This window comes from Aureibaculum luteum, from assembly GCF_003449015.1.
Lineage (GTDB): Bacteria > Bacteroidota > Bacteroidia > Flavobacteriales > Flavobacteriaceae > Aureibaculum > Aureibaculum luteum.
The window spans coordinates 1-57,671 of the sequence record NZ_QRGD01000005.1 but is presented as its reverse complement, the minus strand read 5'-3'; the positions used below and the strand labels follow the sequence as shown (position 1 = coordinate 57,671).

Annotated in this window: 45 protein-coding genes (1 of these 45 running past the window's edge); 20 read left to right on the top strand and 25 right to left on the bottom strand. The window is 31.8% G+C overall.

Annotation, left to right across the window (positions count from 1 at the left end; all coding sequences use genetic code 11):
* On the top strand, nucleotides 1–787 hold the 3' portion of the coding sequence (locus tag D3P13_RS12505) for a cation:proton antiporter domain-containing protein (RefSeq protein WP_117882925.1). Its footprint begins 557 nt before the window's first position; only the last 787 of its 1,344 coding nucleotides appear in the window; its start codon lies off the left edge, out of view; it ends in the stop codon at nucleotides 785–787.
* Here the strand turns inward: D3P13_RS12505 and D3P13_RS12500 are convergent.
* The 8 genes from D3P13_RS12500 to rpmH all read right to left on the bottom strand — a co-directional run bounded on the left by D3P13_RS12500 (nucleotide 784) and on the right by rpmH (nucleotide 12,838).
* Entirely contained in the window at nucleotides 784–1,971 is a 1,188-nt protein-coding gene (locus tag D3P13_RS12500) for an aspartate aminotransferase family protein (RefSeq protein WP_117883438.1), read from the bottom strand. The genes D3P13_RS12505 and D3P13_RS12500 overlap by 4 nt on opposite strands.
* A gap of 7 nt (nucleotides 1,972–1,978) precedes the next feature.
* On the bottom strand, nucleotides 1,979–3,553 hold the full coding sequence (locus D3P13_RS12495; RefSeq protein ID WP_232829183.1) for an OstA-like protein: 1,575 nt from the start codon (nucleotides 3,551–3,553) through the stop codon (nucleotides 1,979–1,981).
* An 84-nt stretch (nucleotides 3,554–3,637) separates the two neighbouring features.
* On the bottom strand, nucleotides 3,638–5,311 hold the full coding sequence (locus tag D3P13_RS12490; protein ID WP_117882923.1) for an AAA family ATPase: 1,674 nt from the start codon (nucleotides 5,309–5,311) through the stop codon (nucleotides 3,638–3,640).
* A gap of 70 nt (nucleotides 5,312–5,381) precedes the next feature.
* Nucleotides 5,382–7,139, bottom strand: a complete 1,758-nt coding sequence (locus tag D3P13_RS12485) for an arylsulfatase (RefSeq protein WP_117882921.1) — start codon at nucleotides 7,137–7,139, stop codon at nucleotides 5,382–5,384.
* Between the two features lie 95 nt (nucleotides 7,140–7,234).
* Nucleotides 7,235–8,749, bottom strand: coding sequence for a right-handed parallel beta-helix repeat-containing protein (locus D3P13_RS12480; RefSeq protein ID WP_117882919.1), 1,515 nt, complete (start codon nucleotides 8,747–8,749; stop codon nucleotides 7,235–7,237).
* Between the two features lie 106 nt (nucleotides 8,750–8,855).
* Complete coding sequence (locus D3P13_RS12475; protein ID WP_117882918.1) at nucleotides 8,856–9,644, bottom strand: DUF695 domain-containing protein; 789 nt, start codon at nucleotides 9,642–9,644, stop codon at nucleotides 8,856–8,858.
* Between the two features lie 36 nt (nucleotides 9,645–9,680).
* Entirely contained in the window at nucleotides 9,681–12,530 is a 2,850-nt protein-coding gene (gene carB, locus D3P13_RS12470) for a carbamoyl-phosphate synthase large subunit (protein ID WP_117882916.1), read from the bottom strand.
* A gap of 146 nt (nucleotides 12,531–12,676) precedes the next feature.
* Entirely contained in the window at nucleotides 12,677–12,838 is a 162-nt protein-coding gene (gene rpmH, locus D3P13_RS12465) for a 50S ribosomal protein L34 (protein WP_117882914.1), read from the bottom strand.
* 182 nt (nucleotides 12,839–13,020) lie between these two features.
* Here rpmH and D3P13_RS12460 point away from each other — a divergent pair, with 182 nt between their 5' ends.
* The 9 genes from D3P13_RS12460 (at nucleotide 13,021) to D3P13_RS12420 (ending at nucleotide 22,612) form a co-directional block, all read left to right on the top strand.
* Nucleotides 13,021–13,908: an SDR family oxidoreductase gene (locus D3P13_RS12460; RefSeq protein WP_117882912.1), complete on the top strand. Its 888-nt coding sequence runs from the start codon at nucleotides 13,021–13,023 to the stop codon at nucleotides 13,906–13,908.
* Between the two features lie 41 nt (nucleotides 13,909–13,949).
* Nucleotides 13,950–16,763: a M16 family metallopeptidase gene (locus D3P13_RS12455; RefSeq protein WP_117882910.1), complete on the top strand. Its 2,814-nt coding sequence runs from the start codon at nucleotides 13,950–13,952 to the stop codon at nucleotides 16,761–16,763.
* 137 nt (nucleotides 16,764–16,900) lie between these two features.
* Nucleotides 16,901–17,671: a ParA family protein gene (locus D3P13_RS12450; RefSeq protein ID WP_117882908.1), complete on the top strand. Its 771-nt coding sequence runs from the start codon at nucleotides 16,901–16,903 to the stop codon at nucleotides 17,669–17,671.
* Nucleotides 17,664–18,563, top strand: a complete 900-nt coding sequence (locus D3P13_RS12445) for a ParB/RepB/Spo0J family partition protein (protein WP_117882906.1) — start codon at nucleotides 17,664–17,666, stop codon at nucleotides 18,561–18,563. The genes D3P13_RS12450 and D3P13_RS12445 overlap by 8 nt, the downstream gene beginning before the upstream one ends.
* The gene (locus tag D3P13_RS12440) at nucleotides 18,564–19,142 is read left to right on the top strand and encodes a DUF5683 domain-containing protein (protein WP_117882904.1); all 579 of its coding nucleotides are present in this window, start codon (nucleotides 18,564–18,566) and stop codon (nucleotides 19,140–19,142) included.
* A gap of 9 nt (nucleotides 19,143–19,151) precedes the next feature.
* Nucleotides 19,152–19,853 (top strand): 4-hydroxy-tetrahydrodipicolinate reductase, encoded by a 702-nt coding sequence (dapB, locus tag D3P13_RS12435; RefSeq protein WP_117882902.1) that lies wholly within the window; start codon nucleotides 19,152–19,154, stop codon nucleotides 19,851–19,853.
* Nucleotides 19,854–19,887: 34 nt separating this feature from the next.
* Entirely contained in the window at nucleotides 19,888–21,456 is a 1,569-nt protein-coding gene (gene lepB / locus D3P13_RS12430; protein WP_117882900.1) for a signal peptidase I, read from the top strand.
* Between the two features lie 230 nt (nucleotides 21,457–21,686).
* On the top strand, nucleotides 21,687–22,301 hold the full coding sequence (locus D3P13_RS12425; RefSeq protein ID WP_232829182.1) for a WbqC family protein: 615 nt from the start codon (nucleotides 21,687–21,689) through the stop codon (nucleotides 22,299–22,301).
* Complete coding sequence (locus tag D3P13_RS12420) at nucleotides 22,292–22,612, top strand: DUF6122 family protein (RefSeq protein ID WP_117882896.1); 321 nt, start codon at nucleotides 22,292–22,294, stop codon at nucleotides 22,610–22,612. The genes D3P13_RS12425 and D3P13_RS12420 overlap by 10 nt, the downstream gene beginning before the upstream one ends.
* On the opposite strand, the gene D3P13_RS21940 is transcribed toward D3P13_RS12420, so the two are convergent.
* The 3 genes from D3P13_RS21940 to D3P13_RS12410 are packed head-to-tail and all read right to left on the bottom strand — an operon-like array spanning nucleotide 22,613 to nucleotide 26,143.
* On the bottom strand, nucleotides 22,613–22,780 hold the full coding sequence (locus D3P13_RS21940; RefSeq protein ID WP_157972911.1) for a hypothetical protein: 168 nt from the start codon (nucleotides 22,778–22,780) through the stop codon (nucleotides 22,613–22,615). It abuts the gene before it with no gap.
* 59 nt (nucleotides 22,781–22,839) lie between these two features.
* A complete protein-coding gene (locus D3P13_RS12415; RefSeq protein ID WP_117882894.1) occupies nucleotides 22,840–25,761 on the bottom strand; it encodes an FAD-binding and (Fe-S)-binding domain-containing protein in 2,922 nt (973 codons plus the stop codon).
* Nucleotides 25,762–25,804: 43 nt separating this feature from the next.
* Nucleotides 25,805–26,143, bottom strand: coding sequence for a tRNA-binding protein (locus D3P13_RS12410; protein ID WP_117882892.1), 339 nt, complete (start codon nucleotides 26,141–26,143; stop codon nucleotides 25,805–25,807).
* Nucleotides 26,144–26,298: 155 nt separating this feature from the next.
* Between D3P13_RS12410 and D3P13_RS12405 the strand changes: the two genes are divergently transcribed.
* On the top strand, nucleotides 26,299–26,862 hold the full coding sequence (locus D3P13_RS12405; RefSeq protein WP_117882890.1) for a thioredoxin family protein: 564 nt from the start codon (nucleotides 26,299–26,301) through the stop codon (nucleotides 26,860–26,862).
* A gap of 208 nt (nucleotides 26,863–27,070) precedes the next feature.
* On the opposite strand, the gene D3P13_RS12400 is transcribed toward D3P13_RS12405, so the two are convergent.
* From D3P13_RS12400 to D3P13_RS12380, 5 genes are all read right to left on the bottom strand, one after another.
* The gene (locus tag D3P13_RS12400) at nucleotides 27,071–28,471 is read right to left on the bottom strand and encodes a PIN-like domain-containing protein (protein ID WP_117882888.1); all 1,401 of its coding nucleotides are present in this window, start codon (nucleotides 28,469–28,471) and stop codon (nucleotides 27,071–27,073) included.
* Between the two features lie 14 nt (nucleotides 28,472–28,485).
* Nucleotides 28,486–29,424: a putative phage abortive infection protein gene (locus tag D3P13_RS12395; protein WP_157972910.1), complete on the bottom strand. Its 939-nt coding sequence runs from the start codon at nucleotides 29,422–29,424 to the stop codon at nucleotides 28,486–28,488.
* A gap of 176 nt (nucleotides 29,425–29,600) precedes the next feature.
* A complete protein-coding gene (locus tag D3P13_RS12390; protein ID WP_117882884.1) occupies nucleotides 29,601–31,994 on the bottom strand; it encodes a COR domain-containing protein in 2,394 nt (797 codons plus the stop codon).
* Between the two features lie 130 nt (nucleotides 31,995–32,124).
* Entirely contained in the window at nucleotides 32,125–34,821 is a 2,697-nt protein-coding gene (locus D3P13_RS12385; protein WP_117882882.1) for a DNA gyrase/topoisomerase IV subunit A, read from the bottom strand.
* The gene (locus tag D3P13_RS12380) at nucleotides 34,821–36,677 is read right to left on the bottom strand and encodes a DNA topoisomerase IV subunit B (RefSeq protein WP_117882880.1); all 1,857 of its coding nucleotides are present in this window, start codon (nucleotides 36,675–36,677) and stop codon (nucleotides 34,821–34,823) included. The genes D3P13_RS12385 and D3P13_RS12380 overlap by 1 nt, the downstream gene beginning before the upstream one ends.
* Nucleotides 36,678–36,810: 133 nt before the next feature.
* Here D3P13_RS12380 and D3P13_RS12375 point away from each other — a divergent pair, with 133 nt between their 5' ends.
* From D3P13_RS12375 to D3P13_RS12360, 4 genes are all read left to right on the top strand, one after another.
* Nucleotides 36,811–37,599 carry a CDP-alcohol phosphatidyltransferase family protein gene (locus tag D3P13_RS12375; RefSeq protein ID WP_232829181.1) on the top strand — a complete coding sequence of 263 codons (789 nt, stop codon included), beginning with the start codon at nucleotides 36,811–36,813 and terminating at the stop codon, nucleotides 37,597–37,599.
* A gap of 238 nt (nucleotides 37,600–37,837) precedes the next feature.
* On the top strand, nucleotides 37,838–41,134 hold the full coding sequence (locus D3P13_RS12370; RefSeq protein WP_198680025.1) for a T9SS type B sorting domain-containing protein: 3,297 nt from the start codon (nucleotides 37,838–37,840) through the stop codon (nucleotides 41,132–41,134).
* Nucleotides 41,135–41,155: 21 nt separating this feature from the next.
* The gene (locus tag D3P13_RS12365; RefSeq protein ID WP_117882876.1) at nucleotides 41,156–42,121 is read left to right on the top strand and encodes a PorP/SprF family type IX secretion system membrane protein; all 966 of its coding nucleotides are present in this window, start codon (nucleotides 41,156–41,158) and stop codon (nucleotides 42,119–42,121) included.
* A 20-nt stretch (nucleotides 42,122–42,141) separates the two neighbouring features.
* Nucleotides 42,142–42,465, top strand: coding sequence for a hypothetical protein (locus D3P13_RS12360; protein WP_157972909.1), 324 nt, complete (start codon nucleotides 42,142–42,144; stop codon nucleotides 42,463–42,465).
* A gap of 65 nt (nucleotides 42,466–42,530) precedes the next feature.
* Here the strand turns inward: D3P13_RS12360 and D3P13_RS12355 are convergent, their stop codons facing one another.
* From D3P13_RS12355 to nusB, 7 genes are all read right to left on the bottom strand, one after another.
* Nucleotides 42,531–43,235: a response regulator transcription factor gene (locus D3P13_RS12355; RefSeq protein ID WP_117882872.1), complete on the bottom strand. Its 705-nt coding sequence runs from the start codon at nucleotides 43,233–43,235 to the stop codon at nucleotides 42,531–42,533.
* A 5-nt stretch (nucleotides 43,236–43,240) separates the two neighbouring features.
* The gene (locus D3P13_RS12350; RefSeq protein ID WP_117882870.1) at nucleotides 43,241–44,812 is read right to left on the bottom strand and encodes a sensor histidine kinase; all 1,572 of its coding nucleotides are present in this window, start codon (nucleotides 44,810–44,812) and stop codon (nucleotides 43,241–43,243) included.
* Between the two features lie 95 nt (nucleotides 44,813–44,907).
* Nucleotides 44,908–45,498 carry a dephospho-CoA kinase gene (gene coaE / locus D3P13_RS12345; protein ID WP_117882868.1) on the bottom strand — a complete coding sequence of 197 codons (591 nt, stop codon included), beginning with the start codon at nucleotides 45,496–45,498 and terminating at the stop codon, nucleotides 44,908–44,910.
* The gene (locus D3P13_RS12340; protein ID WP_117882866.1) at nucleotides 45,491–46,462 is read right to left on the bottom strand and encodes a CdaR family protein; all 972 of its coding nucleotides are present in this window, start codon (nucleotides 46,460–46,462) and stop codon (nucleotides 45,491–45,493) included. Before D3P13_RS12340 ends, coaE begins: the two co-directional genes overlap by 8 nt.
* Nucleotides 46,463–46,536: 74 nt before the next feature.
* The gene (yajC, locus tag D3P13_RS12335; RefSeq protein ID WP_117882864.1) at nucleotides 46,537–46,851 is read right to left on the bottom strand and encodes a preprotein translocase subunit YajC; all 315 of its coding nucleotides are present in this window, start codon (nucleotides 46,849–46,851) and stop codon (nucleotides 46,537–46,539) included.
* 12 nt (nucleotides 46,852–46,863) lie between these two features.
* Nucleotides 46,864–47,325, bottom strand: a complete 462-nt coding sequence (locus D3P13_RS12330) for a DUF1573 domain-containing protein (RefSeq protein WP_117882862.1) — start codon at nucleotides 47,323–47,325, stop codon at nucleotides 46,864–46,866.
* Between the two features lie 84 nt (nucleotides 47,326–47,409).
* Entirely contained in the window at nucleotides 47,410–48,351 is a 942-nt protein-coding gene (gene nusB, locus D3P13_RS12325; protein WP_117882860.1) for a transcription antitermination factor NusB, read from the bottom strand.
* A gap of 147 nt (nucleotides 48,352–48,498) precedes the next feature.
* Between nusB and D3P13_RS12320 the strand changes: the two genes are divergently transcribed.
* The 4 genes from D3P13_RS12320 (at nucleotide 48,499) to D3P13_RS12310 (ending at nucleotide 53,659) form a co-directional block, all read left to right on the top strand.
* Nucleotides 48,499–50,256 (top strand): ABC transporter ATP-binding protein, encoded by a 1,758-nt coding sequence (locus tag D3P13_RS12320; RefSeq protein WP_117882858.1) that lies wholly within the window; start codon nucleotides 48,499–48,501, stop codon nucleotides 50,254–50,256.
* A gap of 109 nt (nucleotides 50,257–50,365) precedes the next feature.
* Complete coding sequence (locus tag D3P13_RS12315; RefSeq protein WP_117882856.1) at nucleotides 50,366–50,743, top strand: PUR family DNA/RNA-binding protein; 378 nt, start codon at nucleotides 50,366–50,368, stop codon at nucleotides 50,741–50,743.
* Nucleotides 50,744–50,945: 202 nt separating this feature from the next.
* Nucleotides 50,946–51,083: a hypothetical protein gene (locus D3P13_RS22095; RefSeq protein ID WP_198680024.1), complete on the top strand. Its 138-nt coding sequence runs from the start codon at nucleotides 50,946–50,948 to the stop codon at nucleotides 51,081–51,083.
* A 56-nt stretch (nucleotides 51,084–51,139) separates the two neighbouring features.
* Complete coding sequence (locus D3P13_RS12310; RefSeq protein ID WP_117882854.1) at nucleotides 51,140–53,659, top strand: M14 family zinc carboxypeptidase; 2,520 nt, start codon at nucleotides 51,140–51,142, stop codon at nucleotides 53,657–53,659.
* 65 nt (nucleotides 53,660–53,724) lie between these two features.
* On the opposite strand, the gene D3P13_RS12305 is transcribed toward D3P13_RS12310, so the two are convergent.
* Nucleotides 53,725–54,315: a hypothetical protein gene (locus D3P13_RS12305; protein WP_117882852.1), complete on the bottom strand. Its 591-nt coding sequence runs from the start codon at nucleotides 54,313–54,315 to the stop codon at nucleotides 53,725–53,727.
* A 161-nt stretch (nucleotides 54,316–54,476) separates the two neighbouring features.
* On the opposite strand from D3P13_RS12305, the gene D3P13_RS12300 reads away from it, so the two are divergent.
* Complete coding sequence (locus D3P13_RS12300; RefSeq protein ID WP_317124795.1) at nucleotides 54,477–56,642, top strand: TonB-dependent receptor; 2,166 nt, start codon at nucleotides 54,477–54,479, stop codon at nucleotides 56,640–56,642.
* A 142-nt stretch (nucleotides 56,643–56,784) separates the two neighbouring features.
* Here the strand turns inward: D3P13_RS12300 and D3P13_RS12295 are convergent, their stop codons facing one another.
* Nucleotides 56,785–57,396, bottom strand: a complete 612-nt coding sequence (locus tag D3P13_RS12295) for a DapH/DapD/GlmU-related protein (RefSeq protein WP_117882850.1) — start codon at nucleotides 57,394–57,396, stop codon at nucleotides 56,785–56,787.
* Nucleotides 57,397–57,671: the final 275 nt, after the last annotated feature.

Below are 57,671 nucleotides of genomic sequence, written 5' to 3'. Positions count from 1 at the left end.
AGGAGAATTTGCATTAACTACAGTATTAACCATTATTATTGCTCTTGTGGCCAGTTATGGTATCATCTTAATTTTTCAAAAAATTAAAAGTCAAGCAAAACTTTTCTTGTTAATAGCGGTATTGCTTTTACTTTATGCTATTGGTAAGAAATTCCATTTGTCTTCATTAATAATTATATTGATTTTTGGATTGGTAATTGCAAACGTGAAATTATTCTTTCCTGGAAAAACAGCAATATTTTTAGAGAAAGATAAAATTGACCAAATATATCATGAATTGCATATTATTACATTAGAAACAGCTTTTGTAATACGTACATTTTTCTTTGTAATTTTTGGGCTTACTATTGTTTTATCTTCTTTAGTTAGTATAAGTGTAGTAGGTATTAGTCTTTTAATTATAGCCTCTATTTATGCAATTCGCTACGTTATTTTAAGAATATTTATAGGTAAAGATATTTTTCCGCAGTTATTTATAGCACCTAGAGGGTTGATAACTATTTTATTGTTTTATAGCATACCCAAAGAAGGTCAGATAGAAAATTTTGAATCGGGTATATTACTATTTGTAATTATTGCAACAAGCTTATTGATGACTTGGGCAATGATAAAAGATAAGAAAAAAATTGGAACTATTTTGGATGATATCGATGATGAAGTACAACAAAGAAATGAAGCGGAAGATGTATTAAACGAACAAGAATCCTTAGAAGAACGTAATGAAGACACTAAGCAAAACGAAGTTTCAGAAGATAAGGAAAACGGATTTCCTTCTACTGAGCATTAGTTTTTCGTAACTTCATTAATTACATTAAGTAAAATTTCACATCCTTTTTCTATTTCATCATTGGTAATATTTAAAGGAGGTGTTATTCTAACAGCACGCCCTTCAAATAGTAGCCAAAAAAGTAATAAACCTTTCTCTAACGATTTTAAGATAATTTGCGAGGCAATTTCCGGGGAGTCAACAATTAAAGCTAATAGTAATCCTTTACCTCTAATTTCATTTACTGCTGTATGTTGTAATCTTTTTCTGAATAACTTTTCCTTTTCTAAGGTCTCGGCCATTAAGTTGGTTGAGCTAATTTCCCTTACTGTCGCCAAGGCTGAAGCTGCTATTACCGGATGCCCTCCAAAAGTAGTAATATGACCTAATTTGGGGTTTTCTTTTAGAATTGACATCATGTTATTAGGAGCAATAAAGGCTCCAATAGGCATGCCGCCACCTAAACCTTTCCCCGTTATAATAATATCTGGAGTGGTGTTGTAATTTTCAAAACCAAAGAATGTACCCGTTCTGCCAATACCTGTTTGTATTTCGTCGAGTATTAACAGTGCACCAACCTCTTCACAACGTTTTTTGACTTTTAATAAATAATCATTTTTTGGAACAATGAAACCAGCCCCACCTTGAATGGTTTCCAAGAGTACGGCTGCTGTTTTTGAAGTGATTTTTTTTAGCTCCTCTTCATTATTAAAAGTGATAAATTTAATGCCAGGAACTAGTGGTCTAAAAGCTCTATTTTGATTCTCATTTCCGCAAACACTCATAGCACCTTGTGTATTACCATGGTAAGCATTTTTGGCGGCTATTATTTCTGTTCTACCCGTAAATTTTTTAGCTAATTTTAATGCTCCTTCTGTTGCCTCAGTTCCTGAATTTGTTAAATATACCGACCATTGTTTTGATTGAGGAAGTAAATTTACTAAATGTTTACAGAGTTCAACTGCTGGTTTTTGAACAAACTCTCCATAAACCATAACATGTGTATAGGCATTAACCTGATCAATTATAGCTTTTTTGACTTTAGGATGGTTGTGCCCTAAACTATTGGCAGAAACACCTGCAATGAAATCGAGATACTCTTTACCCCTTGTATCATAAACAAAAGTTCCTTCGGCATGCGATATTTCTAATGCTAATGGGTGAGGAGAAGTTTGAGCTTGGTATTTTATAAAATCTGATTGCATACGGTAACTATTTTTGTCCACTATCTTTATTGATAAGTTCTAGCGAATTTACAGTACGTTGTTCGTCTTTTTTAACTTTAATTACATCATCATCCTTTATAAAAATATCTTCCATTTTTTTTGGTTTTTCTTTATCACGCCAAACAAAACCACGAAAAATACGATCACTTTTTGGTATTTTAGAGGGTGGATAAATAGTTCCTTCAGGGTTAACGAAATACGTAATGTTTTTGATTTTCTTATCTTTTAATTGAAAATTGATATAGCTACACGTACTTTTATCTATTCCATTAAGATTGTCTTCATCATCTCTAACATAAAATATGCTTTCTGCGTTACCCACAACATTAACATCTTCTAAATCATTGTCAATAAATTTCCCTAATATATTCCTACCTTTTATCTGATTATACCCTGCAGAATCTTTTTGAATCACAAAGGCATTACGTAAGATTTTTAAACTGTCTAATTGCTCTGTTACAGAATTTGAAAGTAAGTGAATAGTGTCTCCAGTAATTTGACTTTCTTGCGACCATAATACAGGATTTCTAAACATTTGGGTGAGTCCCGTTTTTTGATCTGAATGAATTGAATCACACTTACCACTTAAATTACTCTTGAAGAATTTTACGCGATTATAAGCTCTAATTATTCTATTTTCAGGTTTGCCAGTTACCAGCAATGTATCGCCATGTACATACATTGAATCTTTCTCAATTTCTGTTATAGCAACGGCTTTGTTTATCACAAAAGCGGAATCTAATTTTTGGTAAAACTCACCATAATTACCTCGAATTACGGCATTATTTAATGTGTCTAACATCTTTATATTATTGGTGGCTGAGGCAAAGGCTAAATTCCTATCATAATATAAACTATCTGCAGTAATAGACCTGTTTTGGTAGGTGAGCACTGAGTTTTTAGTAAAATGAGAAATATTTTTTTTAGTATCATAAAACCCACTTTCGGTATAAATGTGGTTGTCTTCTCCAGTAATGGTGGAGGGTCCATAAAGAAATGCTTGTCCATTACTTGTATAATAATCTAAATGGTCAGATTCCAACACATAATCAGGGTTGGTGAGAATAACATTAGAAAGTGCCTCAAATTTAGAGGTTTTTAAATAATAATTTCCCTTTTCACTGACCAAAACATTGGCAGTATCTTTAATGGTTGCACCACTTTTATAAAACAATTGCTGCTTTTTTCGGTCAAAGTCTAACGTGTCTGTAATCAAAGTCATTTCCTGATTGTTTAGTACAACCTTACCCCATGATTTTGCTTTTTTTGTCTTACCATTATACTGCACATAATCACTAGTTTGTGTTAGTGTGTCACCTTGATTCAAAACAACATTTCCAAAGGCTCTTATTATATTCTGTAGCTTATAATGTACCGCTGTTTTACTTCTTAAAGTAAAACCTTCATGCTCTATAAATACATCTCCTAATAAAACCGTACCGTTAGGGTATCTTTCATCATCTTCAATAGAAGTGTCAGCATGTAATATTTCAATCCGCTTTTGCTGAGCCTCCAAAGCTAAGGTTGTGATAAATACTATTAAAAATAAGATTTTTTTCAAATTGAATGATTTGCTACAAAACTAAACAAAAAGAGAATAAAAAGGTTTAAAATCTTGTTAAAGGAGGGGCAGCATCATATATGCTTAAAGAAAAGCAATACAGAGTTTAATATCTTGGTAACTTACTTCGCCATTTAAGGCGTCAAAAATTACTTTTGAACTTATTTCATTACCCTTAGATTGAAGTTCATACACCTTCTTTACTTTATTGAAAAGTGCCTTTTTAGGTTTGTAGAAACTTAAATCTTCTTTTGGGTAATCACTACGAAGTCGAATAACATGACCTGAAATCGTACCAGCTGTCATGCCTCTTTCTTCAGCAATTTCTTCAATAGATTTTTTTTGCTGTAAATAAGATAATGTTAAATCATATGTCGATTGCTTTGTTGACTTTTTCTCTTTAATTTTTTTCTTATTCTTATCAATATCCTTAACATTTGTAGTCCCACCACAGCTTCTTATAAAGGCAGGAGCCATTATATTAAGTGCATCAATAGTATATTTTTGATCGACATCATTTGAAAGTTCTTGAAAACGAATATCTGCTTTATGTGCCAGTTGGTCAACCATTAACGCCATTTCATTAAAACCTTTTAATTGAAGGTTTTCTATTCTTTTTAAACGTGATAAAGCCACATAACCTTGTCCGCGTTCAAAGGTTTTGGATAGATCAATTTCAGCTTCATCTAAAGTCATTCCTTGACATTTGTGAACCGTGATTGCCCAAGCTAAACGCAATGGAAATTGACTGAAGCTGGCCAGTACTTTATTATGATCATCCTGAATTGACCAATCTTCTTTCTCAACCGTAATAATTCTTTTATCAGATAGTTTTACTTTTGGATGTCCTTCTGCATTAAATCCTGTTACCTTACCTAAGGTACCATTTACAAATCCTTTTTCAGAGTTGTTTTTTACGAACATCACTTTAGCTCCAATTTTTAATTGTAAATTTTCGCTAGCCAACACTGAATTTTTTAAGGTGTCAATTAATTTTATATTTCCTTTGGCTGTGGCTTTAAAAGTTTTAGTTCTACCTTCTAATTCCACTAAATGTTCCGTGTTTATCTTATCTACATCGGTATTATGTGTAAATAATTTAGTAGGTACTTCTTTCTTTTCTAGCGTGTGCTCGGTAGCCTCTTTTAAAATTTGTAAGTTCTGTTGTGATACATTACCTGTACGAATTTCATTTAAAATATCATTAAGGCTAGAATCACTTTGACGGTATTGTTCCGTTAAATAGCAAACACTAAAATTAGCATTTACCCAAGCCTCAGACATAAAAGAAAATTTATCTCTACTTTTTTCATTGTATTTACCAATAGGAGGGAGTTGAAAAAAGTCACCACTGAGCACCACCTGAATGCCTCCAAATGGGTCTTGATTATCTTTAAAATAACGTAACACTCTATCAACCAAATTCAATTGGTTCTTATGCAACATTGAAATTTCATCAATAATTAGTATTTCGGCTTTCCCTAAATTCTTTTTTAAGTATTTTTTGGCTTTCATACTTGCCAAATTTCCTTGAGTAAGATGTTCTTTAACACCAATGCCTGACCATGAATGAATGGTCATACCATTCATATGTGTAGCAGCAATACCTGTTGACGCCGTTACGGCAACTGGCACTTTTCTGGCTCGTAAATACTTAATGTATTCGTTAAGGACATACGTTTTACCCGTACCTGCAGAACCTGTTAAAAACACGTTTTTACCAGATTTTAAAATCGCTAAGGCTTTTTCTTGTTGCATGCCGCGAAGATAGAAAAAGTCTTTCAACTATGCTGCAATAGTCATTAATTGTTAAGGTAGATATTTGAGGTTAGTTAATTTTTTCAAGCTCTACCCAAAATGGAAGTATTTTTTTTGACCCTATGTTATAAAAAGGTATTAAGTCACAATCCATATCTGAAAAATGAATATTATTCATCTCAATGATATCGGTATTGTCAATTTGATTTACAATTTGGTTTACCATTGTATTCGTTTCCAAATACATTTTTCCATTAGCCTTAACCTTTTTTATAAATTTAAATCGGATATTATAGGTGCCTTCTTTTATACTAACTTTCCACTTACCATAAATTTCTTCTTGATCCCAAATACCACGTTGTCCACTGGCATCATTTCTATTCAAAATAACAGGATTATCATGATCGGTTCCAATTATAATTCTTGGTTGATTAACGAGGTTTTCAGAGTTAATGAGCTCTTTATAAGTATAGTCAAGTTCTTTCTTAAGTTTATTCGCGGTATTTTTATTATTTAAGATAATATTTTTTTGCTCGTAAGGGTCTTCATGAATATTGAATAGTTCGAAGTTTTCAATTTCAGCATTATAATCAGTATGTCCAACAAGTTTGTAATTTCCTTTTTGTATCGCCATATTATTATAAAGTTCAGGGTAACGACGCGACCAATAAAAAAATAAAGGTCTATGGTCCCAGTTAATTGATTCTCCCATAATAACTGGTACTAGACTTTTTCCGTCAATTGATTTTTCTTTGGGTAAGTCAACATTACATATCTGCGAAAGTGTTGGTAAAACATCCATATGGGTTGCTAAGTTGTCAATATCCTTATCTCCTTTAAATGCCATTGGATACTTCAAGTAAAAAGGAACTCTAACACCACCTTTATAAACACTGCCTTTACGTCCACGCATACCGGCCACGTATCTTGTTTGTTGTGGACCATTGTCGGTCATAAAAATAATCAACGTATTGTCAGCAATATTTAAATCATCAAGTTTTTTAAAAAGTTTACCTAAGTTATCATCAATATTTGTAACCATGGCATAAACTTTACGAGCATCTTCCTTATCTTTTTCGTTCATTTCAACAAAAGGCCTGTCATCATTTTCAAAACCTGAAGACGGATCAATATTCGCATATTGTTTATAGTATTCCTCTGGAACTTGTAGCGGGGTGTGAGGTGCGTTAAAGGACAAGTAACAGAAAAAAGGTGTCTCTTTATTTTTTTCGATAAACTCAATGGCATTATCCGTAAAGATATCTGAACAATAACCGTCATAAGCTTCTTTCTTATTATTATGCCAAAGTATAGGGTCAAAATAACTCTTATCACCTTTAAAATAAGTTGTAAAATCACCGACTTGGCCCATTCCTCCTGAAAGATGAATAAGAGATTCATCAAAACCTTGATCGCTTGGTCTGCTTGGGTAATTATCGCCTAAATGCCATTTTCCGAAAATTCCAGTTGTATAATTGGCCTGTTTAAGCATTTCTGCAATGGTTACTTCATTAGAAGCCATTGTTGCACCTCCATTATAAGTATCTCTAACACCTGTGCGTAATGAATACCGTCCAGTCATTAAACTAGCTCGAGTAGGAGCACAAACTGGAGAGACATAAAAATTATTGAACCTTAAACTTTCTTTAGCCAACCCATCTATTACAGGTGTTTTTACGTGTGGGTTTCCTGTACTACCCAAATCCCCATATCCCTGATCATCGGTCATAATTAGGATAACATTAGGATGTTCGGTACTTTGAGCTATACCAAATTGAGTAAATACAAGTAAATAAATTACAGCAATGACTATTTTTTGAATGTTCATTTTTTATGCTTTTAATAGTATGTAACGATATGCAAAGTAAAAACTTTGCCGCGTGGGAGTTCCTACGTATTGGACCTTACGAAGATAGAAAAAGTCTAGTAAATGATTACTTTTTTATTGATAATTTGATTTGTATTCGTTTGTAATTCTAGAAAATACAATCCGGGTGACAAGCCCCTTACATCCATCATTTTGGGCGAATTATAGGATGTTATGCGTTTGCCTACGCCATCGTAAATATTAATATATATAATATCATTTAAGTTATTTCCAAATTTTATCGAAAGATAATCCGAAGTTGGATTTGGGAAGACGATAACCTCACTAAGATTATTTTCATCAATTGAAGCTGTTGCATTAAATTCATAAGCTCCAATATCATAGGTTGAACCTGCTGGTCTGTCGTTTTTATTGATATCGTAAGTAACGATTGAATTCACCAAATTAGTACCATTATCTATGGCTTGTGACCCTGCAGCTAATTGATAATTGTTTGATTCATTAGCGAGAAAAATTGATGATAAATTAGTTGCTATTAATGAATTGGTGTCAAAACCTAAAGCTTGCCACCCGCTCAAACTAATAGATGAACCATCACCATTGTTACTCATTTTATCGTTGAGAATATTAAAATCACTTTTAAATTGTAATGTTGATTCTGTCGCAATACAACCTCTCCATGCATGTTCGTTGATAATAATATTGTTATAAATTTCGGTATTGATATTAGCACCTGCTTGAACTAGAATACCCCATCTACCGTCCGAGGGAACAATTATAGTATTATTATAAATTTTAGCACCATGAGTCACAATAGCACCATCACCTTGAAAAAGTGCAATACCTTGAGCGTTATGATTGTTATAAATGAGGTTATTATATACGATAGGGTTTTCAACACCATCCATATTGATACCAGCAGCTTTATTGTTGTCATGTATAATATTCCCATAAATCTGAGGATCACTTATAATTCCATCACCACCCACTGAAAGATCTCCGTTCATGTGAATTCCAATACTGTTATTGCCAAAACATTCATTATATCTGATAATCGGCCGATCAGAGCTATTGGAAACATATATTCCATGCTCGTCTACCGAATTTGAACAAATATTATTTTCGATAAGTATGTCATCAGTAAACCCAGTAAAAATAGCCCGTTCCGCGTTATTGTCGCAACGATTATTTCGTACAATGCAATGGTCGGAAACTACAACACGGATTCCATTACCATTACCGGTCATATTATTAACTATGAATCCATCGACAATAATGTAATTGCAATTTTCTATGTTAATTCCATCATCTCGTTTTGGACCTTTTTGATTGATAATTACATTATTACCAATGGCTTTGAAAGTAATGTATTGATTAGCATCACCATTTTTTTCTCTTACATCAAAACCTATGTAAGTGCCATTTAAAACATAAACTACATCACCGGCTACTACCAAATCTGCAACGTTTTGTATTGTTAAAAATGCTTGATTTTCCGATAATCCAGTGTTGGAGTTGTTACCTGAGTTTGAGACATAATAGTCGGTGGCCGATATGGTATTTACAAAAATTAAAAAGAAGGAAATTAAAGATAATATTTGTTTTGCCATAGCCTATTGGTTTTTATATTAAAACGCAATCTAATTTTAAAAATTGCGAATAGAAAATACATTAATAGGGTGATAGTCTATACTTTTTGAACTTTCAAAAAAAGATTTATTTTGCAATTGGACAGCCCCAGCCGTCATAAACACCATTGTTTTCTTTGGTCATAGTAATGAGTTCCCAAACATTATCATTTATCGTATTCCAATTAACATTGCTTACTTTAGAAATATTTAATTGAAAGGCATAATTGTCTTTGGTTACTTTTTCTTGAGATAAGGTTTTATACCCTATATTTTCACTAGCCCTTATAAAAGCTGTTCTATCAGCTGCTGTTTGAAAGTATAACCAATGATCTACAGCTCTTTCAATTGCAGGATTATCCCCTTCTTTATCAAGATTTGTAAGTACTCTTTGATTTAGAATTGTTTGATATTCGAATTCTGCAGGGTATAGAAAATCAAAATAATCACTCCAATTGGTATCAACTTTGGTATCTGTTGCATATCTGTAATCTGGATGATTTTGCATAACAGCGGCAGCCAATTCAGCAATGTCTATAGTTGCAGCAGTATAAAAATATAAATCAAAAGTCCCGTTGGTTTTTAAAGCACCTACAGCAATGGCACCTTTTTTTTCTATAGCTTCTGAAATATCATTTTCAATTTGACAGATTGCAGGAAACTCCTCTCTTGTTGTAAATCCATTACTATCAGTATCTAAAAGTTGGATTGAAAACCAAACTCTGTTTTCATATTTTTCAATAGGAGCAACTGAATTAAGTCCCAAATTTAAACGAATACTTGCAGGCTTATCATCAACTCTTGTAAAGTATGATGCCCAGTCTTGTTTAATTTCTATCGATTTCTCTGATTTTTTTTTAAAGAATTTATTGAACATGGTTTAACTAGTACCTAATAATTTAAGTAATTTTAATTACTTACTCAAATACATTTTCCTTCTAGAATACAACTCATAAAACTGATCATCCTTAAGACTATCAATAAACAAGATACTCTCACCAGTAGATTTCATTTCAGGTCCTAGTTTTTTATCCACATTAGGGAATTTATTAAACGAGAATACAGGTTGCTTAATAGCAAATCCTTTTAATTGTGGATTAAAGGTGAAATCCTTTACTTTATTAACCCCTAACATCACTTTAGTGGCATAATTTACATAGGGTTCACCATAGGCTTTGGCAATAAAGGGAACTGTTCTAGAAGCTCTTGGATTGGCTTCAATTATATAAACAATATCGTCTTTTATGGCAAATTGAATATTAATAAGCCCCACAGTTTTTAACGCTTTTGCAATTTTTACAGTATGGTCTTTTATCTGTTGCATCACGAACTCACCAATATTAAATGCTGGTAATGTAGCGTTTGAATCACCTGAGTGTACACCACAAGGCTCAATATGTTCCATAATACCAATGGTATACACATCTTCACCATCACAAATAGAATCTGATTCCGCTTCAATAGCACCATCTAAATAATGGTCTAATAATAGAACATTATTAGGAATTTTATGCAATAAATCAACTACATGGTTTTCTAATTCTTCCTTATTGATAACAATTTTCATACCCTGGCCACCCAATACATAGGAAGGTCTTACCAAAATTGGGAAGTCCAATTCATCGGCGACAGCCAACGCTTCATCAGCCGTTGTGGCAGTGCCAAATTGAGGAAAAGGAATTTCTAATTCTTCTAACAATCGTGAAAAACGACCTCTATCTTCTGCTAAATCTAGTGCTTCAAATGAAGTTCCAATAATTTTTACTCCGTATTTTTCTAATTTTTCAGCAAGTTTTAATGCGGTTTGTCCACCAAGTTGAACTATAACACCTTCTGGTTTTTCAAGTTGAATAATATCATAAATATGCTCCCAAAAAACAGGTTCAAAATATAATTTATCAGCCGTGTCAAAATCTGTTGAAACCGTTTCTGGGTTACAGTTAATCATTATGGTTTCATAACCTGCTTCTTTTGCAGCGATAACACCATGTACGCAACAATAATCAAATTCAATACCTTGTCCAATACGATTAGGACCAGAACCTAATACTATCACTTTCTTTTTATCTGTAACAACAGATTCATTTTCGGCTGAAGCTACACCATTGACGATACTATTATTCTCAAAAGTGGAGTAGTAGTAAGGGGTTTGAGCCTTGAATTCAGCAGCACATGTATCTACTAGTTTGTAAACACGGTTAATATTGAGTTCTTTACGTTTATTATACACTTCACTCTCATAGCAATCAATCATGTGAGCTATTTGTCTGTCTCCATAGCCTTTTTGCTTGGCTTCCAATAATAAGTCTTTTGGTAAAGTCTGTAAACTATAGGTAGAAATTTCCTTTTCTAAAAAGTGTAGTTCTTCATATTGACGTAAGAACCACATATCAATTTTAGTAATTTCGTGAATTCTACTCAACGGCATACCCATTTGAATAGCATCATAAATAATAAAAACACGATCCCAACTTGGATATGTTAATTTCTCGATAATCTTATTATAATCTTTCTCGCCTTTACCATCAGCACCAATTCCATTACGCTTAATTTCAAGTGATTGTGTAGCTTTATGTAAAGCTTCCTGGAAAGACCTTCCAATACCCATTACCTCACCAACAGATTTCATTTGTAAGCCCAACGTTCTGTCAGAACCTTCAAATTTATCGAAGTTCCATCGTGGTATTTTTACAATTACATAATCTAAAGCAGGCTCAAATAAGGCTGAAGTAGTTTTGGTAATTTGATTTTCTAATTCATCTAAATGGTATCCAATTGCCAATTTAGTAGCAATTTTTGCAATAGGATATCCTGTAGCTTTTGATGCCAATGCCGAAGAACGTGAAACTCGAGGATTAATTTCAATAGCAATAATATCTTCTTTCTCGTCAGGACTCACCGCAAATTGCACATTACAACCTCCAGCAAAATCACCAATGGAACGCATCATGTGGATGGCCATATCACGCATTCGTTGAAAAGTTTTATCAGATAATGTCATGGCAGGAGCAACGGTAATGGAATCTCCAGTGTGAATCCCCATTGGGTCCATATTTTCTATCGTACAGATAATAACAACATTATCGTTTCTGTCTCTTAATAACTCTAATTCATATTCTTTCCAACCTAATAAAGCCTTGTCAATTATTACCTCATGAATAGGTGAAGCTTCTAATCCGCGACTCAGTAATTCATCGAAATCTTTTTTATCATAAACTATTGATGCTCCAAAACCTCCTAAGGTAAAAGAAGGACGAATTACTAGAGGAAAACCATACTCTTGAGCTATTTCCTTTCCTTTTAAAAATGAAGTTGCAGTGGTAGACGGAGCTTGGCCAATACCAATCTTAATCATTAATTTTCTAAACTGCTCTCTGTCTTCTGTAATATTAATGGCGTCAATATCAACACCAATTAAGGCCACATTAAAATCATCCCAAATCCCTTTATCTTGAGCTTCAATACATAAGTTTAAGGCTGTTTGTCCACCCATGGTTGGTAAAACAGCATCAATGTTTGGATGGTTTTGTAATATTTCTACAATAGATTTTGTAGTCAGTGGTTTTAGATACACATTATCCGCCAAAGAAGGATCTGTCATTATGGTGGCAGGATTTGAATTTATCAAGGTAACTTCTATACCTTCTTCTTTTAATGACCGAATAGATTGGCTACCTGAATAGTCAAACTCACAGGCTTGACCAATAATGATGGGACCTGAACCTATAATTAAAACGGACTTGATGGCTGGATTCTTTGGCATTTTATAATTTTAGTTTTTTTTAAGAATACAAATATTTGAAATTTCTATTTTTATTCCTCTAATAATTTTAAAAACTTATTAAGAAGATATAAAAAAAGGTGTTACTTAAAAAGTAACACCTTGTATATGATTATAATTAAATATCATTATTTTTTCGGACTAGCTTCTGATGAAACTGAAAGTTTCTTTCTACCTTTAGCTCTTCTACGTGCTAAAACTTTTCTTCCGTTAACACTAGCCATTCTTTCTCTAAAGCCGTGCTTGTTTTTTCTTTTTCTCTTTGACGGTTGGAACGTTCTTTTACTCATTTTCTATATCTTTAAAAATCTTCTTATCAGTTATGTTAGCTTTTTGTAAGCCCTTGCTAAAATCGGACGCAAATATACAAATCCTTTTGTTTTTTACAACTGTTTTTTAAATAAAAAAATAAAGAGATTAATTCTAGCCATTTTTGGCAATTTTCAATATTTTTACTAAAAATAAAAAAAAGATGAATACATATCAGAAACCCATGCTAAAAGAGGGAAGTTTAAAAGGGAGTACAATTGTGATTACTGGTGGAGGTAGCGGACTTGGAAAAGCGATGACAACTTATTTTTTAGAATTAGGAGCCAACGTGGTAATTACTTCTAGAAATATTGATAAGCTTAAGGCTGTAAAAGTTGAATTGGAAGAGAAAACAGGAGGTAAGGTTTTACCTGTTCAATGTGATGTAAGAAATTATGATGAAGTAGAGGCGATGTTAAAGGCTTCTTTGGATGAATATGGAAAAGTAGACGGTCTTTTAAATAATGCGGCTGGTAATTTTATTAGTCCAACTGAAAGACTTTCATCAAACGCATTTGACACTATTATCGATATAGTTTTGCGTGGTACAAAAAATTGTACCTTGGCTTTTGGGAAGCATTGGATAGCTGAAAAACAAGATAAAGCCACAGTGTTAAATATAGTAACAACATATGCGTGGACAGGTTCTGCTTATGTTGTACCTTCTGCAACAGCTAAAGCAGGTGTTTTGGCAATGACGCGATCTTTAGCCGTAGAATGGGCAAAATATAATATCAGGTTTAATGCAATTGCTCCGGGACCTTTTCCAACGAAAGGTGCTTGGGATAGATTGCTACCAGGTGATTTGAAAGATAAATTTGACATGAAAAAGAAAGTGCCATTGCGTAGAGTAGGTGAGCATCAAGAATTGGCAAATTTAGCAGCCTATTTAATGTCTGACTTTTCATCTTATGTTAACGGAGAAGTAATTACAATAGATGGCGGTGAATGGTTACAGGGTGCAGGACAGTTTAATATGTTGGAGGAGATACCACAAGAAATGTGGGATATGTTGGAAGCAATGATACGCTCTAAAAAGAATAAAAGCTAAACGATAGTAATTATAATAGGAACATTAAAACCAAAACTACAATGAGAAAACTAATTTTTGCATTGGCTATGATAATAGCCAGTGGCAACATGTTTGCACAAGAAACAATAGATCTTAGTTCTAAAATACCCACTGATCCGAATATTAGAACAGGTAAATTAGAAAATGGATTAACCTATTACCTGCGTAATAATGGTAAACCAGAAGATAAAGTAGTTTTGAGACTAGCCATTAATGCAGGGTCAATTTTAGAAGATGATGATCAACAAGGTTTGGCTCATTTTATGGAACACATGAATTTTAATGGGACTAAAAATTTCAAAAAGAATGAATTAGTCGATTATTTACAAAGTATTGGAGTAAAATTTGGAGCACACCTAAATGCTTATACGAGTTTTGATGAAACGGTATATATGTTGCCCATCCCTAGTGATAATGAAGAGAAATTAGAAAAAGGATTTCAAATTATTGAAGATTGGGCATTTAATGCCCTATTAACTGATGACGAAATTGATAAGGAAAGAGGCGTTGTTCTTGAGGAATATAGAATAGGTTTAGGTGCAGATAAACGTATGTTAGCGAATTACTTACCTAAGATGATGTATAATTCTCAATATGCTGAGCGATTACCTATAGGAAAAAAGAATATTCTGGAAACTTTTAAGCCGGAAGTTATTAAAAGGTTTAGAGATGATTGGTATAGGCCTGATTTAATGGCTGTAATTGCGGTTGGGGATGTTGATTTGGATAAGTTAGAAGCTAAAATAAAAGAACATTTTACTAAGGCGAAGGCTAAAAAGAATCCCCGTGAGCGTAAAATTTTTGATGTGCCAAACCACGAAGAAACGTTTGTAGCTATAGAAACAGATAAAGAAGCGACTTTTAATAGAGTACAGTTGTTATATAAAGATCGTAAGCCGAAAGAAGTTGAAACTAATTTAGAAGATTATAGAAATTCGATTATAAAAGGTTTGTTTTCTCAAATGTTGAATAATAGACTGCAGGAGTTAACAAACGGAGAAAATCCACCTTTTGTTTATGGGGCAACCTATTATGGAGGTACTTATGCTAGAAGTAAAAATGCTTATCAATCTTTTGCCATGACAAGTCCTACAGGTCAATTAACCGCATTAAAAACGTTGTTAGAAGAAAATGAGCGTGTAAAAAGACATGGGTTTCAAAAAGGCGAATTTGAACGTGCTAAAACAGCTATTATTGCAAGAATGGATAAAGCATTTCAAAATAAAGATAAAAACGAATCCGATCGATATGTAGGTGAATATGTTCGTAATTTCTTAGAACAAGAACCAATACCGGGTATTGAATGGGAGTATGATTTTTACAAAAAGGCATTACCAACAATCCAATTGGATGAAGTAAACGGTTTAATTGCAAATTATTTACATGATGATAATAGAGTAGTGGTGATAACCGGTTCTGAAAAAGAAGGTATTCCTAAAGTTACTGAAAAACAAGTAACAGATTTGTTGGTAGAAGTAGAGAAATCTGATATTCAACCGTATCAAGATTCTGATTTAGGTGAAGCACTGATGACTGAAATTCCAAAACTAGGAGCTATTATAAAAGAGGTTAAAGATGAGAATTTAGGAACAACAACATTAACGTTGGTTAATGGAGCAACCGTTGTTTATAAAAAAACAGATTTTAAAGATGACGAAGTCTTGTTTGAAGCCTTTAGTTATGGAGGAACAAATGAATATGACTTAGAGACCTATAAAAAAACAGCAAGAGCCAATGGAGGATTAAATGAAGCAGGTGTTAATGGGTTTAACAAAACAGATTTAGGTAAAATGTTAACCGGTAAAATTGCTGGAGTAAGACCTTATATTGGTAGTGAAAGCGAAGGTATGTCTGGTAATGCAACGCCTAAAGATTTAGAAACATTGTTTCAGTTAATTTATTTGAATTTCACTTCATTAAATAAAGATGAAAAAGCATTTACTTCTTTTGCGAGCAAGCAAAAAGCATTTTTAGGTAGCATAATGTCTAATCCTAGCATCTATTTTCAAATTGAGTTAGGGAAATTTATGAATGAAAAAAATGAAAGGTATATGGGCTTTCCAACCCCTGAAGAATTTGATGCTGCTGATTATAATTTAGCGTATAAGAAGTATAAAGAACGTTTTGCAAATGCAGGTGACTTCAAGTTTTATTTTGTTGGAAACTTTGATGAAGCCAAACTAAGGGAATTCTCAAAACAATATATCGCAAGTCTTCCAAGTACAAATGTAAAAGAAGATATAAAAGATTTGGGATTCAGATCATTATCAGGATCGCATGAGAAAATTGTTAAAAAAGGTACAGAACCTAAAAGTAGTGTGTTAATTCAATATAAAGGAGAAACGAAATACAATGCTAAGGATGATCATATGTTGCAAAGTCTTGGAGAGCTATTAACTATTAAGTTAATTGAAAAACTAAGAGAAGAGGAGGCAGGTGTTTATGGTGTAGGTGCTAGAGGTGGACTTGATAAAATGCCTTATGGTTCTTATAGTTTTACAATTTCATTTCCATGTGGACCTGATAATGTAGAAAAGTTAAAAGAGGCTGCATTGGCACAAGTTCAAGAAATTATTGAAAATGGACCAACAGAAGAGGATGTTGATAAAGTTAAACAAGCCCAGTTGTTAGATTATAAAGAGAATTTAAAGAAAAATAAGTATTGGATTAGTGCTCTTAAAAATTCAGATTATAATAAATCAGATTCTTCTAAAATCTTAGGTAAAACGAAAGATATCGATAGTATTACTGCTGAAAAAATTCAAGCAGTTGCTAATAAATATCTTACAGATGGCTATATATTAGCTATTTTATATCCTGAAGATAAAGAATAAAACTTATTAACAGCACAAAGGACTGCCTTAGAGATTGGAAACAATCTTAAGGCAGTTTTTTTTATGTTTTGTTTACAACTTCATTTCAATAACTCATAAATAGTTGTATTTTTATGGCCTAAAATTTAACGAGTTTAATGGGGAAAATTATAGCCGTTGCAAATCAAAAAGGTGGTGTTGGTAAAACAACCACGACAGTTAATCTAGCTGCTGCTTTAGGCGTTTTAGAAAATAAGGTTTTGTTAATAGACGCTGATCCGCAAGCTAATGCGACTTCAGGTTTAGGTATAGATGTTGACGAGGTGAGTAATGGTACTTATCAATTGTTAGAACATTCAATACATATTAAAGATGCTATTGTATCTACCAATTCACCAAATGTAGATATTATTCCATCTCATATTGATTTGGTTGCCATTGAATTAGAATTGGTAGATAAAGAGCAACGCGAGTACATGCTGAGACAAGCAATTCAAGAAATAAAGGGTGATTATGATTATATATTAATTGATTGTGCTCCTTCATTGGGTTTAATAACCCTAAATGCCTTAACGGCAGCAGACTCTGTAATTATTCCAATTCAATGTGAATATTATGCTCTTGAGGGATTAGGAAAGTTACTAAACACAATAAAAAGTGTTCAGAAAGTTCACAATCCAGATCTAGATATTGAGGGATTATTGCTAACCATGTATGATTCTCGTTTACGATTATCTAATCAAGTGGTAGCAGAAGTGAAAAAACATTTTCAGAATATGGTTTTTAAAACTATAATTCAACGAAACATACGCTTAGGTGAAGCACCAAGTTATGGTGAAAGCATAATAGCATATGATGCTACGAGTAAAGGTGCAGTAAATTATATTAACTTAGCACATGAAATTTTAAAAAAGAACAAGAATGGCTAAAGCTGTAAAAAAGCAAGCATTAGGAAGAGGTTTATCTGCATTGTTAAAAGACCCAATTGAAGATATTCGCTCAGTTGGAGATAAAAATGCTGATAAATTAGTAGGAAGTATTGTTGAAATTGATTTGGTTTCTATTGAAGTAAACCCTTTTCAACCTAGAACCCATTTTAATGAAGAGGATTTAAAAGAATTAGGAAATTCAATTAAAGAACTTGGTGTTATACAGCCAATAACAGTTCGTAAATTAGACGGTAACAGATTCCAATTAGTTTCTGGTGAACGACGTTTTAGAGCATCAAAGCTTATTGGTTCAAAAACCATTCCTGCATATATAAGATTGGCTAATGATCAAGAGATGCTTGAAATGGCATTGGTTGAAAACATTCAGCGAAGAGATCTTGATCCAATCGAGGTTGCCTTGTCATACCAGCGTTTAATAGAAGAGATTAATTTAACTCAAGAAGAACTGAGTAAACGTGTAGGTAAAGAAAGATCAACGGTTACTAACTATTTAAGATTGTTAAAGTTAGATCCAATTATCCAAACAGGTATGCGTGATGGGTTTTTATCAATGGGACATGGTAGGGCCTTAATAAGTGTTGATAATTTTGTAAAACAGTTAGATATTTATGAAAAAATTATCAAAAACAATCTTTCGGTAAGACAAACAGAACAATTAGTAAAGAGTGTTCGCGATGGAGGTTCCGTTGAAAAAGTTAATGTAACAACTACTAAGACTGTTCCAGAATACATCAAGCAAAGCACAAAAGAGATTAGTGATTTTGTAGGTAATAAAGTGAAAATTAAGCTTTCTGGTGAAAATAAAGGTAAAATTGAAATTCCTTTTAGTTCTCAAGAAGACTTTAATCGTATTAAAAAATTATTAAAATAGATGTTCAAATGGTGTGTCTATAGTATTATTTTTTTAAGCTCTTTTGCAACTATTTATGCACAAGAAGTTCCTTCTGATTTAAAAGTCACTAAAATTGATACTACTTTTATAGCAGATGAAATTAATATTTTAGCTCCATCAAAAGCAGCCTTTTATTCTGCTGTTTTACCTGGCTTAGGTCAAATTTATAATAAGAAGTATTGGAAAGCACCCATAGTTTGGGGGGCAGTTGGTACTGGTGTTTATTTTTATGTAGATAATAATAATAAGTACAATAGATATAGAGAAGCTTTTAAAGCTGAACTTGATGGAAGAGAACACGAGTTTGATGGTACGGGAGATAATGTTGAATTAACGCAAACAAGTTTACAAACCGCTCAAACTTTTTACAAGAAAAATAGAGATTTATCGCTTTTTATTACAATTGGTTTATATATTTTAAATATTATTGAAGCGAACGTAGATGCGCACTTACCTGACAATGCGTTAAATACTAATATTTCGTTTAACCCTACAATTTTTTCTATGCCAACTACAAATCAAACGGGATTTGGAGCTACAATCAGTTTTAATTTTTAATTTAGCAACATGAACATCGCATTATTCGGATATGGTAAGATGGGTAAAACTATCGAAAGAATAGCCTTAGAAAGAGGGCATACTATTGTTGCTAAAATTGATTTTGATACTACAGATTATGATTTGAGTTCAGCTGATGTAGCGATTGATTTCAGTATTCCAAAAGAGGCTTATAACAATATAAACTTATGCTTTAAAAAAAACATCCCAATTATTTCAGGTACAACGGGTTGGTTAGATAAATACGAAGAAGCTGTAGCGAATTGCAAGACTAATAATGGTGCTTTTATTTATGCCTCAAATTATAGCCTTGGTGTTAATTTGTTTTTTGAATTGAATAAACAACTTGCCAAGCTTATGAACAAATTTGATGTTTATAAAGTTAGTCTTGAAGAAACACACCATACCCAGAAATTAGATGCTCCAAGTGGAACTGCAATTACTCTTGCGGAAGGAATAATAGAGCAAACCGGCAAAGAAAAATGGAGTTTGGATGTAACAGAAGACGAAAAAACGATACCAATAATTTCTAAACGAATAGAAAATGTACCCGGTACGCATGTAACTACCTACACCTCTGAAGTTGATGAAATTGAAATTACACATACCGCCAAAAATAGAGACGGTTTTGCTTTAGGTGCAGTGATAGCTGCAGAATGGTTAAAAGACAAAAAAGGTGTCTTTACCATGAAAGATGTTTTAGGAATTTAAGAAAAATAATAGTTTAAAATAAAAAGTAGCAAATATGACATTTACACAATGGTTTATATTTTTTCTAATTTTACAAGTAATCCATTTTTTAGGAACTTGGAAATTATATATTAAAGCAGGAAGACAGGCTTGGGAAGCGGCAATACCTATTTACAACGCTGTAATTTTAATGAAAATTATCAATCGCCCATGGTGGTGGATAATTTTGTTATTTATTCCTATTGTTAATTTATTAATGTTTCCTGTAATATGGGTAGAGACCATAAGAAGTTTTGGTAAAAATTCAAGATTAGATACGGTTTTAGTTATTTTAACACTGGGTCTGTACATTTTCTATGTAAATTACATGGCAGATGTCGATTATATTGAAGACAGAAGTTTAAAACCAAGAACGGTGGCAGGTGAATGGATAAGTTCAATAGTTTTTGCCATTATTGCAGCTACATTAGTGCATACATATGTAATGCAACCTTATACAATTCCTTCATCATCATTAGAAAAAACACTTTTAATAGGCGACTTTCTTTTTGTTAGTAAATTTCATTATGGAGCAAGAGTGCCAATGACCACGGTAGCTTTACCTATGGTACATGATACAATCCCAAAAACTAAAAGTAAATCATATTTATTTGATGATCGTATTGATAAAAAAGAAACTTCATGGAAAAATAAATTACAATTGCCTTATATGCGATTGCCAGGGTTTCAAAAAATAAAACGTAATGATATTGTCGTATTTAATCAGCCGGCAGATACCTTGTTGGATATGAATAACTTTTATCCAGACAGAAATTACTACAAACCTATTGATAAAAAAACCAATTTGGTTAAGCGATGTGTTGCTATTGCCGGAGATTCTTTAGAGATTCGTGATGGTTATATTTATATTAATGGAAAGCGTACAACCTATAACGATAGAGCCAAAATTCAGTACAATTTTAATGTAAATACTGGAGGAGAAGCTATTAGTCCCGCAGCACTAGCTAATAGATATAATGTTAGAGAAGGTGGTAGGATGCAAGACGGCAATTATTATTTAACCTTAACGGATGATGAGGCTGCATTATTGGCAAAAAACCCAACAGTAAAAAGTATTACAAAAACAATGCAACCGAAAGGAAGAGATGGAGGTGTATTTCCTCAAGTACCTTCGTTAGGTTGGAATACGGATAATTTTGGACCTATTTACATTCCTAAAAAAGGGGAGACTGTTAAGTTGACTAAAGAAAGCTTACCTTTTTATAAGAGGTTAATTAGAGAATACGAGCATAACGATTTGATTGTTAAGGGTGATGAAATTCTCATTAATGGTAAAGATGCAGACAGTTATACCTTTAGACAAGATTATTACTGGATGATGGGTGATAATAGACAAAATTCTTTAGATGCTCGTAAATGGGGGTACGCTCCCTTTGACCATGTGGTAGGTAAACCTGTACTTATTTGGATGAGTTGGGAAGGTATGAGTCCTCGTTGGGAACGTTTCTTTACAACAGTAGGTGGTAACGGAAAACCAGTTTCTTATTTTAAATGGTTTATCGGGTTATTAGTATTATGGTTCGTTTTTGATTTTGTAAGAAAGAAAAGGAAGGATAACAAGTAGGCGGTTTCCAGTTCACAGTCTTCAGTTGGTACTATAATTAAGGAGCGGCATTCGGAGTGATATTCTTGTTTTATCATTCAGAACGAAGCATAGTGTAGTGAAGTAACTTATAAATTAGAGTTGTTATTTAAAAGATCTCTCTCTCAACACTTCGGAATTGTAATGACACGATTAAAAAACTATGACGATCTTTTTAATAATACCGGTCGTTTATAAAAAATTATAAAACCTTGCTACTGTACCCAACATATTTTTCTCCAATTATTCACTTTACGGCGTTAGCAAATAGTAGGAGTGCTACTTTTGAGGTTGAAGATAATTATCAAAAGCAAACCTATAGAACGCGATGTTATATTTATGGAGCTAACGGTAAGCAATTACTTAACATTCCAATTTTGCAAGCCAATAGTAAGCAAAGAACAAAAGACGTTTTGTTGGATAATAGTACGAGTTGGCGACAACAACATATAAAAGCAATGGCTTCGGCGTATAAATCTTCACCTTTTTATGAGTTTTATGAAGATGAATTAATTGATTTACTCTTAAAAAAACGTAAATATTTACTCGATTTGAATTTAGATTGTCAACAATTTATTTTTGACAACTTACCTTTAGAAATAGTGATGGATAGATCAATTGAGTTCCATAAAGAGTATCCTACGCAAGTTGACTTTCGCTTTTTGGCTGATGCAAAATCCAATAGAAGTTTTAAGCTGTCTGAATATACCCAAGTGTTTTCTGACAAGCATGGTTTTATTGCGAACCTTAGTGTTTTAGACCTGTTATTTATGGAAGGTCCAAATGCTATTAATTACCTCGAAAACCAAGGTGTTGAATGGATTTAGAGCTTGTTAGAACATTACTCCATTATGGGTTGCATTTTCTGTTTCCTGGAATAATAGCTTTTGTCTTGTTTCCATCGATATGGAAAAAAGCATGGTTAATTATGATTTTGACAATGCTCATTGACTTTGACCATTTATTAGCTACGCCAATATTCGACCCCAACAGATGCAGTATTAATTTTCATCCTTTACATAGTTGTTTTGCCGCTATTTTTTACTTCGGAATGCTATTCCTCAAAAAGACTCGAATAATTGCTGTGGGATTGTTATTTCACTTGATAACAGATGTTTTGGATTGTCTCTGGTTGTAATTAATCTTTTAGAGCATTTAAAGCCCATGCGATTAAAAAGAAACCTACACCTGTAATAATTGGAGGTAGCACTACTTTCGGTGCGTAAAAACCACCAATGTATATCATTACTAATCCTAAAACTATTAATACTATAGCTACTGTTGATAATACCTTGTTTTTGTTCATTTTATTAAATTTATAGTAACAATATAGTTAAACTTTAATTGGAATCAAAAAATAATTAGCTACACTAAAGCCCTCAAAAGCAACTGAGCCGGATGCAATGCCACCTTTTTCGTTCCATCATAAATTTGATGACGGCAACTAGTACCTGCGGCAGAAATTTCAGTGTTGGGTTTAAATTTTCTAATTTTTGAAAAAAGTGATTGTTCTCCTACTTGCATACTCAATTCATAATGCTCTTTTTCATAACCAAAAGATCCAGCCATACCACAACAACCTGAATTAATTATGGTTACGTTATAGTTTTTGGGAAGATTTAACATGGCAAAAGTAGCCGAAGTTGTAGATAATGATTTTTGATGGCAATGACCATGGATTTTTATTTCTTTATGTTCGTTTGTAAATTGAGAAGAATTGATGTTGCCTGCATTTATTTCATTATTTAAAAATTCTTCAATAGTATACGCATGTAGTGCCAGGAATTTGGCAGCCTCTTTGTCATCTGCCAATCGTACATATTCATCTCTGAATGATAAAATAGCCGATGGCTCCATTCCAATAATTGGATTGTTCTTATTGATTTTATCTTTAAAAATAGCAATATTTTTATTTGCTAACTCCTTTGCTTCATCTAAAAAACCTTTAGAAATATGACTTCTCCCGCTTTCTGTGTGGTCAATAAAATTAATATGATACCCTAATTTGGTTAATAATTTAATGGAGTCAATACCAACATTTAAATCGTAAAAGTTAGTGAACTCATCACAAAACAAAGTTAATTCACCTTTTAAAGGTTGTTCTGGTTGCAGTTTGGATTTGTTCTTCTTGATCCATTTTCGCAATGTCTGAGGTGCTAATTTTGGTATACTACGTTCAACAGCAATACCCATTATTTTTTTAGTCAAAGAGGTGTTTAAGATGACATTGGTTAAACTAGGGAAAATACTACCCAACTTATTGTATTTAACGTTGTTAGCAAACATCTTGGTTCTGAAAGAAGGTTTGTTTACCTTTTGATATTGATGTAAGAATTCAGCCTTAAAACTAGCAACATCTACATTGCTAGGACATTCACTAGCACAAGCTTTACAGCTTAAGCAAAGGTCAAATACTTTTTTAAGTTCTTCATGATCAAATTTATTTCTTTTCTCTACACCATTAGTTAAAAACTCACGTAAGGCATTTGCTCTTGCTCGTGTAGTGTCTTTTTCGTTTAAAGTGGCTCTATAGCTTGGACACATCATGCCGCCTGCATCGGTTGATTTACGGCAGTCGCCTGAACCATTACATTTTTCAGCTGCTTTTAATATACCTTCTGAATCTGAAAAATCCATTATGGTTTTTATTTCAGGCTCATTTCGGTCTACTTCATAACGAAAAGATTGATCCATAGGAAAAGCATCTACTATTTTTCCTTTGTTAAAAATGTTATTGGGGTCAAAAACTTGTTTTATACGTCTAAGAAGGTCATAATTCTTATCACCTATCATAAGTGGTATAAATTCGCCACGAACAATGCCATCTCCATGTTCACCACTAAAAGAACCTTTATATTTTTTAACGAGCTTCGCCGTTTCAGTAGTTATCGTCTTAAAAAGAACTACATCTTTAGCTTTTTTTAAATTCAAGATAGGACGGAGGTGTAGTTCACCAGCACCTGCATGTGCGTAATACACTGCTTCCTGTCCGTAACTATCCATCATAGCCGTAAACTCTTTGATGTACGCAGGTAAATCTTGTAAGTCAACGGCTGTATCTTCAATACACGCTACGGCTTTATTATCTCCAACAATATTCCCTAAAAGGCCCAATCCAGCTTTACGGAGTTCAGCAGCTTTTTCGCTATCTGCGTTAAATAATTTGGGATACGAATAGCCGAAATTATGCTGTTTTAAATCTGCAATTAATTTATCTGCTAAAGCTTCGGTTTCTTTATCGGTAGCTGCTTTAATTTCAAGTAATAAAATAGCTTTGGGATCACCTTCTATAAAGTACCTATTTTTAAGTTGTTCACGGTTTTTTTTTGTACAATCAAGTATTGTTTTGTCCATTAACTCACACGTATACAAATTATGCTTCATAGCCACAACAGTAGCTTCCAAACTTTCTTGTATACTCGTAAAATGTGCTGCCACAACTAAACTCTGCGATGGTGGTAAATCATCTAATTGCAAGGTGATTTCAGTTGTAAATGCTAATGTACCTTCACTTCCGCAAAGTAATTTTGCAATATTGATATTTTCATCAGAAGTTGAAAAAGTAGAAGTGTTTAATAATTCATCAACAGCATAGCCCGTATTTCTTCGATGAATGGATTTTTTAGGAAATTCATTTCGTATTCCTTCCTGTTTTTCCTTATCAGAAAGTTCTTCAAAAATGGTATTGTAAATTTTATTTTCTAAACTATTCCCAACACATTTTTGTTTAAAATCATTTTGATTTAGAGCTTCAAATGTGGCTTCTGAACCATCTGACAGTAAAATTTTTAACTGAATTACTTTATCGCGTGTTACACCAAATTGAATGGAGGTGGTTCCTGAAGAATTATTACCAACCATCCCGCCAATCATACAGCGATTACTGGTTGAAGTATTGGGGCCAAAAAAAAGTCCATAAGGTTTTAAATACCTATTGAGTTCATCTCTTACAATTCCCGGTTGTACGGTAACTGTTTTAGCTTTTTCATCAAAAGATAATATGGAAGTGAAATGCTTAGAAGTATCTACGACCAGGCCATCTCCAACACATTGTCCGGCTAATGAAGTACCCGCAGCTCTGGGAATTAGGGTTATTTGATTTTGTTGAGCAAAATCAATTAGAATTTTTAAATCGTTATCGTCTTTTGGAAAAGCTACTGCTAAGGGAATTTTTCTATAGACAGAAGCGTCTGTAGCGTAAATACTTTTGTGTAAGTCGTCGTAAAACAACGCTCCGTCCAGTTTTTCTGATAATTTTTGTAGTTGAGTGTTTATTGTTACTGGCATTTTGTTTCTAAAATATTGGAATTTGATTTTTTTTTTTGATTTTTTAACAAACAGGTGTTCCGTTAATGGTTTTTGTAGTTGATTTTAAGAGTACTACTTCGTTATTGTTATTTTCAATACCCAGCACTAAACATTCGCTGACGAAATTGGCAATTTGTTTCGGTTTAAAATTGACAACGGCCGTTATCTGTTTATTTAGTAAGTCGTCTTTTGAATATAGCTCTGTAATCTGGGCACTCGATTTTTTAATCCCTAATTTCCCAAAATCTATCGTGAGTTGATATGCGGGTTTTTTAGCTTTTGGAAAGTCGTTTACTTCAATAATAGTACCTGTTCTGATGTCTACTTTAGTGAAATCTTCAAAAGAAATGATGTCTGACATATTTTTAGTAATTTTATACTTTGTTGTCCTCCCCCTAACCCCCTCCCAAGGAGGGGGAAACCGTGGGGATTAATATTAGTATTTCAGTTCACAATTAATCTAACGTAAAACTACAAATATAATATAGATTTTTTTGAATTAAACTCTAAAAAAAAATGGCGAGAACTCCCTCAAATATGATTCCATTAGGAACAAAAGCACCCGATTTTAGATTGCTAGATACGGTAAGTGATAAAACCTTGTTGTTAGAAGATTTAAAAGGTGAAAAAGGAACGGTTATGCTATTTATTTGTAACCATTGCCCGTTTGTGATCCATATCAATGAGGAATTAGTTAAGATTGCGAATGATTATAACTCAAAAGGTATCTCTTTTGTAGCCATTTCTGCTAATGATGTGGATAATTACCCGCAAGACGCTCCTTTTTTAATGAAAAAAGTAGCCAAAGATTTAAAATATCCTTTTCCGTATTTGTATGATGAAACTCAGGAAGTTGCCAAAGCTTATGATGCCGCCTGTACACCTGATATTTATCTATTTGATGCTGATTTAAAATTGGTGTACCGCGGACAGCTGGACAATTCTCGGCCTGGTAATGGCGTTGCCGTGAACGGTTCTGATTTACGCCATGCGTTGGATTGTTTGTTGGAAGGTAAAATTAATAACGCTATTCAAAAACCCAGTATGGGTTGCGGTATTAAATGGAAGCGTTTGGTTTAGTTGTTGTGGATTGTTGTCCTTGAAAGAAAAGAAGGGTTGTTAATACACAATATCATTTTTGTATAACTAATATCAAAAGCATTAGCTCATAATATAATCTTATATTTCTAAAAGTCATATAAAAGATTGTCAGACTTGATTTAGTACTTTAAATATGTGTTAGGAAAAGAAAATCTGTTTTAATAATTATTCATTATTGAGTATGATTTTATCCATTATTATATTTATATTCACAATTTTCACAGCAATCTGAAAAGCTATTGGTTTTATTAAAATCTTTTCCACAAGAGGCACATTTCTCAATACGATGGTCTTTCAATATAATTTCATAATCACCTATACGTTCATAATCTTTACTCGTGTCAACAGAGAAAACAATTCCGCAACCACCTTCACATTCAACTTTTTCATCATAATTATATTCTGTTAATGAAGTGGTTCCGGAGCATTTAGGACATACGATATACAAAGTATTGCACCAGTTGCAATTTCCAGTAATTACAGAAATGTATTTAGAATTTATATGCGTTTCGGGATATTCATTAATAATTGAATATTCAGTTGAATTAAATTCAACATTACTTCTTTCATTATCACAAACTTCACAATGGTGATACTCTGGGATTATAAAGTCCCTTGTTTTTTCCTTAAAGTTTCTAGTTTTAACGAAACTTGAAAAATAATTCAATGTATTTTCTTGAATAGATGATTTTAGATATTTATTAGCATTAAAAAGAAATTGTGAAAGGCTATACATCCATAATTCAATACCAGAGTAATCCTTAATTTCTTTGATAAGTTCTTCTCTAGGTTTTAGAATTCTATCAGTTGATTTTTTATCTACATAGCACCAATCGTTATCTTTAGTGATATCATTAGTGATGAAAATCACATTTTTCTTTTTCTCTTTTGAGTATTCTAATATTTGTTTCCAAATTATTAAATCCCCGAAAATTTGTGTACCTTTTTTTTCCTTTTTGTAGTAATCTCCATATCCTGGTGGAATTTTGAATTCATATCTATGTTTCCCTTCTTTTGTAATTTCAAGTATTTCGTTAAATGAAAATTCTCTTCCTACATTAAAATAATTGTCCAATGAATCAAAAACATCATCGTTAATTTTAATGTCTAGTATTTCATTTTCAGCCTTTTTTATATTTAATAAGATTGCTACTTCAAAATTTTTAGCGTGATCTAAGAATTTATTTGTTAATTCTTTGAATTTTTCAATTTCAGTTTGTTCTAAATGGGGGTGTTTGTTGTCTTTTTTTGTAGCATTAGAAATTGCCTCAATTCTATTAAAAATTTGTGTTTTTATAGCTTTTTCAATATTTGCAAGATCATTTTTTAAAGGTGTGTAATTTTCAGAAATGGGCTTGATTATTGTAGATTCTCTATTTTTTAGATATTCGTATTGAACGTTAAATGGTATCCATAATCGATCTTCTAACTTGATGAATATTTCATTATATATTTTTTTTCTTGTTGGTTTTGGTAGAAAATAAAAATCTAAAAGGGCCGATGAATCAAAAATAAAAATAGAGTCTTTCCATAAAATATTTTCTTTTTCTTCTGACATTCGATATGATTCAATTATTTTTTTATCCATGTTGGCAATAAATGTTATTTTCCATATGCTCCTTTTTTATATTTTTCTAAATGTTCTTGATTTAATAAGAGAGATGTGTCGATGTTTTTAAAAATCGCATATTTTTCAATTAATGGTTTAAATTTTTCGTTCCCATTTATATGAAGACAATTATAAAATAGCAATATTTGTTCATAGCTGGATAATTGTGCTCTCGCAATGGAGACATATCTTTTTTTATTTTCAATTTTTGAATCGTCTATAAATTTAAAAATATGATAAATAGTTCTAAAATAATGACTCAAATCAGCTTTATTTTCATCATAAACTTCATTATATGCCCGTATTGCCTCTTCTATTTTAGATTCATTTACCCCTCTATATCCAATAAGATTTCTGACCTTTTGGATAAAAGAAGTGTTGAAAGTGTCGAACACATCTCTACCTGTGGCAATAATTGTATTACCATGTCTTTTACGCAAGTCAAGTGAGTTAATTATACTATTGAATAGTGTTAGTAATTGAAAAAAAGTGTTTTCAAATTTCTGGTTTAATAATGTTTCGTTTTGTAATATCATCTCTCTTTTTTGTCCAGCCAATTCCAATCTTGTGTATTTCACTTCAAGTTGACTGTACATTATTTCAAGTTGTTGGTTTAGTAGTTGTTGTTTTTGACCTAAAAAAGCAACATAAATAAGAAATAGTCCAGCTAATGCCCAAAGAGATGCTACACTTCCACCCAAAAAGTCACCTAAAAGATGAAGTCCAAAACCTTCTTCGGTATTTGTGCAGGTGTAATAGAATATAGAAAAAACACTTAAAACAATTCCTGTCCAAACAAAACCCCATGCCCAATTGGTATATCTTTTAATTTTGGTTTCTAATGTGATTAATTCGGTTTCAATTTCCTTTTGCCTTGTTTGAATTCTTTCAGATGTATCTTTAATTTCTTGCTCAAAATTGATTTCGTCCATTTTTTTAAAATTAACACCACATTTGTTTAATACAATTAGAGAAAACTTGTGCATTTTGCGGTCGATTTCTTTTTTTTTTATAGTCAAATCAAAAGATTTGGTGAAGTAAATACTAAAAACTTCGGTTTAATTACAAATATATGTCTTGTTTATAATCATTGTGAGGTATGGTTTTATTAATTCGTTCTTAGAAAATTATATAATATCTCATCCAAAATCTTTTTAGGATCACTACCTTTCATTTTCAGTTTTATCATATTAATAATATCCAAATCTTTAATAGAAAGGATTAGTTTTCCATTATCATTAAGTAATCTCTTTTGCTCATTAATAGCACCGGAATCAATTCCTCTTCGACTAACAACTATACCAAAATTACTAACTGATTTTTTTAAATATTTTGAAGGAATAAAAAATTCATTTTGATTTAACTTAGAAGTATAGTTTTTGAAATCTATAATGATAATTTGGCTATTATACTCATGGAAAGCTCGACCCCAAAAAGAATTACTTTCTTTAAAATTATTATTGATTACTAAATCTGTTCTCTTATGTCCATTATTCGAAACTGACTGTGAAGTTGCAGAATAAGAATCAAAATCATCTTGAAAGAGATATTTAAAAATAGCAATTCCGATTAGTTCGTATTCTTGCCAATCACTTTTTCCGAATTTACATTCTTTCAATTTTTTTAACAGACTATTACCTTCTTTTGTCCCCAAAGGGTATTTACCTTCAATTCCGATGATTGCTTGTTGAATATATATATCCTCAATACTTATGGGACATACTATTTTAGATTTTTCTTTAGTTTGGTATTTTTTGAGAACGTCGTAACTGAAATAATGAGGTTTTTGAGAATCACAACAATCGCTACATATACAAGGAACGAGGCGTTCAACTAAGGGGTAATTTAATGATTTATGTATATAATCAATTTCTCTAGTTATTATGCTCAATAACCCCGTTTTATTATATCCAGAAATTGAGATATCTAGTACGCCAATAAATTTATCACTTTTTATAATTGATTGTGTGCCTTCATTTTCAATTACTATACCATTTTTCCAGTATAATTCATCCATTATTAAATCGTGCAATCTAACGATTAACCTAGTGATTATTCCTTTCGGCATAAATTCATACCGATATCTTACAGTTAATATAACTTCATCAGATAATTTATAAGGAATAGATTTATTACTAAGTAATTCAGGAATTATATAATTATTTGTGTCATTAATATTAAAGCATAATTCAAATTTTTTCATTAACTCTATTAAATGAATAAAATTATCACTTGGATAGTCATCCCAAAAAGTTGATAATTCAGAAAATGAAAATTTACCAAAATTAGTAATAACCTTTTTTGTGTCTATTAATCTATATACAGCATTTGTTGCCCATTCTGGTTTTAGGAATATTATTTTTTTTAGAATAGGGTTTTCCTGGAAATGAAGAAAGACACCTATATCATGATAGTATTGACTCAGAAAAAGGGCTTGCTTATTAGTTAGTTTATGGTTATCACATATATCCAAGTATTCGGTTAACGAAATAAATTCTTTATTTATTGTTTCTAATACTTCACGTATATCCATCCAAACTTTAGGCAAAGTGTCACCCAAATGATCTAATAAACGTAATTCCTTTTTAATATCTGAAATTAGTTCTATAGTATTCGTACCAGTTGTTGCACTAATTTTATGAAATCCAACAATATTTTCAAATTTTTCACTAATTAAAGTTTCATCTATATTTTTAATTCTTTCATCTATTTTGTTTTGTACAACAAACACCGGTGGATTATCTCCTAATAATTTTATAATATTTAACCAATAATCAAAACTAATTAGATTATCATCAGTTCTAGCTGTCCAGACAAAGACATACATTGAACGTTTTGTTAAAAAAAATTGATGAGTTGAATGATATATTTCTTGACCTCCAAAATCCCAAATGTTGATTCGGTAATTTAAACTTTCATTATCAATTTTCCATTCTTTAATATCGATACCCTCTGTTGTTCCAATATCCATTGAGTTGTCGATGGATAAAATATTATTCATTAAACATGTTTTACCCACGTTACCTTCACCTACAATTAATAGTTTTGCTTCGAAAAGTTTTATGTTTTCCTTAGAATTAATAATTGATTCAAAATAGTTTCTAATCGAAACGATTCCCCTATGAGCAACTTCAATTGGAGGTTTAGTTAAAGGATTTCCATCAAGGTATATACCTCTTAATGAAGATAGATTGACTATTTCAAAAGGAAGACTTAATAGCTTGTTTCCTTCTAAATGCAATTCTTCTAGATGATTTAAAAAACTAATTTCATAAGGAAGCTCTTCTAGTTCATTGTTCCTTAAATCAAGTATTTTAAGGTTTCTTAATTCTCCTATTTGGCTAGGAATTTTTTTGATTCTATTGTTGCTTAAGTCTAAAACAGTAATATGTGTTAATTCTGAAATTTCAGTAGGAAGCTCTTCATGATCAGTATTATTAATATAAAAGGCTTTTTTCTTATTTTTTTTACATGTTTCTATTTTATGTAGAATCTTTCTCATAATGGTTTAAAACAATTGTATAAACGCAATGCGTTTAATTAGCTTGTATGGCTAGCTAAACGTTCCGATGCTTCGGGAGTGTTTATATCCTTTTTACTATTTAATCAAAATTTAAAAACACATTGCCATTTTAAAACAACGTTATTTGCCTATCTTCATCATCACCATCATCACCATCATCACCATCTTCATCATTACCATCATCATCATTACTGTCTTCTTTTGTTTCTTTAGTAGCTGGTTTTTCAGTGTCTTTTATGGGGGCAGTAGCTTCTGTTTCGTTGTCTATTTCTTCTTCTTCAACCACTTCAACTGTATTTACTTCGGGCTCTAAATAGGGTAGCGGCTCTAGTAAATTAACTTGTTTTATTTTATCTGTAGTCAATTGATTTCCAATTGCCTTAATGCCTTTTACCGCAATAAATTCTTCAAAGTTTACCGTTTCATTTTCTAAGGCCCGTTTAGAGAAGATAACTTCGGCAATGGGTCTGAAATCAGTAGCTACAATTTCAAGTTGTGATTTTGCATGTTCTGAAATGAATATTTCTTCCTTGTTCGGATTGTCAATCATAAAACGTTTGACATAATAGCGTTCTTTTTCACCATCATAATGAATTGCAGAAATAGGTTTGTTTGGAATCCATTTTTCAAGAATAATCATATCATCATCAAAATGAGCAGATAGTTCAGGCATTATCGTTTTTACTGTTCCCGACTGCGTGATAATCAACAAACGATCTTCAGCAGTAAATTCACCTAACAAATCACCCCTGTTTTCAACATTTAAACGTTGTACAGTATCGTCAAACCAAATTTTACGAGGCTTAAGTGTCGAAATTCCTCTTTCCTTAAGTTCTATTTTTTTAACGGCATGTTTTGTAACGGTATTCCCTTTACTACTACGACCTTTTATTGCTAAATCTGCAAAATCAATGTCCCACTTTAATTTTTTAACATTACCTAAAGCTCTTAAATACACTATTACTACTTCCGCTTCACCATTTGGGTTCGCAGAAAAATAGAGTACGCTAGAGTCTTTGTTTCCAGCAGTCAGATCATAATCTTTATCTCTGGTAATACTGGTGACAGAAAAACGCTTCATGTAAGTTGGGCCAGCCTTACCGTCGCGATAAATCATATTATACACCGTTCGCTTGTCCTTTTTCTTGAAAATAGCAATATGTATAATATTTTTACCGACAAAAGTTTTGGAATCTATTTTTGAAACGATCATTCTACCATCTTCTAGAAAAACAATAATGTCATCAATGTCAGCACAATCAGCTACAAATTCATCCTTACGTAAAGAGGTTCCGAAAAATCCTTCTTTACGGTTCACATAAAGTTTTGCATTTTTCATAGCAACCTTAGTGGCTACAATGTCTTCAAAGATTCTAATTTCTGTTTTACGGTCTTTGTCTTTGCCGTATTTTTCCTTTAAATTCTTAAAGTAATCGATAGCAAACACTATTAAATTCGCCAAATGATGTTTTACTTCAGCAATTTTATCTTCAAGGCTTTCAATAAATTGCTTGGCTTTATCAATATCAAATTTTGATATTTTTTTAATTCTTATTTCCGTTAAACGAACAATATCTTCTTCAGTAACCTTCCTTTTTAAATGTTTAGTATGTGGTTTTAAGCCTTTGTCTATGGCGGCAATTACTCCTTTCCATGTTTCTTCCTCTTCTATGTCACGATAGATTCTATTTTCAATAAAAATACGTTCTAAAGACGCGAAATGCCATTGTTCTTCTAATTCTTGAAGTTGAATTTCAAGTTCTTGTTTTAATAATGCTACCGTATGATCGGTAGATTTACGTAACATTTCATGAACACCAATAAAAATAGGTTTATTGTTTTCAATGATACAACAGAGTGGCGAAATAGAAACTTCGCAATTGGTAAAAGCATATAGGGCATCTATCGTTTTATCAGGCGAAACACCATTAGGTAAATGCACTAATATTTCAACTGCAGCAGCCGTATTATCTTCTATTTTCTTTATTTTTATTTTGCCTTTATCATTCGCTTTAAGTACAGAATCAATTAAAGAAGAGGTTGTGGTACCGAAAGGTATTTCGTTGATAACTAGGGTGTTTTTATCAAATTGAGATATTTTTGAACGCACTCTAACTTTACCTCCTCGTTTGCCTTCGTTATAATTAGTAATATCAGCAATACCTCCTGTTAAAAAATCAGGAATAAGTACAAAACTTTTCCCTTTTAGGTGCTTTATAGAGGCATCAATCAGTTCATTAAAATTATGTGGTAGTATTTTTGTTGATAAACCTACGGCAATACCTTCAGCTCCTTGTGCTAATAATAGCGGGAATTTAACCGGTAAATCGATTGGTTCCTTACGGCGACCGTCATAAGAGGATTGCCATTCCGTAGTTTTCGGATTAAAAACAACTTCTAAGGCAAATTTTGACAATCTGGCTTCTATATATCTTGAAGCTGCAGCTCTATCCCCAGTAAGGATATTACCCCAGTTTCCTTGCATGTCAATAAGTAATTCTTTTTGGCCTAATTGCACCATAGCATCGGCAATACTAGCATCTCCATGTGGATGGTACTGCATGGTGTGCCCCACTAAATTGGCAACCTTATTGTAACGACCGTCGTCTAAATCTTTCATAGACTGCATAATACGACGCTGCACAGGTTTTAAACCATCATCAATGGCAGGTACCGCACGTTCTAATATTACATAGGAAGCGTAGTCTAAAAACCAGTCTTTATACATGCCTGAAACCTTAGTTATGGTTTCATCTGAAAGGTTTTCTTGATTATTTTCGGGTTGGTTTTCTTCTTCTTCTAACATTATACTTCTTCAACTAAATCAAGTTCAACTTTTAGATTATTAATAATAAATTTTTGACGGTCAGGGGTGTTTTTACCCATATAAAAAGTCAACAATTGTTCTATAGACATTTCTTTGTCAAGCATCACAGGGTCTAACCGAATGCTATCTCCAATAAAGTTTGCAAACTCGTCAGGTGATATCTCTCCTAACCCTTTAAACCGTGTCATTTCTGGCTTACCTCTTAATTTTTTAATGGCATCTTTCTTTTCTTTTTCTGAATAGCAATAAAAGGTTTCTTTTTTGTCTCTCACCCTAAAGAGTGGAGTGTCCAGAATAAATAAATGTCCTTCTTTTATCAATTCAGGGAAAAACTGTAAGAAAAAAGTAATCAATAACAATCGGATATGCATACCATCAACATCCGCATCAGTAGCAATTACAATATTGTTATATCTTAGGTTTTCTATACCATCTTCAATATTTAAAGCTGCTTGTAATAAATTAAATTCTTCATTTTCATAAACGATTTTTTTGCTCATGCCAAAGGAATTCAGAGGCTTCCCTCTTAAACTGAATACTGCCTGTGTATTTACATTACGTGATTTTGTGATTGACCCACTTGCAGAATCACCCTCCGTAATAAACAAGGTGCTATCTAAACGGTTTTCTTTTTTCATATCACCTAAATGAACACGGCAATCTCGTAATTTCTTATTGTGTAAATTGGCTTTTTTTGCTCTATCTCTGGCTAGTTTTCTAATACCTGATAAATCTTTACGCTCGCGTTCTGCTTGTAAGATTTTCCTTTGCATATGTTCAGCTGTAGCTGGATTTTTATGCAAGTAGTTATCCAAGTTTCGCTTAACAAAATCAAGGATAAAAGTCCGTACTGTGGGTAATTTTCCACCCATTTCTGTGGATCCCAATTTTGTTTTGGTTTGACTTTCAAAAACAGGTTCCATAACCTTTACGCTAATGGCAGATACTACAGATTTTCTGACATCTGATGCTTCATAGTTCTTTCCAAAAAAATCACGTACCGTTTTTACAACAGCTTCTCTAAAGGCATTTTGGTGTGTACCACCCTGTGTGGTGTGTTGACCATTTACAAAAGAGTGAAATTCTTCGCTGTATTGCGATTTACTATGCGTTAAAGCAATTTCTATATCTTCACCTTGCAAGTGTATGATTGGGTAAACCATATCGTCTTCAGCAATATTTTCTTCCAATAAATCTTTTAGGCCATTTTCAGAAAAATATTTTTCACCATTAAAAAGTATAGTCAATCCGGTATTGAGATAGACATAATTTTTAATCATTTTTATGATATACTCGTTTCTGTATTTGTAATTGTTAAAAATGATTTCGTCAGGTGTAAAGCTAACTTTAGTACCTTTTCGTAATGAAGACTCATGAATTTCATCATCTAAAGTCAAGTTACCCTGTTCAAATTCAGCAATTTTAGATTTATTGTCACGAACCGATTGTACTTTAAAATGCGATGATAAGGCATTTACAGCCTTTGTACCCACTCCATTTAGGCCCACTGATTTTTTAAAAGCTCTAGAATCGTACTTACCACCCGTATTCATTTTAGAAACTACATCAACCACCTTTCCAAGCGGAATACCACGACCATAATCTCTTACAGTCACTACTTTATCTTTTACTGAAATTTCTATGGTTTTTCCAGCACCCATTACATATTCGTCAATAGAATTGTCAATCACCTCTTTTATAAGGATATAGATACCATCATCAGCAGAAGAGCCATCACCTAATTTACCAATATACATACCAGGACGCATACGAATATGCTCTTTCCAGTCTAGTGATCTAATGTTATCTTCAGTATATTTGGTTTGTTCTGACATTAAGTTGCTTGGGATTTTTGTATGTTTGCTAAAGTAAGAAATCATAATAAATTACAAAAAGGTATCCCTATATTTTATTAACATAATTTAATAAATTAATGTTTGAATTGATTTTATTAATATTTCTTTAAATTTGTTTACCCTAAAACCTAACGTCATAAAAAAGCAAATCCCAAATATTATAACATTATTGAATCTGTTTTCTGGTGTAATCGCTGTGCTTTTTGCTGCGAATAATGACTTAGTAACTGCAGCTATTTTTGTGTTGATTGGTATCTTTTTTGACTTTTTTGATGGTTTGGCAGCAAGGTTATTAAATGTACAGAGTGAATTGGGGTTGCAATTAGATTCGTTAGCTGATGTTGTTACAAGTGGGGTGGTACCCGGTATTGTAATGTTTCAGTTAATTCTAAGTTCTCTAAATCATAATTCATTTGAAGCCTCAATTTTTGAAAAAACCGAATCTTTGAATTGGATTGGTTTTAAAATTCACACAGTACAACTATTACCATTTGTTGGAATAGTTTTAACATTAGCAGCTGCTTATCGTTTAGCAAAATTTAACTTAGATGATCGTCAAACTTCATCATTTATTGGGTTACCAACTCCTGCTATGGCATTATTCGTGCTCAGTCTACCCGTAATTTTAGCTTTTGGTAATAATGATTTTATTTTTAATCTAGTATCAAATCCATATTTTTTAATTGCTATTACCCTTCTCTTTAGTTTTTTAATGAATGCGGAAATTCCACTTTTCTCTTTAAAATTTAAAAACTTTTCTTTAAGCAATAATTATATAGAACTTTCCTTTTTGGTAATTTCTACAGTACTCGTAGTGTTCTTTTACATCTACGCAATCCCTTTAATTATAGTATTATACGTATTGTTATCTATTGTAAAAAACAGTATAAAAAACAATTAAATACTCCAAAGTTTTTCTGGCAAGACGTTTGCGTTTTAATTTTCAATTTTGAAAGGTTTTTTATAAAAAAGAACACATTTTAAAAGAAAATTTAATGCCTTCCAAGTTCTTCATTTTTAGTGCAATAATAGTTTATTTTAATATTTAGGGTAGGAATTTTTGTTCATTAGTTGTTATGTATATACTAAAGAACACAAACTCGCGTTTTACTTATTCATTCGCTAAATACTTGTACAAAATGAAATCAACCCAACAAACTACACAAAAGTGTAATTTTATTTACATCACGCTTTTATTATTAGTGGCACTTTTAATATTTCCTTTAATCTCCAGTGCTCAAACTACAATTCCATTTGAAAAGAGATTTGAATCTACTGGAATAAATGGAGAATTAACAATTATCGGAAATTCCATTTTAGGAGAAACTAGTGATCAACCTTACAATGGTACAGATCGTAACAATGATATTGATATGGTTTTTGTTGATATTGATGGTGATACTAATACTTTTAATTCAAGTAGTGCTAAATTTACAACAGGTTCTTGTAACCGAGTTGTTTATGCTGGTTTATATTGGGGTGCAGTTGGTGCTCCTTCAACTCCGGCTCCTAATGAAGTTAAATTTAAAATACCTGGAGGTGCCTATCAGCTAATAACAGCCGATATAACAGACGTCTCTAAAAGAGAAGATTTAGATTTAGTGTTCTATAAAGATGTTACAAGTATTGTAACTTCTATTACCAACCCTAATGGAGATTACTATGTAGCTGACTTAAGTACAAATGTTGGTACAAATAATGCCGCAGGTTGGTCTTTAGTTATTGTATATGAAGATCCATCTGAGCCACGAAAGTACATCAGTACGTTTGATGGTATGTCTGCGGTTAGAAATTCACCAAACAACGTAGTTGATTTTAGTTATTCAGGTTTTACAACGCCTCCTTCTGGTCCTGTTGAAGGTAAAGTGGGGGTTGCAGCCTTAGAAGGAGATTTAGGTTTGTATGGTGATCATATGCAATTTAAGGCAGATGGAAAAACTAGTTTTACTTCATTATATGATGATGCAAATGATATCAATAATTTTTTCAGTAGTAATATTACTCATGATGGAGTTGTAGACACCGATAGAAATTTAAATAGTTCTAACACGTTAGGATGGGATCAGAAAATATTAGATTTCACACCATTAAATGGGGGTAATGTGCTAATTGGTAATGGTGAAACTGGAGCAACTGTACGGGTAACAAATAATGTAGGTGGAGATCATATCTTTACTTTTTTAAATACTTTTTCAATAAATATAATTGAGCCTGTATTACAGGTACTAACTAGTGTTGAAGATACTTCTAACAATCCAATAACCTATAATTCACCGGTACAACTAGGTGAAACAGTTTGGTATAATGTTAATTTTAAAAATATTGGTACTGATGATGCTACAAGCACTGTGGTAACTAACACGTTGCCTCTAAACGTAACATTAGATGATACTACATTTGAATTTTTAGATGCATCAGGCACACCATTGGCCGCTGGTTTAATTACACATACATTTAATGCTGCTACCAGACAAATAACGTTTACTATTGATGATACACTAGTCTTAAGAAATAGTGCTTCAGATTCATATAATATAAGATATCAAGTAACTGCTTCTGATAATTGTTTTGATTATACAGATGCATGTACTAATTTATTACAAAATACAATCAGCTCATCATATGGAGGGGTAACTTCTGGTGAAAATGTTTCAGATCAACCAGGTTTAATAGGAGTTAATGGCTGTGGATTGCCAAATGTTGGTTCTATGGATTTATATGTAGATACTAGTTCTTGTCAATTTGATAGTACTGAAGAGTATTGTAATAATACGTTAACAATTTCTGGTCATGATGGTTATAACGTTTATGAATGGGTAGATCAGAATGGTAATGATTTAGGTACAGGTCAAACTATTTCAATCAATGGTCCAGGCGTTTATACCGTTACACAAACAAAAATAGGTTGTACTATAACTACTAGAACTATTACAGTTCTTGGTTTGGATGTTACATTTACTCCTTCTGATGCCTTATGTAAGGATAGTGAAGATGGTAAAGTTAATGTTAGTATAACTGATGATGCCGCTACTTTTACTTATGAATTATCACAAGCTGGTAGTGTTATTGCCACTGAAGGGCCTACTGCCGCCAAATCATATGATTTTACCGGTTTAGATATTGGTGACTATTCGGTTAGAGTTACAAATACAGACGGTTGTTTTGATGTATTTCAATTCACTATAGGTGAACCAACTTTATTGCAAGCTACAAATAGTGTTTTAGATAATATTATGCCTTGTAATGGTAATGCCCTAAGCGGAAGAATAGATGCTACAGGAACAGGAGGTACGCCACCGTATCAGTATAGTATCAATAATGGTACAAGCTATCAAGATTCTAACATTTTCGAAGTTTCTACAGAAGGAGATCATACTATTACAGTAAAAGATGCGAATGGTTGTACAACCACAACTGTTGCTAATATTGATTTTGATCCAGAAATTGAATACACTGTTGAAAAACAAGATGTTTTATGTTATGGAGGTAGTGATGGTTCTATTAACATTAATGTAAGTCAGAACACATCTGGTAATGCATTATCATATAGTATTGATGGTGGAACAAATTATCAACCATCCTCATTATTTAGTGGATTGGTAGCTGGAGATTATGAAATAATAATCCGTAAGGTAAAAGGTGTAAATACTTGTGAAACTACTGAGTCGGTTACTTTAAGTCAATTAACATTTTTAGAATTTACTGCTGACGCAGGATTTAAATGTGAAGGTTCTGAAAATCAAATTATAACAGCTGTAGCAACGGAATACGAAAATGAAGTTGAATTTAGTTTAGATGGTGGTTCATATCAAACATCAAATGTTTTTGAAGATGTGGCGAACGGTGAACATACGGTTAGAGTTAGAAACACAAGTACTGGTTGTACTGATGAGCCTGTTGTGGTTCTTGTTGAAGCATATACGCCTGTGAGTTTTAATGTAGATAACTCAGCAAACTCTTTAGTTGAATATGTTGTTAATGCAACAAACGGTGAGCCTGAATATCAATACGCAATGCTTAAGAATACTGATAAGTTAATATCACCAGAGGTTAAAGATGAAGACTTTGGAAGTACAAATGTATTTACAGTATCTGGAGCTGGTTTTTATACCTTCTATGTAAAAGATAATAAAGGATGTATCGTTTCGGAAATAATTGAGGTAAAAGATATTGAAATTCCAAATTTCTTTACACCAGATGGTGATGGTATAAATGATACTTGGTATCCTAGAAATATTGCAATATACCCGAATATCACGGTAAAGATATTTGATAGGTACCAACGATTAATTAAGGAGTATAAAGGAATTCAACAGTCATGGAATGGCGTTTATAAAGGTAAGTTATTACCATCAGGTGACTATTGGTATATCATTAAACTTAATGCGGCAAGTGACAAAAGAGAGTTTAAAGGCAACTTTACCTTATATAGATAACATTAAAAACTATTCAACCCAATGAAAAAATATATTTATACCGTAATGTTATTTGCCTTTACTATTATGGCAAATTCACAAGAATTAAAATTATCACCTTATTCGCAATACTTGGTAGAGAATACCTTTGTTATTTCTCCAGCTTATGCAGGTATAGATGATGTGCATAAACTACGCTTAAGTGGGGTTGCTCAATGGTTAGGCGTAGAAAACGCTCCGTTAACGCAGCAGCTATCATATGATACAAGAATAAGTGAGAACACAGGTGTAGGTGTTATATTATATAACGACCGTAATGGTAATACGAAGCAAATGGGAGCACAGCTGTCTTACGCTTATCATTTAATTTTATCTGAAGCCGATGATGAATATTTGTCATTTGGGTTGTCTTATAAATTTAATCATTTTAAAATAGATACAGATAAATTTGATGATGGTACGGGTACAGGAAATAATGATCCGCATGTTGGAGCAAGTGAATCAACCTCAAATCATAATTTTGAAGTAGGAGCTTTATATAGAATTAAAAATTATTTTGTAGGTGCCAATGCTTCAAATATATTGAATAAAGCCACAAAAATATTTGACAATTCAGAACCAGTAAAATTAAGAAATTATTATTTATTTACCGGCTATACATTTTTAAGTGATAACGACGAATATGAATATGAACCTTCTTTGTTTTTTAAATATTTTGAGGGTGACGGACGTTCAGTTTCTGATATTAACTTTAAAGCTAGAAAATTAACAGATGATGGCTATTACTGGGCAGGTATTAATACAAGGTTCTTAAATGATCAAGGTTTTAAGCCCTTGTCAGTTTCTCCATTGTTGGGATTAAAAAAAGATAAAATGTATGTAGGTCTCGGTTACCAATTTAACATTAACGAATCTATACAATTTGGGTCTTATGGAACACCATTATTGGTGTTGGGATACGATTTTGATGGAGGTAGATACAATACAAGTTGGAGTTCAAGAAAATAATTAAACTTAAAAATCACAAAATGAAAAATATAAGAATTATTGCAGTTTTACTTTGCTTAGGTTATGTAGGCCTTCAAAACATAAATGCTCAGTCTACGTCTACGGATAACCAAGAAGAAAAAGTGTTTAAGGTACAAATGCTTGAAGTGCCCGACAGTGTAAAAGAGACATTAAAAAGTTATTCAGGTTACAAAATTTCTAAAGATGTAAGCTATAAATTGAGATCGTCAAACAGTAAATCAGACAAAATTTATAGATTTAAAATAGAGCGAAAAAGCTTTCCATATATATTACTTGTAAGCGAAAAAGGTAAAGTTATGGGCATTGAGTCTGAAGAAGGCTAATAAATATAACCGTATTTAATTAAAAAGAAAAGACTATCATGTACATGATAGTCTTTTCTTTTTAATTATTGAACATCTCCAACTATTAGTCGAAAACCTTCTCCATGAATATTCACAATTTCAACAGAAGAATCTGGTTTTAAATACTTACGAAGTTTCGCAATATAAACATCCATACTTCTTGACGTAAAGTAGTTATCATCTCTCCAAATTTTAGTCAATGCTAATTCTCTTGGCATTAAATCATTTACATGTATGGCTAACATCTTTAAAAGTTTATTTTCTTTAGGAGATAGTTTTCGTATTTCACCTCCATCATAAGATAAATGTCTTAATTTAGAGTTTAAGAAAAACTTGCCAATCTGAAATTCATGTTTTTCGTCATCAGCACTCATGTCAATTTCCTTACGTTGTAAAATTGCTTTGATCTTATGTAATAAGACTTCTGAATCAAATGGTTTATTCAAATAATCATCTGCACCAGATTCATATCCTTTTAAAACATCTTCTTTCATAGTTTTCGCAGTTAGGAAAACAATGGGAACATCTGTATTTGTCGTTCTTATGTCCTTAGCTAATGAAAAACCATCTTTTCTGGGCATCATCACATCTAAAATACAAAGATCAAATTCGTCATTTTTAAACATAATTAATCCTTCTAAACCATCTTTTGCATGGGTAACGGAGTAATCATTTAACATAAGGTAGTCTTTTAATACTGTACCAAAGTTTGGATCATCTTCAACTAATAATATTTTTTTATTTGCCATAATTTTTAAATTAACGGTAATTTTATTGTAAACGTGCTTCCTTTTCCTTTTTCACTTTCTACATAAACATTACCATGGTGGTGTTCAACTATTTTTTTTACGTATGACAGGCCTAAACCATGTCCTTTAACGTCGTGAATATTAACTTTTTGTTCTCTATAAAATTTATCAAATACATGCTTTTGTACATTTTTATTCATTCCAATACCTTGGTCTTTAATATGTGCAATTATATAATTACCTGCATTTTCTGTATAAATATCAATTTTCGGCGGTTCGTTAGTGTATTTAATAGCATTGTCTAAAATATTAGTAATGACACTAGTGAAATGAAATTTATTAACCATTATTTCACTTTGTAATGCTTCTAAGTGTAAATTAATATAACCACCTTTATCATCTATTATAAGTTGTACGTGAGTTATTGCATCTTCTATTATGTCGTGTAAATCATCAACTCCTTGCGAAATATCTAATTGTTTCTTTTCTAATCTAGAAATTCGCAACACATTTTCTACCTGACCATGCATTCTTTTATTCTCTTGACGGATCATTTCAGTATATCGTAGTACTTTATCTTTATCGCCAATTATCTTTGGATTTTTAATAGCATCCAATGCTAAATTGATAGTCGCAATTGGTGTTTTAAACTCATGCGTCATATTATTTATGAAATCAGTCTTTATTTCCGATATCTGTTTTTGTTTTATTAATTGATAAATAGCACTCCCAAAAGCCAACATTATCACTAATATAAAAACTGCTGCTAATATCAATATATTAGTAATTGAAGCGAAAATATATTCATTTTTTGAAGGGAATGTTACTCGTAATTCATAATTACTATTGCCATCATCTTCAATAAATAAAGGAACACTATAACTTTTACCTTCAATATTTTTAAACTTAGACGATTTTACTTTCGTCGCTAAACCATCACCAAAAACCCCAAAATTAAAATTGATATCAACCCCTCTGTCACGTAACTCGTTCTCTAGATTTAAAGATATTTCATTGGTGCCAATTCTATCATAAATAGGTTTCTGTGCTGCAATTTTTTTAAAATTATTCTCAAAATTTAAAGCTTCTAATCTATTTCTTCTAGCCACATTATAGATTCGTTCTGTCGGAGTTACATCACTTAAATCATTTTGAAAAAAATCATCAAAAGAACTTATCTCTTGTACTTCTTCCGAAAGGATATCTTTAAAAATTAAAGAATCATTTTCGAATAAGGGGATGTCGGTTTTAAAACTATTTTCCAAAATACTTTGTCTGAATGAAAATATTTCATTGGTCACTGTATCTATTTTTGAAAAATAGAAATCTTTTTTTATTAATTCACCATCCGATCTAGTTGCACTATCAATTACAGATTTGAAATCTCTATAATAATCGTTAATTTCTCTTTCTTGAATATTTTCAGAGACTTTTGCTAATACAAATTTGACATCATTTTCAAACTGTTTTTCACGTATGTCAACGGAACTTTTTATCCAATAAATTTGAACAGAAATTATGCCTATTAAGGCAATACTCATTAATATAATTAAGAGTACAAATACACGTTTATTCATTAATAACAAATTTAGCCTAAGTATTTAATCTTTAGTATTGATTTAACTAAGATTAACTAAAAGAATAATAATTTAACAGTTTTTTAAGAAATTCACTAATCAGAAGTCGTTTTAAGCAATGTTTCATGTATTTTTTTAACTTGCTTTCTGGTGTCAGTTAAATTAATATTTTCAATAACAAAATTGGCTAACTCATTTTTTTTTGCTTGATCCCATTGATTATTAATTCTAGCCATAATTTGCGATTTAGAAGCGGAGTCTCTTTTTAAAACCCTTTCGATTCTAATATCTTTAGGTGCAGTAACTGAAATTATATAGTCAAAATCATCGGCTTTATTATTTTCAAAAATAATTGCATTTTCTTGTATGCAATAAGGAGCATTTTGTTTTTGTAACCATTTGGAAAAATGTTTAGCAACTTTGGGGTGCACAATACTATTGATTGCTTCTAATTTCTCTTCATCATTAAAAACTAATTGAGCTAAATATGGCCTATTTAACTTCCCATTTATATAAGCTTGAGGTCCAAAAACCTTTATTAATTTTTTTTGAATAGATTTAGAAGTGTTCATTAATTCTTTTGCTTCCATATCAGCTATGTATACGGGTACACCTAATTCCTTAAAGAAATTAACCACTGTTGTTTTACCACTACCAATGCCACCTGTTAAGCCTACTTTAATCATTTTTAATTAAATAATCTATTTGATTTGGTACTATTCTAATGTCAGAAACATAAGAGGGTTTTAAAACAACTTTAGGGATTAAATAGTTGAGTCCATCTTTTACAGAACGTTCGTAATCGCAACTTACTTTAAAATCATTTTTATTGATTTTATTATAATCTGAAATACCTACTTGAAAAACGATTTCAACGTTGTCTGGAAATGTGCTGATGCTATAATTTTTTGGTAAATTTTTAACAAGAACTGGTATGGTAAATTTAGCTTCCGTAAATTTATCTACAATACCACTAACTTTTATTTCTTTTACAGAGTAGGTTACCTTTGAATTATTTTCTAATTGTAGAATGGGAATGGTAAATTCAAAATTAGAATTTACGTCAGCTAACGTTTTCTTTTGTGTTACAACTTTTAGAATAGAATCTACCAAGAGCTCAGGACCAGAGATTGTAACTTCATTTGGTTCAATTTTTAAATTTCCAAATAAATTATAACCAGATTTATAATCTATTTCCAGATTGGTTTCAATAGATACTGTTTTTGTAATCGCTTGTCCGATATTATAAAATAGCGTATCTGGTTTAATGGAATATATTTCTACATCTGACAGTAATTGACTTTGTATTTCAGTCAATAAATTTGCAGACGGTTGATAGAATAGGCTTGAGTTTTTGGGTTTTATTGATTGTAAGTCAACTTTTACTTTTCTTTTAAAAAGATGGTATTTAATGAGATCAAAACCAAACGTTTTTAATGTAAGTTGTACGGTTTTTTGGGGCTCTTTTTGAAGCATTTTACCTTTGGGCAGGTTTATGTATTCTACATTAACCGGCACCACATCTATATATTCTTTTGATAGTTTAATCAATACCCAAAACAAAAAAGATAAAACTAAAAACCCCAAAATCATTTTGGTTTTTTTAGTCGCTTTAATTTTGCTGTTTGATTTATATTTTTTGACCTTCATTATCTTTTAAAAGTAAACAAAAAAAGTGAGTTTTACCAAAATAAAACTCACTTCTAATTATTATAAAATAAAAATTATTTTTTAACCACAGGGCTTAAATATTTTTTACTTAATTCCATTGATATTGCAGAACGTTCAAATTTAATTTTACCAGCTCCAGTTTCAATCACAACTGCATCATCAGTTAAATCTACAATTTTACCATGAATACCACTTGTGGTAATCACTTTTGCACCTTTTTTTATTTCTGCTTGAAATTTCTTTTCATTTTTTGCTTTTTTCATTTGTGGTCTTATCATAAAAAGATAAATAACCAATAACATTGCGGGAATTAATATAAAATTCCCCATTCCGCCACCTCCGGCTTGTAATAAAATTGTTGAATACATAAATAATTTGTTTTAACTTGCTTTTTGTTTGGGTGTTACATTCGCTTTAATAACAACTGTTTCTTTGCCACTAGCTGTATTTGTTGTTAATGTTACTACTTTGTTTTGTTGATTTGGTTTTCCTGCTGAATTAAACTTCACAGTAATTGATCCAGTACCTCCAACCGGTATTGGTTCTTTTGGATATTCAGGAATTGTACAGCCACAAGTGCTACTTGCATTTGTAATAATTAATGCAGATTTTCCGGTATTTTTAAAATCGAAAGTAGTTTCAACCTTATCACCTTCGTTAATGGTACCAAAATCATATTCGGTTTTAGAAAAAGAAATGATAGAAGCACCTTCGGTCATCTTATAATCGCGTTGTTTGGCTATTTCTAAATTTTCTTTTTTAATTTTTGAAGTCGCATTATCTTTACATGAAAATAAAGTGAATACAACTAAAAATGCTAATAATTTTACTTGTAACTTCATAATATTTTGTTTTATAATTGTGTATATTACACTCGCTTTAATATATTTTTACTAAACCCTCAACGAGGGTAAAATTAAGGAATTTTAAAGTAATCCTCTTCCTATTTTTTTGATCTTATCTTCGGTAGTATACTCTTTTAAAATTTTATCCAAAACTCCGTTTATAAAAAAGCTACTCTTATTTGTTGAATAATCTTTAGAAATTTCTATATATTCATTGATAGTTACTCGAGTTGGTATAGAAGGGAAGTAAATCAATTCTACCATTGCCATTTTCATTAAGATAAAGTCTACTTCTGCAATTCGATCACTATCCCAGTTGGGTGTTTTTGCATCAATATCATCCATGAATTCATGGTGGTGTAATACTGTTTTTTTGAATAAATCCAGTCCGAATTCTTCATCTTCTTTATCCTTAAATAGCAAACTTTTGTCAAATCGCGTATTAGGATTTATTTTCTTTAAGTTTTTGAGAATCCAAGTATTTACAAAAGGAATATCATCTACCCAAGTAATCAATTGGCTTTCGTAATAATCAAATAACTTATCGTTAGGTGCAATTACATTTTTATAAAGTTCACTTATAAAGTTTAAATCTTCTTTTGGAGAAGTAGTCTCAGTATTATTTATAAAATCAGCATAAATATCACTTTCACGAATAGCATCCCAAATTAATCGAACATACTCGCTATCTTCTTTCCAGTTCTTTAATTTTTGTGTTTTAATATATTCTTGCAATGCAAGATTATTTTTTAAACCTAATAAAAAAGGATGATCGATAAATTTTCTGCTTGGATTTTTATCTTCACTAGTGGCCAAATATTTCTTCTTGGCAATTTCTTGATGTTTTTCAGCTAAGTTTCTAACTTCTGCAAGCAAGTTTAATTGCAACACATATAAGTCATAAATCTTATTAATACTATAGGTTAAGAATTTTCTTTCCTTAACTAAATCATCACTGTTGGATTGCAATAGGGCATAAACAGATTGCATCACTTTAATTCTCAGGTGTCTCCTGTTTAGCATAAACTTGGCATTTTATAAGTCAAAGAACTTAGAATTTGTACTATCATTTTAAACTTGTATATTCGGCGATATAAAAAAATCTTGACAAAGGTAGAGTATTACGCATTGGTGTCAAAATTTTAATGCTTATCAATTCAAAATTATCTCGTGAAAGCTTTACGTTATCTAAATAAATTCTTTGTAAAATATAAAAAACGGCTAATTATAGGTACCATTTGTACTATTATTGCCAGAATTTTATCACTAATAGTGCCAATACTTATTGGTGATTCTTTAGATGGAGTAGAAAAGTATATAAACGGGGAAACTACCGATTTACAAGCCGTAAAAGATTTGTTGTCAAAAAACATATTATTAATGCTTGGTGCGGTTTTACTTGCTGCTGTATTCACTTTTATAATGAGACAAGCCATAATTAATATGTCTCGTTACATAGAATTTGATCTCAAAAATGAAATTTATGAACATTATCAAAAGCTCTCGTTAAATTTCTATAAAAAAAATAGAACTGGAGATCTAATGAATAGAATTAGTGAAGATGTAAGTAAGGTTAGAATGTATTTTGGACCGGCAATTATGTATACTATAAATATGATAACATTGTTTGTTATTGTTATTTCATATATGCTGAAAAAAGATGTTACCCTAACACTTTATACGTTGGTGCCTTTGCCAATATTATCTATATCAATTTATTTTTTAAGTAGAGAGATAAATAAACGAAGCAGAATAAAGCAAGAAACATTATCGAAATTAACTTCTATTACACAGGAGTTCTTTTCAGGTATGAATGTTATTAAAGCTTATGGTATAGAAAAGCCCACCTTTAAAGATTTTAATGAAGTTGCTGATGAAAGTAAAGAAAAGAACATTGACTTATATAAATTGCAAGCACTGTTTTTTCCATTGATGATCTTATTAATCGGTATAAGTAATATTATGGTGGTTTATATTGGAGGATTAAGGTATTTAGATGGCCTGATTTCTTTTGGACTTATTGCTGAGTTTATAATTTATGTGAATATGCTAACATGGCCGGTTGCAGTTGTGGGCTGGGTAACTTCGATAGTTCAAGAGGCAGAAGCGTCGCAAAAAAGGATTAATGAGTTTTTAAATGTCGAACCAGAAATTCAAAATTCAATAGAAGCACCCACAAAAATTGAAGGTAAAATTGAATTCAAAAATGTGACCTTTACTTATGATGACACCAATACAACAGCATTAAAAGATGTAAGCTTTACGCTTGAAAAAGGTAAAATGTTAGCCATTTTGGGTAAAACAGGTTCGGGTAAATCTACTATTGCTGAACTTATAGCCAGATTGTATGATGTAGATAAAGGCGAGATATTAATTGATGATCAACCTATTGAAAAAATTAATTTAACCAGCTTACGAAAAAGCATCGGTTTTGTGCCACAAGAAGCCTTTTTATTTTCTGATACGATAGCCAATAATATAAAATTTGGTAATGAAGATGCCGCTAAAGAGGTTATAGAAAATGCGGCAAAAAACGCCCATATTCATGATAATATTGAAGATTTCTCTAAGTCATATGATACTTTTGTAGGTGAACGAGGGGTTACCTTATCAGGTGGTCAAAAACAAAGAATTTCTATAGCAAGAGCTATTATTAAAGAACCTGAAATATTAATTTTTGATGACTGTTTATCTGCTGTTGATACGGAAACAGAAGAGATTATATTAAACAATTTAAAAACTATTAGTAAGGATAAAACATCAATAATTATTGGGCATAGAGTTTCATCTGCTAAAAATGCAGATTTAATTATTGTTTTAGATAAAGGTAAAATTGTGCAAAATGGTACTCATGATGAATTATTTAATCAAAAGGGCTTTTATCAAGATATTTATAACCAACAACTTATGGAGCAAAGTGCTCATTAATTGAATTTAAAAATTAAAAGAAATATAATAAAGTGTTGTTCAAATCATTTATTTTTTTAGATTTGTCATGTAATTTACTAAATTTTACCAATATTAAGTTAAGATTATTATGAGTGATAAAGAATACACAGAACAAGAAGAAATCTTTTCTCAGGTATTAAGAGCCGGTAGAAGAACCTATTTTTTTGACGTACGATCTACAAAAGCTGGAGACTACTATTTAACAGTTACTGAAAGTAAAAAATTTACGCATGACGATGGTTCATTCCATTACAAAAAGCACAAAATCTATTTGTATAAAGAAGATTTTACTGAGTTTAATGAAATGTTAGTTAAAGCAACTGACTATATTATTAATGAAAAAGGTGAAGAAGTAATTTCTGAACGTCACCAAAAAGACTATCAAAAACCAACCGAAGACAGTGTTGAAGAACAAGAAATTAAATCTACTACTAGTTTTACTGATGTAGATTTTGACGATATTTAATAGTATTACTAACTCAAATTGAACTAAAGGCTACCTTAATCGGTAGTCTTTTTTTTGTGTAATAAAATGAGTGGTTTTAGTTTTTTTAAGTCCCAATGAATTGGATGATTTCTGCTGAAATTATTATTCAATTTGTTTTATCTAATAACAACTTTTTTAAATAAATGAAATTCAAGTATATTTACGAGAAATAAATACTATTATGGAAAAATTATTGAGAATAATTATAGCTTGGTTTGGTGCAAAAAAAATTGGAGGAGGAAGATGTGGATGTATCGGTACTTTTTTTGTTTTTCTAATTCTATATTGGTTATTAGGATATGTTTTTAAGGTAATCTAATTATTTAAAGAACTTCGTTAGCCCAAAATCTTCAACTTTTACTTACACTGCACTACATGAAAAAAATAGTATTATTTCTGTGTTTTATTATTACTTCAATTATATATGCTCAAGAAAAAATAGATCTTAGTTATTATTTACCACAAAATGTAAGTTATAATGCTGACATACCTACGCCAGAAAGTGTAATTGGGTTTCAAGTAGGTGAGTGGCATGTTTCTCATGACAAGCTAGTATACTATATGAAAGCCTTAGCCAAGGCTTCAGATAGAATTAGTATAGAAGAAAGAGGAAAAACATATGAAGGCAGACCCCTCTTATTGCTGACGATAACTTCTGTTAAAAATCATATTAATCTTGAAGCTATTAGAACAGAACATTTAAAATTGTCTGATGCTGCAAATACAGCTGTAAATGTAAGTAATATGCCTGTGGTAGTGTATCAAGGATTCTCCATACATGGTAATGAACCTAGTGGTGCCAATGCGGGTTTATTAGCGGCATACTATTTGGCTGCAGCCGAAGGTAAAGAAATAGATGAAATGTTAGATAAAACAATAATTCTATTTGATCCTTCTTTTAATCCTGACGGATTAAATCGATTTGCCAGTTGGGTTAACATTCATAAAAATCAAAATATTACATCAGACAATAATGATAGAGAATATAATGAAGTTTGGCCTGGCGGTAGAACAAATCATTATTGGTTTGATATGAATAGAGACTGGTTGGTGACGCAATTGCCAGAATCTCAAGCTCGCATTAAAACGTTTCATAAATGGAAACCTAATATTTTAACGGATCATCATGAAATGGGAACGAATTCATCCTTCTTTTTTCAACCTGGTATTCCTTCAAGAACACATCCACTAACGCCAAAACTAAATCAAAAACTAACGGCAAAAATTGGTGAATACCATGCTAAAGCTTTTGATAAAATTGGATCACTATATTTTACAGAAGAACGTTACGATGATTTTTATTACGGAAAAGGTTCTACTTTTCCGGATATTAATGGGGGGATTGGTATTTTATTTGAACAAGCTAGTTCTAGAGGTCATGCTCAAGATAGTGAGAATGGTTTGTTAACTTTTCCTTTTACCATTCGTAATCAGTTTACTGCGGTATTATCTACATTGGAAGCAGGTATTAATATGCGTGAAGAATTGTTGAAATATCAGTACGGTTTTTATCAAAACGCAAAACAAGAAGTATATAAAGATAAAAATAAAGCCATTGTTTTTGGAGATAAAAATGATAAGGGTAAAACCTATCAATTTGCTAAAATGTTAGAACGTCAGCATATTAAATTCCATAAATTAAGTTCAAGTGTTACCGCTGGCGGTACTAAATTTACGACAAATGATAGTTATATTATACCAGCCGATCAACCTAATTATAGAATGATTAAGGCTATGTTTGAAACCAGAACTAGCTTTCAAGATAGTTTATTTTATGATGTTTCTGCATGGACCTTGCCTATGGCTTTTGATTTAAATTATGGGTATACCAATAGTCTTTCATCGGCAGGAGAAGTTGTTAATTCACTCGATTTTCCAGAAGGTAAAGTCAGTGGAAATAGTGATTATGCCTATGTTTTTGAATGGGATGAATACTACACACCAAAGGCTCTATACACTATTTTAAAAAATAATCTTAGAGCTAAAGTGGCTACAAAACCGTTTATCATTGGAAATAAAGAGTATGATTATGGGACCATTTTAATTCCAGTAGCCAATCAAGTTAAAACAAGTGAAGAGATTAACAGTTTATTAAAAGAAATAGCAATAGAAACAGGTGTTAATTTTGACGGAGCTACAACGGGAATTACCAAAGGTATAGATTTAGGGAGTACTTATTTTAAATCTTTAGAACAACCAAAAATTGCTGTGTTGGTAGGTGATGGTATTACAACTTCTGATGCCGGTGAAATTTGGCATTTATTAGATACGAGATACCAAATACCTATTACAAAATTGGATACTAAAAATTTAGGAAGAGCAGATTTAAGTAAATACACAACAATTATAATAGCAAATACATCGGGTAGTTCATTAAATGAAGCTACTGATGATTTAAAAACATTTGTTAAAAATGGAGGTGTTTTAATTGGGTATAGAAATGCATTACGCTGGTTAGAAAGTAAAAATTTTATAAAATTAGATTTTAAAAAATCTAAAATAACAGGAAAAGATGTTTCCTTTGCTGATCGAGCTGACTTTAGAGGGGCTCAGGTAATTGGAGGTGCTATTTTTGAAGCGGAGATAGATTTAACACACCCTATTGGTTATGGGTATAACAAGAATAAAATAGCGTTATTTCGAAATACAACACTCTTTATAAATCCTGATAGCACTAATTATAAAAAACCGTTACAGTACACTAAAAAAGCCTTATTAAGTGGTTATATTTCTAAAGAGAATTTAACAGCAATAAAAGGAACCATTCCGTTCAAAACAGCAAGTATGGGAAGAGGTGAGGTTATTGTTTTTACAGACAACACCAATTTTAGAGCCTTTTGGTACGGCACTAATAAGTTATTAATGAATGCTATTTTCTTTGGGAAAATGATGTAAGACCAAACACTAAATATTTTTCTCGTAGTTCAATATTAGTATGAAGCTAGTCGTTGTGTTGTAGACTATTTGTTAATAAACTGAATGCTAAACTTAGTTAACTCCTCTTCATCAATGGTGTTATTTGTATTCGCATCAATAAATAAAGCAATGTAGATTTTGGGTAGTTTATATGCCTCAAATGGAATGTATTGGCCATTGGTAAACAATTGGTTTATATGAAAAGCAACATTTGCAAAATCATCTTTTTCATAAATAAGTTCAACTGATTTATCTAATGAATTTTCATAATACAACGCATGAAAACCATAATCAAGAATAAACAGAGCATCGTAGCCCGTAATAGGTCTTAGTGCTAAAGCATCACCAAGGGCAAAACATTCCGTTTGGCTAACATTTAAACCAACCTTCAATGCATCTAAATCATTTTTGTTTGAAAATGCGGCTAATTTTGCAACAACAGGACTCGTTTTAGTGTACTTGTTTATATTAAAATAAAATGAAAAAGGACTTTTTGTAATAGAAACAATCTGATCGTTCTTTTTAATTGATACTTTCTTTTTATTTTGATGAATTGCAATGTTTGCAGTTGATTTACAATTTGTAAGAAGTAATATACTACTAATAGCAATTAAAAAGGAAAGGTTAATTTTCATATTATTTATTCTAGGCATCAAAGCTTTTGTTTTAGAGTACTAAACGAAATTTAGTTATTAATATTAGTAATTTTTACAATTCACCCCAAAAGAATTACAATTCAGATAGTGTTTTTATGCTAAACCACTCGGTTATCTAATATTTGCATCATAAAATCAACATGATGCAAGCTATAAAAACAATTTTCACCATACTATTTTTAACAATATTCACCCAACTCCACGCTCAAACAAACATTTCGGGTACTGTTAGTGACAAGAAAGGAGAACCAATACCAGGTGCCAATGTGTATTTAGAAAACACTTATGACGGTGCTACAACTGATTTAGACGGTAAATTTACATTTACAACAACTGAAACAGGTGAGCAAACGCTGGTCGTTTCCAATTTGAATTTTCATACGTTTAGACAACTTGGCGACGTTAATACCTTAAACGAGTTACAAATTGTATTAAAAGAGGCGATAAACGCTTTGGATGCTGTTGTACTTTCGGTAGGTTCCCTTAAGGCGGGTGGTACTACTGCTGTTTCTGTAATGAGTCCATTAGATGTTGTTACTACTGCTGGCGTTGCTGGTGATTTTATTGGAGCCTTACAAACCTTACCAGGTACGCAAACCGTAGGGGAGGATGGACGTTTATTTGTACGCGGTGGAACTGCTGATGAAACCGGAGTTTATATTGACGGATTACAAGTTTTTAAACCTTATATCTCTACCACAAATAATACCCCAACACGAGGTCGTTATTCTCCATTTTTGTTTGACGGAATTACATTCAGTACAGGTGGATATTCCGCTGAATATGGTAATGCTTTATCTAGTGTATTGTTATTAAACACCATTAAAGAGCCTAAACAGAATGAAACTAACATTTCATTGATGTCTTTAGGGTTGGGCATAGGTCATACTCAAAAATGGAAAAAAGATGCATTAACTATAAATGCCAGTTATATCAACTTAGCTCCGTATAACAATTTAGCTCCTGATAGCGATACGTGGAATAAATTGCCTGAATCTCTTTCTGGTGAAGCGGTTTATAGGCATAATACAAAAAACGGTTTGTTTAAGTTTTACACCGCCTATAGTCTTTCTAAGTTTGATGTGGAGCAAGAGAATATCAATTATGACGGTTTAGCTCGCTTCAAATTAAAAGACAGCAATTGGTATACGAATTTGTCTTATGACGGATTTATAGGAAATGATTTAAAATTAACAACGGGTCTTAGTTATAGCAACAGTAATACAGATGTAGTTTTCGAAGAAACCGATGTAAATGATGTGGAAAATGCGTTACATTTTAAAACCAAATTAAAGCATAACTTCAGTAATGCATTCAAATTATCTTATGGAGCAGAATTGACATCTATTAACTTTAATGAAAAGGGAAGTGCAAACCAAACTGAAAATTTTGAATACTCATTTACCCATACTATGGGGTCTATATTTGCAGAATCTGAAGTGTTTTTCTCAACTGATTTTGCAGGTAAATTTGGTGTGCGTGGTGAATATAATGCTCTATTAAAAGACTACGCTTTTTCACCAAGAGTATCGTTGGCATATAAGTTAAACGGACAATCGCAATTGTCTTTTGCTTATGGTGATTTTTATCAAACACCTCAAAATAATGAATTAAAAATTGAGCAAAACCTAAGCTTTCAAAAGGCAACACATTATATTTTAAACTACCAATATAAAAAGAATAAGCAATTGTTTAGAGCAGAAGTTTATTATAAAGATTATGCCAGTTTGTTGCAGTATGATACCGAAATTGATGTTCCATCAGCAAATTTTAATAATAACGGATTTGGCTATGCAAAAGGCATAGACTTGTTTTGGAAAGACAGTAAAAATATTAAAAACCTACAGTATTGGGTTTCCTATTCGTATTTAGATACCAAAAGAAAGTATAACGATTTTTCTGAGCAAGTAACTCCAAGTTTTGCCACAAAACACAATGCCTCTTTAGTAACAAAGTATTGGATTAACCATTGGCGTAGCCAAGTAGGAGTAACTTATAGTTTTGCTAGTGGTAGACCTTATGACAACCCCAATACCAATCAATTTATGAGTGGAAAAACGAAAACTTACAATAATTTAAGTGTGAATTGGAGTTATTTAATTTCACAACAAAAAATACTATTTGTATCGGTTTCTAATATTATGGGTATTAAAAATACGTATGGTTATACTTATGCCAATACCCCAGATGTAAATGGCATGTTTCAACGCCAAGCCATTGTGCCGAGTGCCGATCGTTTCTTTTTTGTAGGCTTCTTTTGGACCATTAGTGACGATAAAAGCAAAAATCAGTTGGATAATTTGTAGGGTTCGTTTAACGGTTAAATTGTGGTATGCTACGCTCTAGCGTGTTAGGACCTTTCTACCGAGACCAAGCGATGGTTTAAAGAGATGAATTTTCGGCAGAAAATTTTGCCACAATAAATTTTAGCTTTTGCTGTAGCCGTTTTTATTTTTCTTTACATTGTTCAATTAATTCAAGTCTTTTTACAATTGAGTCCTTTTCTAATAGTGTTCCAGGAGACAAAACTCCATTCGCACCAATTCTAGAATTATCACCTACTAAAGCTCCGAATTTTTCCAATCCTGTATCAATTATTTTGTTGTTGAAACTTACATAAATCCTTTTTTTCGTTCTCTCATTGTAGTGATTTGCTGCGATTGAACCCGCCTCAAAATTTACATTTCTACCGATAATACTATTTCCGATATAGTTTAAATGAGCAACTGCAGTATGTGAAAATATCATACTATTTTTTATTTCCGTATTAGGTCCTATTTTTACAAAACTATCCAAAAAGACACCTTCTCTGAAATAGGCATTAGCACCAATTTGACAGTTGTCCATTATAATTATTGGACCTTTTAAGGTTATTCCTTGTTCCAAAACTGCAGACTTATGAATGGCAATTCCATTTTCTATGTTAAAATCCGCACCAAGATTTGGTATAATTGCCTTAATTATTTCTTTTATGTCTTCGGTTATGCTCCAAGGGGAAGTATATTTTTCTAGTAGAAGAAAGGATGGGATATTTGATATAAAATCTTTGATGTCAATCATTTATTTTTGATTTGTTATCTTTTAGTTAATAGCCTACAACGTTTAGTATAAGAGCAGTGGCGGATTAAAACGCACTCACTTTCGTGATTGCAATATACTTAATTAATCACAAAAACGGCTTGAGTTAAAACCCAAACCGCTATTGCTTTTATACCTTGTGTGTGCCCAGCATGGGCATCTTTTCCTTACGAAAGTAAAGAATTAATCTAGAGGGTGCAAGTCCCTTATGGGCATGGGTAACGCCCTGAACCATTAGTAAGCTGCAAGGTTGCTAA

Coding starts and splice junctions, on each gene's coding strand:
- D3P13_RS12385 (WP_117882882.1), bottom strand. CDS start 34,821: ATGTTAGAAGAAGAAGAAAACCAACCCGAAAATAATCAAGAAAACCTT.
- D3P13_RS12390 (WP_117882884.1), bottom strand. CDS start 31,994: ATGAGAAAGATTCTACATAAAATAGAAACATGTAAAAAAAATAAGAAA.
- D3P13_RS12455 (WP_117882910.1), top strand. CDS start 13,950: ATGAGAAAACTAATTTTTGCATTGGCTATGATAATAGCCAGTGGCAAC.
- D3P13_RS22095 (WP_198680024.1), top strand. CDS start 50,946: ATGGAAAAATTATTGAGAATAATTATAGCTTGGTTTGGTGCAAAAAAA.
- D3P13_RS12340 (WP_117882866.1), bottom strand. CDS start 46,462: ATGAAGGTCAAAAAATATAAATCAAACAGCAAAATTAAAGCGACTAAA.
- yajC (WP_117882864.1), bottom strand. CDS start 46,851: ATGTATTCAACAATTTTATTACAAGCCGGAGGTGGCGGAATGGGGAAT.
- nusB (WP_117882860.1), bottom strand. CDS start 48,351: ATGCTAAACAGGAGACACCTGAGAATTAAAGTGATGCAATCTGTTTAT.
- D3P13_RS12395 (WP_157972910.1), bottom strand. CDS start 29,424: ATGGACGAAATCAATTTTGAGCAAGAAATTAAAGATACATCTGAAAGA.
- D3P13_RS12400 (WP_117882888.1), bottom strand. CDS start 28,471: ATGGATAAAAAAATAATTGAATCATATCGAATGTCAGAAGAAAAAGAA.
- D3P13_RS12315 (WP_117882856.1), top strand. CDS start 50,366: ATGAGTGATAAAGAATACACAGAACAAGAAGAAATCTTTTCTCAGGTA.
- D3P13_RS12445 (WP_117882906.1), top strand. CDS start 17,664: ATGGCTAAAGCTGTAAAAAAGCAAGCATTAGGAAGAGGTTTATCTGCA.
- D3P13_RS12300 (WP_317124795.1), top strand. CDS start 54,477: ATGATGCAAGCTATAAAAACAATTTTCACCATACTATTTTTAACAATA.
- D3P13_RS12420 (WP_117882896.1), top strand. CDS start 22,292: ATGGATTTAGAGCTTGTTAGAACATTACTCCATTATGGGTTGCATTTT.
- D3P13_RS12480 (WP_117882919.1), bottom strand. CDS start 8,749: ATGGCAAAACAAATATTATCTTTAATTTCCTTCTTTTTAATTTTTGTA.
- D3P13_RS12370 (WP_198680025.1), top strand. CDS start 37,838: ATGAAATCAACCCAACAAACTACACAAAAGTGTAATTTTATTTACATC.
- carB (WP_117882916.1), bottom strand. CDS start 12,530: ATGCCAAAGAATCCAGCCATCAAGTCCGTTTTAATTATAGGTTCAGGT.
- dapB (WP_117882902.1), top strand. CDS start 19,152: ATGAACATCGCATTATTCGGATATGGTAAGATGGGTAAAACTATCGAA.
- D3P13_RS12460 (WP_117882912.1), top strand. CDS start 13,021: ATGAATACATATCAGAAACCCATGCTAAAAGAGGGAAGTTTAAAAGGG.
- D3P13_RS12475 (WP_117882918.1), bottom strand. CDS start 9,644: ATGTTCAATAAATTCTTTAAAAAAAAATCAGAGAAATCGATAGAAATT.
- D3P13_RS12295 (WP_117882850.1), bottom strand. CDS start 57,396: ATGATTGACATCAAAGATTTTATATCAAATATCCCATCCTTTCTTCTA.
- D3P13_RS12365 (WP_117882876.1), top strand. CDS start 41,156: ATGAAAAAATATATTTATACCGTAATGTTATTTGCCTTTACTATTATG.
- D3P13_RS12330 (WP_117882862.1), bottom strand. CDS start 47,325: ATGAAGTTACAAGTAAAATTATTAGCATTTTTAGTTGTATTCACTTTA.
- D3P13_RS12410 (WP_117882892.1), bottom strand. CDS start 26,143: ATGTCAGACATCATTTCTTTTGAAGATTTCACTAAAGTAGACATCAGA.
- rpmH (WP_117882914.1), bottom strand. CDS start 12,838: ATGAGTAAAAGAACGTTCCAACCGTCAAAGAGAAAAAGAAAAAACAAG.
- D3P13_RS12405 (WP_117882890.1), top strand. CDS start 26,299: ATGGCGAGAACTCCCTCAAATATGATTCCATTAGGAACAAAAGCACCC.
- D3P13_RS12500 (WP_117883438.1), bottom strand. CDS start 1,971: ATGCAATCAGATTTTATAAAATACCAAGCTCAAACTTCTCCTCACCCA.
- D3P13_RS12415 (WP_117882894.1), bottom strand. CDS start 25,761: ATGCCAGTAACAATAAACACTCAACTACAAAAATTATCAGAAAAACTG.
- D3P13_RS12350 (WP_117882870.1), bottom strand. CDS start 44,812: ATGAATAAACGTGTATTTGTACTCTTAATTATATTAATGAGTATTGCC.
- D3P13_RS12360 (WP_157972909.1), top strand. CDS start 42,142: ATGAAAAATATAAGAATTATTGCAGTTTTACTTTGCTTAGGTTATGTA.
- D3P13_RS12380 (WP_117882880.1), bottom strand. CDS start 36,677: ATGTCAGAACAAACCAAATATACTGAAGATAACATTAGATCACTAGAC.
- D3P13_RS12305 (WP_117882852.1), bottom strand. CDS start 54,315: ATGAAAATTAACCTTTCCTTTTTAATTGCTATTAGTAGTATATTACTT.
- coaE (WP_117882868.1), bottom strand. CDS start 45,498: ATGATTAAAGTAGGCTTAACAGGTGGCATTGGTAGTGGTAAAACAACA.
- D3P13_RS12490 (WP_117882923.1), bottom strand. CDS start 5,311: ATGCAACAAGAAAAAGCCTTAGCGATTTTAAAATCTGGTAAAAACGTG.
- D3P13_RS21940 (WP_157972911.1), bottom strand. CDS start 22,780: ATGAACAAAAACAAGGTATTATCAACAGTAGCTATAGTATTAATAGTT.
- D3P13_RS12310 (WP_117882854.1), top strand. CDS start 51,140: ATGAAAAAAATAGTATTATTTCTGTGTTTTATTATTACTTCAATTATA.
- D3P13_RS12450 (WP_117882908.1), top strand. CDS start 16,901: ATGGGGAAAATTATAGCCGTTGCAAATCAAAAAGGTGGTGTTGGTAAA.
- D3P13_RS12355 (WP_117882872.1), bottom strand. CDS start 43,235: ATGGCAAATAAAAAAATATTATTAGTTGAAGATGATCCAAACTTTGGT.
- lepB (WP_117882900.1), top strand. CDS start 19,888: ATGACATTTACACAATGGTTTATATTTTTTCTAATTTTACAAGTAATC.
- D3P13_RS12440 (WP_117882904.1), top strand. CDS start 18,564: ATGTTCAAATGGTGTGTCTATAGTATTATTTTTTTAAGCTCTTTTGCA.
- D3P13_RS12485 (WP_117882921.1), bottom strand. CDS start 7,139: ATGAACATTCAAAAAATAGTCATTGCTGTAATTTATTTACTTGTATTT.